Below are 57671 nucleotides of genomic sequence, written 5' to 3'. Positions count from 1 at the left end.
AAGCACCCTCTCACATCGGAGGCATAAATGAAAAAAGGCTGAGACCAAGCTTACGGATTTGGTTTTGAAGTAGAAAACATCAAATATCAGTCTGAAGACTGGCAGCCACTTATGGATTGACTTGTTAAAATGTCTGCAGGTTTATATGCTGAAGCCATAAAAAAGAGACCGTTATAGAACTATCGGTCCCTTTGTATCCATATATTATCTCACCAACTAACGCTCACCTTTTGTCACTTCACATTTTTAAAATAATCTTCCTGAAGGAGCCCATATACAGCACAATCCTTATAATGATTCTTGGCATTTCGAATCATGTGCTTAAAGGTTCCTTCTTGTTCCATTCCCACTTTACGCATTATTTTTCCAGAGGCTGGATTATCAGTATTATGTGATGCTGATATTTTGTGAATGTTCATATGTCTAAAGCCAAATTCAATGACAGCTCTTAATGCCTCAGTTCCATACCCCTTGTTCCACCAGGAGTAACCGATTGAATAACCTACTTCACAATTCTCAGTCATACTATCAAAATTGAAGAGGTCAATAGCTCCAATCAATTCACCACTTGCTTTCAGTTCTATACCCCAATAACAGAAATCCTGGGTATCATATTTACTTACGATTTCTGTTACCCTCTCAATAGTTTCTGCTAAAGACTTGTGTGCACCTTTTATAAGATTATCCATTACTCGATCATCTGAAAGCCAATGATCAAATATACTTTGAGCATCAGAAAGTTCAATCTTCCGAAGAACTAATCGATCCGTTTCTAATCTGGATGTACCATAATAATTAATCATTTTCTCACCCGCCTGACCAAATCATATCAATCACTAATATTTTCTTCACCTTACTCTGAAAACCCTTCTTCACCTAAACTGCTAACGTTTAAGTGTATAACTTCACAAAATAACTTAAACAATTCCATAAACGCAAAAAACGCACAGCAAGTCAATTTTTGCTGAGCGTTTTCAAGTGGGAAATTACATAGATTTTGTTTGCTGATTAAGTTGCAAATTGGTGTGTGCATTTAGTTTTTCTACTCCTAAACCGAATCCATTAAGACCAAGCATCAGCCTTTTTCCATTGCCTTTGCCCTGATTTTACCTATGGCCCTTACAAAGAAGTACACAATGAAGATTCCCATGAGTACAAGCCCGGTTTTGTTCAGGTCAACCAGCTTCAGAACAGCTCCTGCCAGCGTGACAATGTACAGCATCCCTAACATCGCATTCATTTCTTTGTTTTCAAAATATGCAGTCATTCTGGCACCGAATTGAGCGCCGACTAACGCACCGGCAATCAGCATCAAACCAATGAAGTAATCGATTTGTGTGTTGACCGCATAGGAAATGAAACCAACTGAGACGATGAGCAGCACTGCAAACAAACTCGTTCCGACTGCTTTTTTAGGATTGAATCCCAGCGAGGTGATGATAAGCGGGACAATGATGAAGCCGCCTCCTACTCCAAGCGATGCCGAAACAAAGCCGCCGACGAACCCAACTGCTAAAAGCTTTGGTACCGAAAAATGAGCGGGTGCGGGATTCTCTCCGTCTTTCTTTTTGCCCTGGCGAATCATTTTTATCGCAAAATAAGCGAGCAGCACAATATAAAGGAACGGAATGACAATGTCATCCCAGCCCCGCGCTTCAAGAGCATATACAATCGGCCGGGCCAGCTGTGTCGCGACAATCCCGCTTAGCCCCATGATCAGTCCCTCTTTCCAGAGGATATTTTTCATGCGGATGTGAGCGGCAATCCCTGACATTGATGTGCCCACCGTGAAAAACAAGCTCGTCGTGATCGCTTCAAGCGGCGAAAAACCAATCAATAGTAAGATCGGTGTCAGGATAAAACCTCCCCCAACTCCGAAGAAACCCGACATTACGCTGATCAATCCGCCCAGCAGCAGAAAAGGTATATATTCCATAGACAACATCCCTTTTATAGACTATTTCCTTTTTTAGGATACCATTAATAATTGGCTCTTGCAGAATTATAAATGGTATACTTCTAATTAGGCTCAATTGACACTTACTATAACAATTCAAAGGAGATACTGTTTAATGTCTGAATGGATTCACTCGATTGAAGAATGGCTGCTTGAATTTGGTTCATGGGGATTATTCTTCGTCTCTTTCCTGGAATCTTCTTTTTTCCCGATTCCTCCCGATGTTTTGCTGATTCCGATGGGGATCTCCAACCCTGACAAGGCTCTCTGGTATGCCTTCATCACCACAACCGGTTCCGTGCTCGGTGCCCTGCTTGGCTGGTATATCGGCAAAAAAGTCGGCCGTCCCATCCTTCGATATTTTATAAAAGAAGAGAAAATTGTCCTGGTCGAACGCTATTTCGAGAAATACGGTGCAATGGCCATCCTGATTGCCGGCTTTACACCTATTCCATATAAAGTCTTCACGATTTTTTCCGGAATCTCAAACGTCAAGATTCCTACACTCATCATCTGGTCCATCATCGGCCGCGGCCTGCGCTTCTTCCTTGAAGCAGCCATCATTGTTGCACTGGGCGACAAAGCCATGCCGTTCATCGAAGAAAACTTCGCAATGCTGACAATTGCCCTCGGAGCTGTCGTGATTATTGGATATTTGATTTATATGTATCTAAAAAGATCGAAGAAATCATAAAGGTTCATAAAAAATGCTTGGAGCCTAGATGGGCTTCAAGCATTTTTTATAGTTGATCGTTAGTTGTAGAAAGCCATCATTTTTCGAATCTAACTAACGTTTTTTCTGGTATTTCAATCTGGTCAATATCAAAGTTATTGATTTGGAAGATGATCTCACCCTCTCGCTTATCCTTTTCTTCTCCAATCCAACAACTATACAGTTCAAAATAATCCCCTTTTACAAGATAGTTGTTCATTCTATTACAAAGTTCTAACAGCTTTACTTTTGATTCAGCACATGTTTCTTGGTCCATATATTCCGAAATCTCAATTCCCCAGTGACTTGATACCTCGTAAACATAAGGGGTAGTCAACTGATATTTCTTTACATTTTGGAGTTCTCTTTCTCCTGCAAAACAACTTCCAATGTAAAAAAAACCACCTGAAGATCCATCATCGTTTATTGATAATTCTATATTGCAGCCAATGTAGGAAGCTAAACTCATTCTCAATCAATCCCTTGGTAACCTTTTTAAACTACTCTACACCGTTTATTTAAAAAGAATGAGGAAAATTTTCGGTCGCACATTGGGCATAGCTTGCACCCGATACTAAACTTAATTTATAAAGGACAGTATTTATTTTTTTGTCTATTAGACGTTCTGAGTTTTCAGACGGTCCTATTTTCAGGCAACCTTGCCGCTGCAATAATTGGAACCATTTACAACACATCTTCTTTTACCAAATCAATTTTACGAAAATAAAGACCCTCTAGAAAGTATACAAACTAAATTGAAATTTGGGAGGATTATTACTCTGTTTTAGAGAAATGGTTCTCGTTAGGACCAATATAGTAGGGCATTTTAGGCGATAACTTAATTTTGGCTGGGAGTGATTGATTTGAAAATTGCCATTTTGTCTGATATTCATGAAGGTTTAAACCGGAAAAATACCGGTACTGATATTATGACTGTGCTAAAAAGATGGATTGAAGCCCATTTACCTGATGTGTTCATTTTAAGCGGTGATATGACCGCAGGCCCTAAAAAAACCCTTGATCTTTTAAATCAATTACAAAGTGATTTTCCACAAACCAGGGTTTTATTTGTGCATGGAAACCACGATATTTATTATGAGGATTCAAAAACCTCTTACGAAATACTGCTTGAGTTTCCAGGTAATCTTGGAAGTGGACCAATTGAGTTAAACAATGATTGGGTGATTATCGGCGATGGGGGCTGGTATGATTATACTTTTGGAGTAAAGGGTTATACGAGAGAACAATTTGCACTCGGGAAGTTTAATAAATTCACTTGGCCAGACAAGCTATATGCAAATTGGCCCGGTCAGGATCAGGATGAAACTGAGCGTTATTGTGAAAAGTTAGAGGGGTGGCTAAGTGCGTATAGCGGGAAAAATATTATCATGGTCACACATTTCGTCCCTTTTCCCAAGTTTGTTATATATAAGGACGACCCTAGCTGGGACTTTTTCAATGCCATGATGGGCAGTTCACGTTTCGGGGAATTAGCAGTGAAATATGGCGTGAAAAAATATATTTTTGGCCATATTCATAGACGATATCACGAACAGTATAAAGGAATGGAAATCATCTGTAACCCGTTAGGCTACTACCCTCACGAATGGGACTGTGAATCAGTGGAGGAAGAGATTTTTTCAAGAGTTAAAGTTATAGAAATTTAAGAAAGATGAAAATGTATTGATCTGTCCATAATGATTCTTAATTCAGTCATTCTAATCCAGTCAATAGATTACTGAATAATGGCTTTTTAAGCACAGTAAGCCACAATCCTATTTGACTGCTGCAACACCTAATGCATAATGATTGAAAAGTAGTCCTTTACTAACTCAGATTGTAGTTCCTCGCAATTAATTATAAGAATTATTTCTGAGTGCTTACCTTTCAGTAGTCGTTTCTTTTTCTTCAAAATTACTTCCGTTTATAGTCTGATAGAAAATCCAAAAACAAAACTAAAATGGGGGCCTATATATTGAGGACTTTCGCTACGGCGAGGTCTGCATGCATGCTTTCGAAGAATTTACAGGGTAGTGATTGGTTTTTATAATTCAATGGTATGTATAACCGGCCAGACCTAACTAGACAATATCCGTAGAAGGAAGCCGGCCCAGAGTTTCTTTTCGGGTCATTATTCAATCTACCTTTTATATCTAACGTTAAAATGGCGGAATCATATTAAAAGGCCAAATCTCATAGGATTTGGCCTTTTCTTTGTGGATTTACCGTCTTCTGCTTCGCTTTCGCAAAAACGATGGAATCTCAAGCGAGTCATCTGGCTGCTTGGTACCCCGATCGTAATTCGCGGGCTCCTCGTAGGCAGGCGGATTACTGTAGTTGCCCGATTGGCCATAGTTTCCGGACTGGCCGTAACTGCCGGTTTGGCTGTGGTTTTGAGCTTGGCCGTAATTTCCCGTTTCTGCATAGGCAATACGCTCTCGCTGTCTCGATTGAGAGTTGTATTTCTCACGTGAATTGGCAATCATGTCTCCAGGACGGCGTGATGTGTTCGTTGGCTGTGCTTCCTCAATATCATGATCGAAGCCGGTCGCAATGACGGTCACCATGATTTCATTTGTCAGGTTTTCATTGATGACCGACCCAAAAATCATGTTAAGCTGGTCATCTGTTGCCGCTGCCACAATGTCGGCGGCTTCCTGTACTTCATACAAACTAAGGTTCATGCCGCCTGTGATGTTCATCAGCACTCCTTTCGCGCCATTGATGCTTGTTTCTAGCAATGGCGAGGAAATGGCCTTTTTGGCAGCATCGGCAGCACGGTTTTCGCCTGAAGCGACACCGATGCCCATTAGCGCCGTTCCTTTGTTTGACATGATCGTTTTCACGTCAGCAAAGTCGAGGTTGATCAAGCCTGGCACGGCGATCAAATCTGAAATGCCCTGGACACCCTGCCTGAGAACATTGTCTGCCTCACGGAAGGCTTCAATCATCGGCGTTTTCTTGTCGACGATTTGCAGCAACCGCTCGTTTGGAATGATGATTAACGTATTGACGGCTTTCTTCATCTCTTCAATTCCGGCTGCCGCATTTTGTGCCCGCTTGCGGCCTTCAAAAGTGAACGGACGAGTCACCACTCCAATTGTAAGTGCACCAAGTTCACGCGCTATATGGGCAATCTCCGGCGCAGCTCCGGTCCCTGTTCCGCCTCCCATTCCGGCAGTTACGAACACCATGTCCGCACCTTCCAGAGCATCCCTGATTTGCTTCCTGCTTTCTTCAACAGCCTTTCTGCCGATTTCAGGATTGGCACCGGCCCCCAGGCCCCTGGTCAGCGAACCGCCGATTTGCATAGTGACCTCTGCTTTTGACATGTTGAGAGCCTGCGCATCTGTATTCACAGAAATGAACTCTACTCCCTGCACACCGTCCTCAATCATCCTATTCACGGCATTATTTCCGCCGCCGCCTACACCAATTACTTTTATAGTCGCAAATTGATCGATATTAGTATCGAATTCTAGCATATATAGTCCCCCTAATTAGCTTCTGATATTGCCCCCTATTTCTCACTATACCTATAAAATTCTCCACTGGCTTGGAAATTCCGTCTTTTCCTGCGATTTGTTAAACAAATGTAAACCTACAGTAATAAAGTGTCATTCTTGGTGTAAGTGATGCACCAGGCATTCGGTAAGAGTTTAGGAATAAATCTGTGAAGAAATACACTTAAATTATCCTGCTTATCGAGTAAAATACGAGCTGCTAAAAAGAAGTTTTCTTCACAAACTTCTTAGGTATAAAAATAAAATGCGATGCCCTTTAAAGCATCGCAACATTTTACCAAAAAAGTTCTACCTTAATTCTAACTTAGTTGATTCCACTTTTAGAGTCTCTCTATTTGTAAATAGTGATTTTAATTTTACTTCCCTTGATTATGACAGTTTTAGGATCTTGAACCTAAAACAATTATCTATTTTCCCTCAGTTTTTTCGTTCATTACCCCTTTTAAAATTCCCAGTTATCTTCGCCATTACGATTTGCTCTTCCGTTGAATTTTCAGCAGCATTTATTCTCTTTAGGAACTTCTCCGCTTCTGTACCTTTTAAGATCTTTACCTGCCGACCATAATAATCCAAAAAGACTGTATTATCTTTTGTCACTCGAAAACTAAAAGGTTCGTCACCTAAACGATTTCTTCTATCGATATTATTCATTTAAACTTTTATCATCCTTATACAAATTTAGTATTTAAGAATTTAAGCTTAATTGCCGAATTTAGATCAGATTTTCTCAAATATAGAAAGCCCACATTTCTTCTTAAACATTCCTGCCTGGTATGAATTCAACAAAAAAGTACTTACTCACCTTTAATCCACGCACTCGTTATTTTTCTAATAATGCTTTTTTCTTACTCAAATGACTCGGCAGTATCAATCATTTTTTCCTTGGTCCCATTTTCTTCTGAATAGGATGTCAAAATGTAATGGTAATCACCATCAGTCCAATGAAGCGAGGATCCAGGTCCTTTTATATAGAAACCGTTATCTCCGTTAACCATAACAGCCTCTTTGTTTTGAAGATTTTTGTATTCAACCGGGGGTGGTTGAATAGTCAATGAAAACAGCATTCCTCCTTCTTTTCCTTTGAATATCACTTCGATTATATTTGTTTCGTGAGGAGGGATAACTCGTTCGTACTCTACTATGGTCATAGGAAATTTAGTCGGAAGCTTTGGCGCGATTCCTTCCTCTTTTAATTCCTCTTTTAGTGTCGTGTGGTCAAACCTTTCCTCTTTCTGACTGCATCCCAATACGATAAAGGGGACTAATAAAAATAACAAAGATAATACCCTTTTCATGGACATACCCCTTTCAAATACCTTAAGGATATTTATTTACTCAAAATCCCAATTAGAGTAGTTTATTTAATGTATTCAATCAACCAACAATCCCGATATTCCCCTTCATGGAGTTCACGTTTTGGGAGTAGTTTTACTTTTTTGAAACCAGATTTTTCATAACATCTTAAAGCCCTCTCATTCCTAACTTGAGGGTCCATAACTAATCGGTCAGCTTTTTTATGATTAATTAGGAATTCAACCATAGAGGTAACAAGTAATGTGCCGATTCCTTTATTCCAATATTCTGCTTCACCTATGAATTGATCGATCCCATAAATATTTCCATTTAAGTATCCATATACATTTTTAGTGTCACTATCTAAATTATAATATTGGATATATCCAATTTCCTTACCATCAAATTCTACAATACATTTAACTGTATCATCTTCAGGATTGTAAAAAACATCATTTACTTTCCCTATATCAAATGGGTTATCTCTTCCTTCATAAAATTCAAGAACAGACGGGTCTGAAAGCCACTTGGATAATATATAATTATCCTTTACTTCTAATTTGCGTACTTTTAAATGACCGTTTTGGAAAAGCATAAAAATTACCCCTCTTATTAAATTTTCCCGGACCATCCTTTCAACCAATACTACTTCAACGGGCTTTCAATTTTATGATCTAATGCCTCTGCCTGGCTCATAAAGGAATCCATATTGGCACTTATAGTCAACTTCAATCCTAATCCAACTTCACGAAGTGTTTTCCGTAAGTCTTCAAAGTTCTGTTTATCCTCTTCTGTTAATTCTGTAAAGCTATACAATTCATCATGTGGATATTGATTTAATTTGGAATACAAATGTCCAAGGACTTCCTTATCATTTTCCGAGAGCGTTCCTAATTGTTCTCCAGTAGTGATTCCAAGCCAGATACCATTTAATACATCGTCTAATTTGGCTGTAACCAGGTTTGGTTCAGGCCATTCATCATCCATTTGGTGGGCAATCAGGCCTTCCAACTCTACTAAGTTATTTTGGACCTCTGTAACAAGAACTTGCTCCTTTACGAAGTTCATCTTCATCATTCCCCAACCAACAATCATGACGAGTATTAGGTTTAACCCTATCGAAATACTGAGAAGTAATTTTCTTCTACCGCCCAATCAGACTCCTCCTTAACTATTGGAAAGACGTCGTTCCCATCCTTGAACGTCTTCACTCATTACTCCCATAACAAAAGCCGCCAAAACGGCAGCCGATCTTCAACATTGCAACGGTTAGCAAAAGTGCTTCCTATTTTCTTAATTCTTCAGACAAACCGTCATCATTTCCGTATTCGAACCTGGCGATTTTCCCTTCTTCTTTTGGGGAGAAAGAAACTTTTCCTTTTACATTCGCGGTATTTTCTTCACCGCTTTTCTTATAACCGACGATGGCAACGAAGGTATAAAGATTTTGATTATCCTTGTTTTGCTTGATCGTGACGTCCTTAAGGGTTAATTCATATTCATTTTCGTAAGCAAAGGTCTGATATTGAGTACCCATTGCGGTTGCTATGAAGAAATCGAGCCCGGATTCTGTAAAGTAGGGGCCATAAACTTCTTCTACATACTGATCAAATTCTTTGTTTTCTTCTTTATTATTTACAACAGTCTTATATTTAGGATTCCACATGAGGTCCATATATTCGTCGTCTGGACCGGTAAACTGGTGTTCAAGAACTTTGGTGATTGCTTCTTTCTTACCCTCTTCCGATTTCGAACATGCTGCCATGAAAAGCCCCGAAACCATCAATAAGAGGATGATGACCCTCGTTTTTTTCATCATACCCAATCCCCCTTTATAGAAGTAATACGCTTCGAAAAGACAAAAGTTTCAGATTATTCAATTTCGGGTGGCTGTTATTTATAGGAGTCAATGTGCTTCGGTTAGTTTAGGCCATTAGTAATTGGGTAGATTAAAGTATGTTTGCTTGCTAACTAAGGACTGGATTCATAGGTGTTTAGCTGTATCTTGTTTCAGATTAATCCTTACACATTAAACAGCCCGCCATGGACGTCCTAATACAATAAGGAGTGAGAAATTTGAATAATACTTTTTACAATGGCTGGGATAGCATTCTTGGCAAATTGCCGAACGTGCTGATTGCACTTGCTGTTCTCTTGGTCGGATGGCTGGTTGCCAAGATCATCGAAAAGGCGGTTTATAAGGGACTGCAGAAAACCAGCCTCGATAACAAGCTTTTTTCGAATGTGAACAATAAGAAATATTCTGCTGAAAAAATCATCAGCAAGATTGTCTATGTACTGATTCTTGTTTTTGTCTTCATCATGTTCCTGAATATACTGGATTTATATGTTTTGACTGAGCCGCTTGTTGGGATGTTCTCAACGATTGCCGCGGCGATTCCAAATATCCTGAAAGCAGGCTTGATCCTGTTATTTGCATGGCTGATCGCATCAGCATTGAAATTCTTGATTCAAAAAGGCGGCAAGAAGCTTGGTGTCCATGAGAAATTAAGCAAGTACAAGCTTACGGAGGACAACCAGCAAACGACAAACGCTGTAGATACGGTCGCGAACATCGTATTCTACCTAGTTTTGCTGATGGCTTTGCCAGCCGTATTGTCTGCACTGAATCTTCGCGGAGTTTCTGAGCCATTTGAAAATATGATCGAGGGAATCCTCTCCTTCATTCCTAAATTATTCGCGGCAGCGCTGATTCTTTTAGTTGGCTACTTTGTTGCCAAAATCGTCCGCGATATCCTGACGAACTTTTTGCAAAGCATTGGCACAGAAAAATTAGTCCAGCGTTTTGGACTGTCCCGTTTATTCGAAGGCACAAGCCTTTCACGCGTGATTGGCACAGTTGCTTTTGTACTGATTTTGATCCCTACCGTCATCGCTGCTCTTGAGCGTCTTGATGTGAAAGGAATTTCTCAACCGGCAATCGCGATGCTCAATGACATCCTGACGATGATCCCGAATATCGTTGTTGCCATCATCCTTGTCATGATTGGACTATGGCTCGGAAAATGGCTGAAAAAATTCACGGCTGATTTGTTAGGAAGAATTGGCTTCGACTCTTATTTTAAAGGTATGGGTCTGGCAAGCACCACAGGCCGTCCCAACTCATTAAGCCTGTCCGAAGTAGTCGGCTATATCGTACAGGTCATCGTTGTCCTGTTGTTTGTGGCTGAAGCATTGAATGTAGTCAAACTTGATTTCTTCGTCGACCTTGCACGCGGTGTGATTGCGTATCTGCCGCATGTCATCGCAGCGATTGTCATCCTTGGTGTTGGCCTGTGGCTTGGCAGCCTTGTGAAGCGAGTGCTCAGCAGCATCCTTCAGGGTGATTCTTCCAATGTGCTGGCAACGGTCGCAAAATATGCGATTATCACCATCACCGTCTTTATGGCGCTGGATCAGCTTGGAGTCGCACCAGCAATTGTAAATGCGGCGTTCATCCTGACGCTTGGCGGACTGGCACTGGCATTCGGTCTAGCATTCGGGCTTGGCGGCAAAAACTTTGCTTCCAAGTACCTGACAAAGCTTGATGATAAAATTGAAAGAACCAGCATCGACCAGGAAGCGGTCCAGCAGCAGAAAATAAAAAAGAACAACCCGAACCCTGCGACACCGCCAAACTTGAATAACCTGAACCAGAGTCCTGGTACAACCAACATGACTGAGCAGAACTCAGGTTATCCGCCAAATTTGAATAACCAAAACCCTGGAACTCCCCCGAACTTGAACAACCATGGCGGAAACAATAACCCAATGGACCCTGATAATGATAACAATCCGTTGAAGCCATAAAAATAAGCAAAAAAAGCTCAGGAATTGAACTGCATCCCGTTTAGACTTAATCGGGATGCAGTTCAACATTCTCTGAGCGTTATTTATGTATTTTGCTTTGAAACAGCCTGCAGCATATGGAGTTAGCGGGTTTAATTCTTTATTCACAAATCACCTCTAACGTCAACCTCGTTGACAAAACTAATCATAAGTGTTATTATAAACTTGGTTGACAATTTTATGTAGGGGTGAGCAAATGTTTAGTATAGGAGATATGGTGATCTATTCAGCACATGGCATTTGTAAAATTGATGATATCTGTGAAAAAACAGTGTTAGGTGTGACAAGACCGTACTATGTATTACACCCAATGAATGACAATCATCAATTGACTCTAAGTGTTCCAGTTCATAGTGATAAAGTAGCCCTTCATGAAATGGTCCAAAAAGAAGATGCCCGGGAGATTCTTGATTCCTTTAGGTATGCAGGAATTGACTGGAATGACAAACCCAATATACGACATAATTTATATTCTAAAGTTGTAAGCAACGGAGACAGAATCGAGATTGCTGGACTCATCAATACCCTCATGCGAAAAAAAATCGAAGCCGAGCAGAATGAAAAAAAGCTTTACGAACAGGACAGAAAAATATTGGATACTATACAAAGCATCCTTTTCAAAGAAATAGCCATTGCTCTGGATACCACTGTTGAAAGAATACATGAGCATGTCACAGGGCTGTTGAAGGAAAGTAATCAGGTAGTTAACTAAGGGACGGTCTTATGCTTCCAAAAGGAAGCATAAGATTCGTTCCATTTTTTATACATCCAGATTCCTTACATATACAGCATTTTCCTCAATAAATTGGCGTCGGGGTTCAACCTTATCCCCCATCAATAAGTCACATACCTCATCGGCCTCCCTGGCATCATCCAATGTGACTTGAAGCAACGTCCTAGTTTCCGGGTTCATGGTCGTTTCCCATAATTGTTCCGGGTTCATTTCTCCCAGTCCCTTGTACCGCTGCAAATTCGGTTTTGGTGTGCCTGGCAGTGACGCCAATGTGCTTTCCAGTTCAGCATCATTGTAAGCGTACTGTATATTCTTCCCCTGCTGGATTTTATATAATGGAGGCTGGGCAATATAGATATAGCCCTTTTCCAGTACAGTTCTCATAAATCGATAGAAAAATGTCAGCATGAGGATTCGGATATGCGCTCCGTCTACGTCTGCATCAGTCATGATGACAATTTTATGGTACCGTGCCTTTGAGATATCAAAGTTTTCCCCAATTCCTCCGCCGATTGCCTTGATCATTGTCCCAATTTCGGCATTTTGGAATATCCGGTCCATCGCGGCTTTTTCAACGTTCAGGATTTTCCCCCTGAGTGGCAGGACAGCCTGGAAATGGCGGTCACGTCCTCCCTTTGCAGACCCGCCAGCAGAGTTTCCTTCCACAATGTACAATTCACTAATGGATGGATCTTTGGAAGTACAGTCTGCAAGCTTACCCGGAAGTGTTGAAATTTCCAAAGCGCTTTTTCTTCTCGTCAATTCACGCGCCCGCTTGGCAGCAATTCTCGCTTTTGAAGCAAGTGAACATTTCTCGGCGATTCTTTTTGCGATTGCAGGATTCTCCAGCAAAAACAGTTCAAGCCTCTCTGAAAAGATTGTATCGGTTGCTGATTTCACTTCAGAGTTGCCAAGTTTTGTTTTGGTTTGTCCTTCGAATTGCGGGTCTGGGTGCTTAACCGAAATGACAGCAGTCAGCCCTTCCCTGACGTCCTCCCCGGAAAAATTAGCTTCATTCTCTTTTAAGTTTCCGTTTTTCCTTGCGTACTCGTTCATCGTTCGGGTTAAAGCTGTTTTGAATCCCACTTCATGGGTTCCACCTTCATGTGTATGAATATTATTGGCGAATGAATATAGCATCTCCGCATACCCTTCGTTATACTGAAGGGCAATTTCCAAGGATATCCCTTTATGTTCACCTTCTATAAAAATCGGTTCATGAATTACGGTCTGCTTTTCATTTAAATGCTCAACATAAGACCTAATTCCACCCTCATAGTAATATTCATTCTTTCGCTGTTCACCGCGCTTATCAGAAATCGTGATCATAATCCCCTTATTCAGGAAAGCCAGCTCACGAAGTCTTGATGAGAGAATGTCATAATCATACTCAAGCGTTTCTGTAAAAATTTCACCATCCGGTACAAAGTGAATGGTAGTGCCGGTATGGTTTGTTTCCCCTACTGTTTTTAATTCCCCTTGAGGGACCCCGCGGACAAAACTCTGGTAATGGATCTTTCCCTCCCGGTGGACATATACCTCGAGTAATGAAGATAAGGCATTGACGACAGATGCCCCGACACCGTGCAATCCCCCAGATACTTTATACCCGCCCCCGCCGAATTTGCCGCCAGCATGGAGTACGGTCAAAATGACTTCGACGGCCGGTTTTCCTTCCTTCTCATTAATTCCAACCGGGATACCCCGGCCATTATCCGTAACCTTAATACTATTATCTTCTTCAATCGTGACGTGGATCTCATCACAATATCCTGCAAGGCTTCATCCACGCTATTATCCACAATCTCCCAGACCAGATGATGCAATCCCCTCCCGGATGTTGAGCCAATGTACATTCCGGGCCGCTTCCGGACAGCTTCAAGCCCTTCCAATACCTGTATCTGATTGGCGTCATACGCCTGCTCTTGAACTCCTGCTTGTGTCATGCAAATGTAATCCCCTTCACGTTCCCTATATCGTACATAATAGGATTAATTGTCAATAAAGTTGACAATTAAAGTGTATTAAAAAACCCTCTTATTGTCAACTTGATTGACAATAAGAGGGTTACTTTTAATCATCCAGATTCCAATCCATCTTCAAAATTTCTTTAAGGAGCCTCACTTGCTCAGACCCGATTTTTTCTGTTATTTTCTTTTCCAGGCCAGCCTTGAGCATTTCATTTTTTTCATAGCATTCTTCGCCAAGAGTGGTTAGCCTTATCCATTTTTCCTTCTTGTTATTTTCCAGGTTGTTGACTTCGACTAATCCTTTTTCAGCAAGGTTTTTGATGAATTTATGTATGGCCTGACGGGAAATTTCAACATTTTTATTAATATAAGAAATGGTTGGCTGCTTTTTATAAATCCTCGCCATGATATACCATTCAGAATTTGAAATATAAATATCACTCTGGTTGTTCCAGGCTTTCTCTGATATTTTACGAAGAAGCGTATGACGCTCACTCACTAGATCAACCAGGTCTAAATTTACTAATTCAGAGTTTACACTCAATGGACTCACCTCAATCCCTTTTCTTCTCCACTACTATACAACAATTGCGGTCAGGGACAAACATTTTTTTACCGGTGATTGAATCAGTCTTTTCCTCTAATAAAAAAGCAGCCCAATTCCTTTGGACTGCTGCGGGTATGTATTCATGTAGTTAACTGAAATTGTCGATGAAAAAGATGACGAGAAAAACGATGAAGGCATAAAAACTAAGATGCAGCAGCACAGTAGTGAAAAAATCCTTCAATTTATCAAATGAAAAAGGTTCACTCTTTCTTGTCCTTGCTCTCATAGCCAGCCTGTCCCCCTTAGCAAAACTACCCAATAAGTCCATTTTTTTCTTTTAATCATAGCATAATCCAGCTTGTTTGTGGCTGATAATTTACAAAGCAGCAATTTAAATCCAAAAGAATAACCCTCTAAGAAGAGGGTTATCTTTGGCCATATGTTTTGAATTTCTCTGACAATCGAGCCATTTCTTCATCTGAAAGCAATGTTGGCTCACCTATCGCTTTGGCCTGGTAAAAAATCTGGGCACTGAATTCGATTTCTTCCGCGACAGTGAATGCTGTTTCGATATTATGCGCTCCGGCAATCAATCCATGATTCGCAAGCAGGACCGCCCTTCTGTCCACCATGCCCTCAAAGGCCTTTTCCGCCAGCTCTTTCGTCCCGAATGTTGCGTAAGGAGCACATCTTACATTCGGGCCGGCAAACGCCACCAAATAGGATACCGGCGGAATATCCCAGCCCAGGGCCGAGATTGTTTTGGCATATGGCGAGTGGGTGTGGACAAGCGCGCCTATATCTTCGCGGCGCTGGTAAAAAACCAGATGCATATCCAGCTCGCTCGATGGCTTCTTGCTCCCATCAACAACCTCGCCATCCAGATTAATGACCACGACGTCTTCAGGCTTCGTTTCGAAGTAATCAATCCCGCTTGGACTGATGGCAACCAGCTGCTTTTCCCGGTTGAAAATGCTGATATTACCGCCAGTTCCCTTTGTGAGCCCACTTGTGATGATTTTCTTGCCGTACTCTACGACTTTCATCCGTTCTTCCAGAAGCAACATATTCTGCGCCTCTCTTTCCCTAAGGCTGTTTTCGTAATGATTGTTGTTAAAATCCTAAAGCCGATTTTAACGTATGATTAGGCATTTTGCTGGTCGGTATCTAGTTGCAAGCTCTTTTCTCGTCTAAATCGTCCATTTAGCGAAGTTACCTAGGTCATTCAATGCATTTTTACAGCAAATAGCTACAAAGTTTTAGAAAAGAGCCTTCCCTAAAGATTGGAACGGTCTTATTATCGCATATTATAGCTTGATGCTGAATCCTTTAATACTTGTAAAAACTGTTCACCTGTTTTGGAGGCAGCTGAATTCAGGATGAACTGCTTCGCCGCTGTCAGGCAGATTCTCTCGGCTGTTACGCGCTGATGTTCATCGGCAATGGAAGTTAAATCCTTCACTTTTGCCAATCCCGCAATACGGCGGATCATCTCCATTCCCGTAACTGCCGCTGTATCCTGGAGAACAGCGTCCAGGTACCAGCGGTCGAAACCCTGCTCCTTGGCCATGATTTCCGTCACGTTTTCCTTCCAGCTGGTTAGGAATTTCTCGGTAAATAGATCGACTGTATCCTTGATCGTCTGCTCCAGCCATTCGCTATACTTCTCGTCAGCATTCGTCACATATGCCCTTGTCCACGCAAACATCAGGTTGGCAATCACGTTTCCTGCGTCATATCCCATTGGCCCGTAGAACGCGAACTCCGGATCGATTACTTTTGTAGAATCTTCTTTTACAAAAACAGAACCAGAATGAAGGTCGCCATGAACAAGTGCCTGGGCATTGGTCATGAACGCAAACTTCAGCTTGGCTGCTTCGAAGCGCAATTGATCGTCACCATAGATGTTCTCCTCAATCCACTCCTTATTGGCAGGAAACAAATCATTACGGCTGTTATGGTCTGTAAAAGGTTCTGAGTATACGAGGTCCTCAGAAATTTCGCATAATTCCGGATTGATATAATCCTGAACAAGTGCCTTCTTTGCTTTATGCTCCATGACTACATCGGAAGTCAGCAATAGTGTATTCACCATGAATGTCGTCAGGTCATCCGCAAGCCTGGGAAACATTCTTCCCTCATTGAGAGCCGTACGCAGGATTGTATGATCAGAAAGATCCTCCATCACACAGCAATTCATTACATCATCATACAGGTACACATCAGGCACCAATCCCGGAGCCAGCTCACCCTCAAGCTTCAGCACATTCGACTCGATCCGGATGCGGTTGGTTGACAGCTTGAACTCGTCGGAAATCCTCGCCGTATCCCCAGCCTGTTTGACAATCAGTGATTTCCCGGTCTGTTCATCGCGAACACGGAACACATAGTTCAAATTTCCATCGCCTATTTCATCACAGCTTAAATTCGCTTCTCTATCAAAAAAGTCGGTCTTTGCTTTTACATAAGGAATGACCTCATCTGCATTCATCAGAAAATACGTATTAAAATTTGTCATGATGTCCATTACCCCTTCCCGTGGAACAATTATAGAAATCTTTTAAAAATTATTATAGCTTAAGATTGTATTTCGGGGCACTAAAATTCATCTGGAATCATAAAAAGAAGACAGCTTTCCTGCCTTCTTTACAAGAAATTTTATTACCCGCAAGGCAGAAGGATTGTGAAGGTCGTGCCCTTGCCTTCTTCACTCTCGACATTAATTTTGCCTCTCATTCTTTGGACGATATCATAGGAGATCATCATCCCGAGGCCGGTGCCTTTTTCCTTTGTTGAGTAATAAGGGTGACCGATCCGGGCGAGTTGCTCCTTTGTCATGCCGATGCCCTCATCACGGAACTCGATCCTTACATTATCCTTGTCAACCTTGGCGATGATGAAAATACTTCCGCCCGAAGGCATTGCTTCAATCCCGTTTTTCAGGATATTGATGAATACCTGCCTGAGTTCATGCGCATCTCCCTTGATGCAGAGATTCTTATCGATTGCTTCTACCAATTCTGTATTGCCGAGATGGGAATAGGATCTCATGAACGCAGTCGTTTCTTTCAAAATGGCACTCAGGTCGATTTGATCCATCGATCCTGTATTTGGTTTGGCCAGCGCCAGGAAATTATTGATGATTGTCTGGGTTCGGTCAAGCTCCTGAAGAGAAATGGTAATGAAGAGATTCTGGTCGTCACTCAGGTTCCTTTCTCCCTGCAGGACTTGCATGAAGCCTCTGATTGTCGTCATCGGGTTACGGATTTCATGGGCAACCGATGCAGCAAGCTGACTGATGGCCGAGAATTTCTCCGCCTTGTGAAGTTCATGCATAAGCTTGAGCTGTAAATTGGTCATTTCAATGATATATATGAATAGCGATAAGGCAATGAATGAAACGAGCGAAAAGACAACCAAATACATGTAGTCGCCTGCATGGCCAGATTTAATCAATGCAGCAAGCCTTGTAGCGGTAACTAAACCATAGACAAAGAGCCCAAACGCGATTCTCCGATTGACCGTCGATGTTTTATAAGGCTTCTCAATCGCAAAAAACAGAATGATGATAACCCCGTAATTGACGGCTACAATCGGCAGTCTTTCTATCTCAACCAGGCTTTGTAACAGCAGCAGCACCATTGCAATTAAAAGCCCATCCGTCCTGCTTAAATAAAAGAAGGCAATAAAGACAGGAATCAGCTTAAAATCGAACTCCATGCCGCCATGGAACCTGACAGGCAATGCCATTGTGACCAACAGCGTCGCCAAGATTGCCATTTTAAAGATTTGTTTCTTATATACCGAGCGCTTCTGCATCCACAAAAAGTTATACATGAAGCCGAGTGAGAGTATGATGAAAAAATGCAAGATCAAATCTTTAATGAAATCTATCATTTTATCCCCCGGAATTCTTATGATTAAGAATAATGACCTATATCTATTATCCACCTGACTTAACGATTCTTCAACGGAAAATTCTGAAATTATCAGGTTTCTTCCAAAATTTTAAAATAAACTTTTTTCACAGTGCCTCTAAATCTTATGCTATAATGAAAACAACCATTGCTTTACCAAAGTAAAAACCCCACTCGTTTCGAGTGGGGTTTTTTGCTATGTTTATTAGCTCTGTTATCGTCCATTGGTGATTTTTGTATAGACAGGACAATTCATAACTTTTCCGTTTAGTTTTCAACACTGTCAGATCAACAGTCTAGTTCACCAGAATCAAATATAAAAAAACAAGCCCTGATCAAATCAGGACTTGTTTGTATGGGCTAATCCGTTATTATAGTTTTGTAACGTTAGCTGCTTGTGGTCCACGAGCACCTTGCTCAACGTCGAAAGATACTTCTTGGCCTTCTTCAAGAGTCTTGAAGCCTTCGCCTTGGATAGCTGAGAAGTGTACGAATACGTCTTCTCCACCTTCACGCTCGATGAATCCGAAACCTTTTTCTGCATTGAACCATTTTACTTTACCGTTTTCCATTTTTGTTGCCTCCCAGTGTGATATCCACACAATTTGTTACTATTCTTGTCTCAGTGATATCCAGGCGAATCAAGCAGTGCATGTTCTTTCCTTGCATACCGAACAAAAATAATTCTCCCTTAGAATAACAGAATTAAAGGCATAGTGCAAGCGTTAAGGGAGTTGGGAAAATTAGGAGTGCCAAAAAAACGGTTATGGATTAACAAATGGGGATCATGAAAATGTGATATAATAAAGGTAACATGAAAGGGCGTGGCTAATTGAAAAGCGCAAGCAACCTTTATAAATCTGGTCAATCTGTCAGTATCAAAGAAACCGGCGAAACAGTGACAATCATGAAGTCTCAATATGTGAAAAACATGAAAAGATATTCATACACTGTCAAAGAACATCCCAGCACTTTTTATTTTGAGGAGGAGCTGGAGAAAAGCTAGAAGCTGGTTTCCTTGCTTCTTTTTTTTTTGATTATACGCTCCATGTCAACTCCTAAGCGTGCGCCTTTTAGCACGCTTTTTTCATCACGATTTCCTCTCCAATCACATCCTGATCGATCACTAATTACTTTTTTCCTATTAAACCCTTATTAGGCAAAAATAAACTCTATCTAAACTACTTATTTAGCAACTCGAAATTTGTCTATTAAATAGGCATCTTACTCTATTAACCGTTTTTATAATATTCCGTAAAATAGAGTTGAATCTATTAATAGGAGGAATGACAATGACTTTGAAGAAGAAGGTTCTTTCCGTATCCTTATCAAGCATGATGGCATTAGGCGCCGTGACTGCAATAGCTCTGCCGGCAGGTGCTGTCGGTAATGGGCCGAATACCGGCAATGGATCCATCCAGACATCGATTTTGCATACATATGAGAGTTTAGTTGATTACCTGAAGACCCAGGATGCCAAGCAGGAGGCAATGGAACTGGAGGTGATTGGCCAGACGGTGAAAGGCCGTGATATTTACATGGCTAAGTATATCTCCAATCCTGAAAACCCAACCATCTTGTTCCTGACCCAGCAGCATGGGAATGAGCAGCTGACAACCGAGGGAGCGATGGAATTCATCAAACATCTAGGTACTGCTAAAACGGGCGGTGTACTTGAGAATGTGAATGTTCTTGTCATCCCAATGCTCAATGCAGATGGCGCAATGGGCGATGTCGACTTCTCACTTGAAGACTATCTTGCTGATGGCGACCGCCACCTGACTCGCTATAATGCGAACAAGATTGACCTTAACCGTGAGCATGATAAGGTAACCAGCGAAATGCAGCCTGAAGCCCGTGCGCTTCATGAAAATGTTTTTGCTAAATATGATATCGATTACATGATCGACCTCCATCACCAGGGTACCCTCAGCGAAACAGAAGGCGAGCTTGTTTCAGGTTCCATTTTGTATCCTACGAACGAAGCCGTGAAGCCAGAGGTACTAGAAGGCTCGAAAAAGCTCGGCTCAATCGTATACAATACCCTTGAGGAAAAAGGCTGGGGACATATCGGGAAGTATGTCGGCGGCAACGGAGCGAACATCGGCCGTAATGGCGCGGCTGTCCGCTATGATATTTCAACACTCCTGTTCGAAATGCGCGGAATGTCCGATCATTATTACGAGCCTTATGCATTAGGGCAAAAGAGCAATGGCTATCTGATCAAGCAGACGATCACCACACTTGATGCAACGGTAAAAGCCATTGCTGATGGCTCGATCGAGACAGCTGATACGAGCTTCTGGGATACGCTTCCTGAGCAGTCAAACAGACAGAGTGAGGAAGACGAATAAACTTTTCAACAGTGTGGCCCCTCGGGGATCACACTGTTTTATTTTGTCATCGAACAGAACACGACATTTATAGGGATAGGAGCGGTGCCTGTGGTTTCGTATGATAAAAGTAAACCTTTACAGGAGGCCAGCTGATGAAACTCATTCATTTTGCCATTGCTGTCATTATGTTGTTCGGCCTTTTCACAGGACCCGTCTCTTCCCAGGCTGCCGTTACAGGCTCTGAATGGGAAGACACCATCTACGAACGCCCGGAACAGTTTTCAAGTTTTACCACAGAAAAAGATGTTTTCATTACGATGAGGGATGGCGTTATTTTAGCGGCTGACGTCCACCTTCCTGATGGACCGGGACCGTTCCCCGTCATTCTTACGCAAACCCCTTATAATAAGAATGTCAGCAGTACTGAAAACCTTAATGAGTATTTTATTAAACGCGGGTATGCACATGTGGTTGTTGATGTCCGCGGAACCGGTGCCTCCCAGGGGGCCTGGGATTCATTTGGCGAAGCCGAACAGCGTGATGGCAAAGAACTCGTCGAATGGGCAGCATCCCAGCCATGGAGCAATGGCAAGGTTGGACTGTACGGCTCCTCCTACCGGGCAATCAACCAGTTGTTGACCGCAGCTCAGCATCCCGATGGCCTGGAAGCCATTTTTCCGATTGTCCCGATGGGTGATATGTACCGTGATATCCTTATGTCCGGAGGATTAATCAACACTGGCTTCATCCCACTCTGGCTCGGGCTTGTAACAGGCAGCGGCCTGCTCCCCCCTTCCTACACTTTATCGGACCCAATCATGGGAACGACCCTACTGTTGAGCCATACCGGACAAACGCTCGGCTTTCCAGTCAGCACCCTCAGCTCGGCGATTACGGGCGGGGAATTTGCATACGATGGGCCCGCCGCACAGCTGCGCTCGCCATTGGCGGTAGCAGATCAAATTAATGTTCCTGCATTTTTTACAGGCGGACTTCATGATCTGTTCCAGCGCGGCACGCCGCTCCTTTATGAAAAATTAAAAGCAAATGGCGTACAGACCAAACTTCTGATGGGCAACTGGACGCACGGCAATTATGGCAGCGGCTTGCCTGCGGACAATGTACCTGCCCTTGACCAGCTGGCCTTACGATGGTTTGACCAGTATTTGATGGGCATCAACACTCAAATCAATAAAATTCCTGATGTCACACAGTTTGTGTTAGGCGAAGGGGGCTTCGAGGTTCAGCCTGGATGGCCGCATAAGAATGTCGCCGCCCAAAAATTTTACCTGCGCAGCGGCAATCTGTTGACGAAAGAGAAACCTTCCTATGCTGAGCCTTCCCGAACAATGCTTCAGCAGCCGTTGAATGGCATTTGCTCGGGAAGCACGAACCAGTGGATGGCCGGGATTCCGGATGCCCTTCCTTGTACGAAGGATAATCGCCTGACGGAAATTACGGAGCTCACCTATACGACTCCCCCGGCAAATGCTGATCTTCGCGTGTCCGGTCCGATTGCCGCGAAAATTTTTGCGAGTACAACCGCGAGAGACCTTGTACTGTCTGTGCGTTTAACGGATGTAGCGCCGGACGGAACTTCGAACGAGATTACTGCAGGCTGGCTCGCCGCCTCGCACAGGGCAGTCGACGACAGCAAAAGCCGATACCTTGATGGAGAAAACATTCAGCCATGGCACCCTTTTACGAGGACCGCAGTGCAGGAAGTCAAACCATATGAAGTGATGGAACTGGACGTTGAAATCTTCCCTAGCAACTTTGTCATCAAAGAAGGCCACAAACTCCGTGTCGCCGTCGGTCCAAGCGACTTCCCGCACTCGATGTCGCCGCTGCCTCAATTGTTGGATCAGCTCGGCGGAGTCGCGACGATTTTAAATAACTCTAAATATCCTTCCTCTATTGTTTTACCAGTGGTGGAAGAATGATTGATGATGCCCGCCTGTGGATTGGCAGTTTTGGGGTACAGATCTTTCGTAAACCTTGTTTACTTAAAATCAAGTTAATTACCGGCGGAATCTTTCTCAAGCACCAAAGACTCCCTTTCCTAATATGAATAAAATAGGTAAAGGAAGGAGAATCATATTGAGCATTACGGAAATGATTCCAGGAAGAATTTATGTTGGCGGCAGGATTTCTCCTGAGGATTGGCGCTTTATTGATCAGCATATAAACGCGATTGTAAATCTGCGAACGAAGCCTGACCGGCCGCCGTTTGATTTTTCTCATCGTGTCATGATTTGGATGCCAATCACCATTAAGGTGACTCCGAGTATTACATGGGTGGAAAACCTGATGGCCCATATAAATCTATTAGTTAAACAGGGGTATTCCATCCTTATTCATGATACGTATGGATATCAGCGGCTTGGATTTGTCATTACGGCCTATTATATGCAGCGCTTCCGAATGAACCGCGAACAGGCATTGAATACAGTGCAGAAAATCAAGCCGAATATACAGCCTACCGTTAATTACATGGAGTTGCTCGCCAGGTATGAAAACCATCTTGGACTTTGTTAATTGAAAAAATTTGATAATGACACTTTTAATCTTTTTTCAAATGGTTTATAGTGTTAGTGCAGAATCCGTTTTCACAGGTGATGGAGTTCACCTTTAACCGCCTGAATGGCTAATGACTCCTGCCAGTTGTTTGATCACTGGCAGGAGTCTTTTTGTTTTGGGTAATCTAATAAACATGGAGGGATATGGATGGTATATTTGCTTGTTGGGGCGGCAGGTTTTCTCGGAGCCTCCCTGCGTTACTTCGTTGGTGTTTTCTTTTTTCACGAAAGTACCGTTTTTCCGTTTGCTACTCTTACGGTGAATCTGTTGGGAAGCTTTTTGCTGGCCTGGCTGACAACAGGTCTATTTATCCGTATTTCCTTGCCTTCACATATTAAAACAGCGTTGGGAACAGGCTTTGTCGGTTCCTTTACAACGTTTTCAACTTTGAGCGTGGAAACTGTCAATCTGCTTCTTCAAGGAAAGCTTGTGCTTGCATTTTTATATATTGTGGCGAGTATATTTGGCGGATTATGGATGAGCCGTTTAGGATTCCAGGTAAAGAAGGGAGTAGGAACTGAATGACGGTCAATCATATTCTGATGGTTGGAATCGGAGGCTTCTTCGGAGCCATCTCACGGTTTTGGATCAGTCAAGCGATTAATAAAAGAATCCGGCCCAAGATTCCCGTTGCCACACTGCTCATCAATTTATTGGGCTCCCTGCTGCTTGGCATCATGGTCGGTTTAGGATTGAATGGCAATCTATTTATGCTGCTCGGAACGGGTTTCATGGGAGCCTTCACCACTTTTTCAACCTTCAAGCTTGAAGGAATACAACTCCATATCGAGAGAAGGAAAAGGGAATTCTTCCTGTACAACTTCTTTAGCTATGGAGGCGGCATCCTGCTGGCTTTTATCGGACTTCAGCTTGGTTTATGGCTGGCATAAAAAACGGCACAAATCCGTTTGGATTTAAAACCCTGGTGATCAACGGCAGGGTTTTTCCTTTGCCAAGAAATAGACTTGAAAGGAAAAAAACCTGGCGAGAAGATTTCTCTCACCAGGTTTTCAGAACAAAAGCAAAGTTATTGTTTATTCAACCGTAACTGATTTAGCCAGGTTACGCGGCTTATCGACGTCACAGTCACGGTGCAGCGCTGCGTAGTATGAGATCAACTGCAGCGGGATTACTGAGATAAGAGGTGTTAATAGGCTGTGCACTTCTGGGATGACGAAACGGTCTTCGTCTGTTTCCAGTCCACTCATGGAAATGATGCACGGGTTTGCTCCGCGTGCTGCCACTTCTTTGACATTTCCGCGGATGCTCAGGTTGACGAATTCTTGTGTTGCAAGGGCGATGACTGGTGTGCCTTCTTCGATCAGCGCGATTGTTCCATGCTTCAGTTCTCCGCCTGCGAAGCCTTCCGCCTGGATGTACGAAATTTCCTTCAGTTTCAATGCGCCTTCAAGGCCTACGTAAAAGTCGATTCCGCGTCCGATGAAGAATGCGTTTCTTGTCACAGTCAGGTATTCGCGCGCGATGCTTTCGAATTCTTCTTTGTCGTCGCAAAGAGCTTCCATTGCATTCGCAACAATTCCTAATTCCTGAACAAGATCGAAGTCAACTTCATGGCCAAGACCGCGGGCTGTTACTTCCGCTAAAATCGCAAGAACAGCAAGCTGTGCTGTATAAGCCTTAGTGGACGCAACTGCGATTTCCGGGCCAGCGTGAAGAAGAAGCGTGTAATCTGCTTCACGGGATAGTGTTGAACCAGGTGCATTCGTAATTGTAAGCGCCTTGAAGCCCATTTCCTTCACCTGAACAAGAACCTGGCGGCTGTCCGCAGTTTCTCCGCTCTGAGAAATGAAGATGAATAATGGCTTTTCAGATAGAAGCGGCATGTTGTAGCCAAACTCGCTTGAGATATGGACTTCAACAGGGATCTTCGCCAATTTTTCGATGAACTGCTTGCCGACAAGGCCTGCATGATAGGAAGTACCTGCAGCGATGATGTAGATACGGTCTGACTGGTTCATCGCAGCAACGATGTCAGAATCGATTTCAAGTGCGCCTTCTCCATCCTGGTAGTTCTGGATGATTTTGCGCATCACAAGCGGCTGCTCATCGATTTCCTTGAGCATATAGTGCGGGTATGTTCCCTTTTCAATGTCGCTTGCATCAAGTTCTGCAGTGTAAGGAGTGCGTGAAACTACTTCGCCTTCAAGGTTCTTGATTGTCACTTCATCCTTAGTGACAATCACCATTTCCTTGTCCATCAGTTCAACGTACTGGTTTGTTACCTGAATCATCGCCATCGCATCACTAGCGACTACATTGAAGCCTTCGCCAAGGCCGACAAGAAGCGGGCTCTTGTTTTTCGCCACGAAAATCGTATTTTTGTTTTGCTCGTCTATAAGGGCAAGTGCATATGAACCATGTAAAAGTGTCAGCGTTTTACGGAACGCTTCTTCTAAGTTCAGACCTTCGTTTACGAACAAATCGATCAATTGTACGATAACTTCAGTGTCTGTTTCACTTTTCAATTCGACATTCTGCAAATACTCGCGCTTCAATAGATCATAGTTTTCGATGACGCCATTGTGAACAAGAGTCAGTCTGCCTGTTGAGCTCTGATGAGGGTGAGCGTTCACCTTGCTTGGAGGACCGTGAGTAGCCCAGCGAGTATGACCGATTCCAGCGTTAGCCATTACTTCGTTGTCCACTGCGTCGCGAAGATCCGCAATGCGTCCTTTTTCTTTAAAAACGTGAACTCCATTTTCATTCATGACCGCGATTCCCGCAGAATCATATCCTCTATATTCAAGCTTTTCCAGGCCTCGCAATAAAATCTCTTTCGAGTCGTTATTTCCAATATATCCAACAATTCCACACATAACTTCTTTTCCTCCTGTACGACAGGGGGCAAGAAGCCTCTTATATAGGGGCAGCTTGCCCCCTTATCTCATATAATTAGTCCTGAGGTCGACTTCACAAAGCCAATCCTCGTTAGTTTTAGCATCCCCATCTCTTTGTCCATTAAGTTGCCCTAATGTTTTAAAGATGGAATTCGCGGCTGTGCTTTCAGCCGGGAGGCATCCGCCGAAACTTCGATAAACCTCCACCTCGTCAACTAATCCACTTTTCCGGTCAAGGATTAGTCCTGGCGCTTTAGTTTTCCATTGTTTTACCTCTTCCCACCTTTCGATAAATTGTTTTCAAGGCAAAAATCAGCCATTAACAAAAACAGGATAATCATACATGATACTGATACATCCGTCAATAGAAAACAAAGGAAAACAGCCTTCCCCTACAAATACCCTTTAAAGGACGGCTAAAACTCCCTTCACAAGAAAAGCGTAAGCGCCTTGTTCGCCCTGACAAGCGCTGGAGGGCCGATCAGTGAAGTCGCTTTTTGACTTCATTGGGCGGACCGAAGCGACTCGAAGGGCTAGGCGCTGGAGCTGGACACTTCTCTAAGTGAAAAAATAAACTTTCTCTATAAATAAATATGCATAAGGGCTCTTTTATGTGCCGAAACCCTTATGCATATCGCCTGTTTTCCTTATTCTTTTAAACCCATTTCTTCTTCCACAACCGCTGCGATTCGGTTCACGTATTCCTGGCAAAGTTCTGCAGTCGCTGCTTCAGCCATCACGCGCACCAATGGTTCTGTTCCGGAAGGACGGACCAGGATCCGGCCATTGCCGTTCATTTCCGCTTCTACCTGTTCAATTACTTCTTTTACCTTCTCGTTATCCGTAACGTGATGCTTATCCGTCACACGGATGTTAACAAGAACCTGTGGGTACTTCTTCATTTCCCCAGCCAGTTCGGAAAGCGGCTTGTTTGTTGCTTTCATGATGTTGGCAATCTGAAGACCTGTCAAAAGTCCATCTCCAGTTGTGTTGTAGTCAAGGAAGATGATATGGCCGGATTGCTCGCCGCCAAGATTATAGCCGTTTTTCTTCATTTCTTCTACTACATAACGGTCACCAACAGCTGTCTGGACGCTTTGCACACCATTTTCCTCCAGGCCTTTGTAAAAACCAAGGTTGCTCATCACAGTGGATACAACCGTCCCCTGTTTTAACTGTCCGCGTTCCTTCATGAATTTACCGCAGATATACATGATCTGGTCGCCATCAACGATGTTCCCTTTTTCATCAATCGCAATGAGGCGGTCGCCATCTCCGTCAAAAGCAAGACCAAGATCTGCTCCTTTTTCCTTCACGAATTCTGCAAGAGCTTCAGGGTGCGTCGATCCTACGCCGTCATTGATATTCAGGCCATTAGGGGATGCTCCCATCGTTGAAGTATCCGCATCAAGGTCGGCAAACAAGTGGGTTGCCAATGAAGATGTAGCTCCATGTGCGCAGTCCAGCGCGATATGAAGACCTGTGAAATCTTCATCAACAGATTGTTTTAGATATTGAAGATACTTCTGGCCACCCTCGAAGTAATCATTCACCTGTCCAAGATCAGCACCTACCGGACGAGGGAGCTCATCAGCCTCCATGTCCATCAATTGCTCAATCTCGTTTTCCTGATCATCAGAAAGCTTGTATCCATCGGGTCCAAAAAACTTGATCCCGTTATCTGCTACCGGATTGTGCGATGCAGAGATCATGACTCCTGCCTGTGCGCCAAGTGCCTTAGTTAAATAAGCTACTCCAGGAGTCGAAATCACACCGAGCCTCATAACTTCCGCTCCGATTGAAAGCAGGCCGGCAACAAGAGCCCCCTCGAGCATATGGCCAGAGATACGTGTATCACGGCCGATCAGCACTTTTGGCCGATCGTGCTCCTTTGTCAGGACATACCCTCCGAAACGGCCAAGCTTGAAAGCCAGTTCTGGCGTCAATTCGCTGTTCGCAACTCCACGTACTCCATCTGTACCGAAATATTTACCCATCCTTTAAATCTCTCCTTGTATGAAAAATTGCAGTCAATTATGCTTCTTTTTTCGCAATTGATATACTGGCTTTTTCTTTTGCCAGTTTCCACGTTATATTTTGAGGTGCCGTCACCTTCATAGCGACTTCGTGAGTCCCTTCCGCCAACTTCGATACATCAATCAAAACATTAAAATCATCAGCAGATAGTGCAGAGACGAGATCGCTTGGTCCTGAAACCGTCAACTTTGTTTGTCCGTCTGTAGGATCAAGAAAATCTATTTCATAGCCCTCATCCATCCCATTAATTTCAATTGGGACATTGGATATGGTCTTCTCGGAAGCCTTCGTGACGTTAACGTTCACTTTTACCAATTCTGGTGAAACCGCGACGATACCTTCCCCAATAATGACCGGCAGAGTAAGTTCCGTATCCTCTTCGATTTTGCTGACATCCACTTCCACTCTGACCCTATCAACCTTCTCAAGTACATCCGGGTCAGCGAGGATTTCAGCTTCCTTCGTGTCCAAAGTGATTGAATCAATGGTCACGCCACTTGGAGGATTGCCTTTTCGGACAATATCAATCGGTACCTTTTTGCTGGAGCTCTTTACCGGGATAGTCACTTCAACCACACCAGGCTCCACATTGACATCCAATTTATTCATGTCTCTATCCAGGGCAAGGACACTTGCTTCCCGCGTGATTGTATCCGATATTTTTCCGGAAGAATTCACTGTTGCTTTTACATAGGTGATTCTGTCGACAATATCCTTGGCACCGGTAATTTGAACTTTATTCGGTTTTACAGTTGGCTTCTCGGCAATATAGCCCTCTTCGACTATATTTCCGCTGAATTCAGCTTCGACGCTGAATTCCTTCGTCACCTTCTCCTGGATGGACACATTGGCATAACCAGGATCGATGGTGACCGTCAGCCTTTCGGATACATCTTTGATTGTGATGGGAACACGCTGGTTTCCCATTTCAGCATCCGTCAAATCGACGAACACTTCAAAATTCCTTAGTGTTTTTGCCTGCTGAACCAGGTTTTTCGGTCCCTGGAGCGTAACAGTAACCGTCTCGGGAACACCTGATACGACTAATGTATCGGTATCATAAACCCTTTTTACCGGTACGTCTTCAACCGTTGCCACCTTTTCATCAGATGGGACGTTCACATCCCCGGGCTTATTCGGGTCGTTTTTAGGAACAGATCCAAATAGCAGCACGGCAAGAACAAGGGCAACTACTTTTATGAACCAAGGATTATCCATCCATCTATCCATTTTTCTTCCCCCTCCAATTCCAGCGGGTAGAAGCTGCCTGCTTGATTCTTGATGGTGAAATCAACTCGGCAGTGAGCAGTTCCCTTAACGTTTCCCCGCTCAAGTCCCTGTATAGTTCGCCATTCCGTGTGACCGAAACACTACCTGTTTCCTCGGAAACGACGATCGTGATACTGTCGGTTACTTCACTGATTCCGAGCGCGGCCCTGTGCCTTGTGCCCAGCTCCTTCGAAATGAATGGACTCTCTGACAAAGGCAAATAACAAGCTGCTGCCGCAACGATATTTTTCTGTATGACAACGGCTCCATCATGAAGCGGTGTATTCGGAATAAAAAGGTTAATCAACAGTTCAGAGGATATTCTCGATTGCAGCTGGATGCCTGTTTCTATGTAATCACTCATTCCTGTTTCTCTTTCAATTGAAATCAATGCCCCGATCCGGCGCTTCGCCATATAATCGGTCGACTTGATAATGGCCTCCACCATCTTTTCTTCGTCTTCCTCTTCCTGCAGTCCAGATCTGGCGAAAAGCCTTCCTCTGCCAAGCTGCTCGAGTGCCCGCCGCAATTCGGGCTGGAAAATGATGATAATGGCCAGGAATCCCCAGGTCAATACTTGTTCCATCATCCAGCTGAGCGTATTTAACCCGAAGTAATCACTGACAAACTTTACGATCAGGATGACAAAGATCCCTTTCAAAAGCTGGACAGCCTTCGTCCCTCGAATAATCGCGATCAACTTATAGATGACGAACCAAACCAGGAGAATGTCAACAATATTAGCTAGATATTCCAAAAAATCGAAATCCGCAAACGACATTGCACTTCCTCCAGTAGTTTAGTAAGGCTCTTTTGCGAAGTTATTCCTCTAGCCTCCAAATGAACCCATTTGTAATAGGCTCTTTTCGTACATGATGTTGCTTTCACACACAAAGCCGGCTTCTGGGCTTTTATTATTATTTCCGCTATCCGTTTCATGAGCATCCTTCAAAAGAGTCACGAAACATGTTAATTATATGTGTTCGAGAAGCAACATTAAATGCGAAAACAGCGTTGTAAAAAGCGGATGATGACCAATGCACTTCTGCCTGTATTCTAAGATAACTTTATCATTATACCATAAGGTCAGCTTAAACGAATAATGATGTCATCTAAAGCTTCGTAGACCAATGGAGTAAAAAGATACATCCTTAAAAAAAAAGCCATTCCTATTGGAATGACCGTTCCTTCTCGTCATTTTCAAATAGATCTGCCGTGTTTTTCACGGTATTTTTAATATGATACCAAATCCATTCGAATATTTCATTGACTTCGGTTACTTCCCCTGTAACATTACCGGCTGAAGCCATGTACCTTTCCCCGTTGATGACGGTCAAGTTCCCTTGTACTTCGCCTTCGACCTTCACCTTGCCATTCCTGACCACGACATCCCCCTTGACTACTTCCCCTTCAGGTACAATGACGGTATCATTTTCAACGATCAGATTAGGCTGTTTCGAAACAGAAAACTGATGGTCCTCGTTCCAGGTCGAAAGAATGCTTGCAGTCATCAATGCAAGGAAAAGCGATGCAGCTGTCAAAAGCGGATGACTCCTGAACCAGCGTTGGACTTCAGTCTTTTTCTTCTCCTTTGGCAAGCCGGCCATGACCTTTGATGTAAAGTCATCCGGCGCCTGGATATGGGAAGTACTCTGGACAAGAGCGATTGCCTTGTTCAATTCCCTGAAGTAACCCTGGCAATCAGAACAGCTCTGCAAATGCTCTCTTAAAATCTTTTCGTGTTCTTCAGTTATTTCATCATCTAAATACTCGTGCATATATTCAAAAACCTGTTCGGGACATTTCAAATTCTTTCACCTCACCTTATACGTGTCGCAACTGCTGCCTTAACGCCTCTCTGCCTCGATGGATCCTCGTCTTCACCGTTCCAAGCGGCAAATCCAGGATTTCACTGATTTCATTCAGGCTAAGCTCCTCAATATACTTTAATACGATGACCGATCTGTATTTATCGGGTAGTTTTGAAATTTCTTTTTGAATTGTGTCTTGCAATTCGATACTTTCTACCTCATCCTCTGGCAAAGGAGTTTCAGATGGAACCTGTGAGTACATGGTCAAGCCTTCCGTTCCCGGCACCTCTGCATCAAGAAAATAATCTGGTTTCTTTTTACGAATCCGGTCAATGCAAAGATTGGTAGCAATCCTGTATAACCATGTTGAAAACTTCAGGTTTTGATTGAAGCTGTTAATATTGATATATGCGCGGATGAAAGCCTCCTGTGCAATATCCTCTGCCTCATGCCGATTCCCGAGCATACGGTAGCAAAGCTGGAATACCTTGTCCTTGTATACCTCAACAATCTCTCCATAGGCATTCTGGTCTCCCTTGATTACCTGTTTTATTCTGTGCTTTACGATCGTTTCCATTATTTTACCTCCGCGCTTCCTGCGGCTAATCGATATACGAATCGATTCCGTAAAAGGTTTCGTTTTTTTTATAAAAACTTTATTTATATATGTAATTATGTCTATTCCGTTTAAACAGACTCTTTTCGGCAAAAAAAGCTAAAAAACTCGATACATTAATATTAACAAATTTTTACCAGTTTGGTTTAAAAAGTTTTGGTCCGGGGTATAAAGGGACTATATTTAATGAAAGCGAGGAACAAAGATCAATGTGTGCAGAAACGCTGTTGAAGGATATAGAAAATTGCCGTAAAGAAATGGTTGAACTAGCTGCAAGAACCTCGCTGTCAAACCAACGGGTAGTAGACATGAGCATGAAGCTCGACCATTTACTAAATAAATATTATCACTTATCCTCAAAAAAGCCAGTTCTATATTAATGATAAAGAGCAGCAGCCGTAACAGGGCCGCTGCTCATATTTTTTTGTTTAACCATCTCATTCTATTCTTTTTTCGAAGCTTTGATTACAAAAGTTTCTCGCCAAATAAAGAACCCATCAGCGCAACCGCCGCGACTGCCGTCTTGTTCTTTTCATCCAGGATTGGATTCACTTCAACGAATTCCGCAGAAGTAATGATTTTCGCTTCAGCCAGCATTTCCATTGCCAGGTGGCTTTCACGATAGCTGATGCCTCCTGTAACCGGAGTACCAACACCAGGAGCATCCGTTGGGTCGAGTCCATCCAGATCAAGTGAAAGATGGACACCATCGGTCTTATCTTTAAGATAATTGACCGTCTCCTCAATGACAGCAGCCATCCCTAGGCGGTCAATTTCGTGCATGGTGAACACCTTGATACCCATTTCCTTTATCAAGTCTTTCTCCCCATCATCCAGTGCACGCGCACCAATAATGACAATATTCTCCGGCTTCACCTTAGGAGCATACCCGCCAATCTGCGTCAGCATCTCATGACCCAAACCAAGACTCGCAGCCAGCGGCATACCATGAATATTTCCAGACGGCGAAGTCTCCGCCGTATTCAAGTCTCCATGGGCGTCATACCAAATCACACCAAGATTCTTATAATGCTTGGACACACCAGCCAACGTCCCAATCGCAATGCTATGGTCCCCGCCCAAAACAAGCGGAAAAGACTTCGATTCTATAATGTTATCTACTTCATCTGCAAGCAGGCGATTCTTCTCCGCCACCAACTCAAGGTTTCGAAGATTGCTATTAGGGTCAATCTTCACCTCAGGCCTGCCAACTGCAATATCGCCCAAATCTTCTATCTCATCAAAAAGCACACTTAATCTCTCATTGATACCTGCATAACGGATCGCACTCGGGCCCATGTCAACTCCCCTTCTCATCTGACCCAAATCCATCGGCATCCCGATAATCGAAAGTTTCTTCATTCTTGACTCCCCCTTGCTTTCTCTCATCTCTCCCTCTATTTTAAACGCTTTCATTAGGATGACTCAACCGGACAATTTCATGAATATATATACGGTTTGGAATAGAATGAATTTACGAAATGATTTTGTTGAGGCTGTGAGACAGGAGGGTTTTTTGACAGTTTTGGGTGATTCTTTTGCAAACCTGTCAAAATCCAAGTGGTTTCTTGACAGATTTGGCTCCTTCTCCTGCAAACCTGTCAAAATAACGGAGGGTTCTTGACAGCTTTGGCTCCTTCCACCGCAAACCTGTCAAAATCCACGTGGTTTCTTGACAGCTTTGGTTCCTTCTACCCCAAACCTGTCAAAATAACGGCGGATTCTTGACAGCTTTGGCTCCTTCCACCGCAAACCTGTCAAAATAACCGCGGATTCTTGACAGCTTTGGCTCCTTCCACCGCAAACCTGTCAAAATAACCGCGGATTCTTGACAGCTTTGGTTCCTTCTACCCCAAACCTGTCAAAATAACGGAGGGTTCTTGACAGCTTTGGTTCCTTCTACCCCAAACCTGTCAAAATAACGGCGGATTCTTGACAGCTTTGGCTCCTTCCACCGCAAACCTGTCAAAATCCACGTGGTTTCTTGACAGCTTTGGCGCCTTCTACCGCGAACCTGTCAAAATATCCGCGATTTCTTGACAGCTTTGGATTCTTTTCCTGTGAACCTGTCCGAACTGGAGACCACTTCCGACAGCTTCTGAAATATCCGTTAAATCTGTCCAAAACCCCATGGTTACTTTTGACTGACTCATCCTCTCTTTATTCAAAATTGTCTAATCACGACGTATTCCTTACAGCTATTACAAGTAGTGTAAGATAACAATTCACAATATAAGTAGCGTGAAATAAAAAAAGCCATAAACCCGACTGGATTTATGACTGAAATGGTATTTATGTAGTATGATGGTGGAGCCTAGCGGGATCGAACCGCTGACCTCCTGCGTGCAAGGCAGGCGCTCTCCCAGCTGAGCTAAGGCCCCATTTGGAGCGGAAGACGGGATTCGAACCCGCGACCCCAACCTTGGCAAGATTGTATTCTACCACTGAACTACTTCCGCATGATTTTATTATATAGGTAAGACCCCTAAAAATAAAGGAAAATTATTCTTAGGGGCCTTGACATGAGTGAGCCATGAAGGACTCGAACCTTCGACCCTCTGATTAAAAGTCAGATGCTCTACCGACTGAGCTAATGGCTCTCAATATTGTAGATCAACAAGTTGTTATCACTCGGTTAAGCATGTTATCGCATCTGCGATGCTCGAAAGTCCTTACGGCCTTTCTCGCAAGTTGCCGCAGAAGCAACTCCAGGGAGTGAGCAACTTGCTCTACCGACTGAGCTAATGGCTCATAGGATATAATCTACCCTATTCATTGTCTCTTAAGCATCCTGAGTGCAAAAAAGAAAATAAAAATGGCTGGGCTAGCTGGATTCGAACCAACGCATGACGGAGTCAAAGTCCGTTGCCTTACCGCTTGGCTATAGCCCAATGAAAAAATAAAAAGGACATTAGTAGCTTGTCCAATTTTAATATGTATTAAAATGGTGGAGGGGGACGGATTCGAACCGCCGAACCCTGAGGGAGCGGATTTACAGTCCGCCGCGTTTAGCCACTTCGCTACCCCTCCACAAGCCAAAAAAAAATGGTGCCGGCAAGAGGACTTGAACCCCCAACCTACTGATTACAAGTCAGTTGCTCTACCAATTGAGCTACACCGGCATTAGGAATATTTCACAGTGTGAAAGTGAATGGTGGAGGATGACGGGATCGAACCGCCGACCCTCTGCTTGTAAGGCAGATGCTCTCCCAGCTGAGCTAATCCTCCATTTTATGATGCTTTTTAAAGTAGATGGTGACCCCTACGGGATTCGAACCCGTGTTACCGCCGTGAAAGGGCGGTGTCTTAACCGCTTGACCAAGGGGCCATATTATAGTATTTTGAGAGCTTCCAAGCGGGCTCGAACCGCTGACCTCTTCCTTACCATGGAAGTGCTCTACCTGCTGAGCTATGGAAGCATGTATTGCTGCCAGCTCAAATGACTTTCGTCATTTAGAGATAATGGCTCCGCAGGTAGGATTCGAACCTACGACCGCTCGGTTAACAGCCGAGTGCTCTACCACTGAGCTACTGCGGAATAGTGGTAATTTAACATAACTCTTGCAGATGATTCGAATGCCTCATCTTAGGAATTTGTCCAAGATGAAAATGCATTTTTGCCCGGCGGCGTCCTACTCTCACAGGGGGAAACCCCCAACTACCATCGGCGCTGAGAAGCTTAACTTCCGTGTTCGGTATGGGAACGGGTGTGACCTTCTCGCCATCGCCACCAGACATTTTTAAAGAACAATATTTATTATACTGTCTTTTATGCATTTTTCAAGAGAATTTTTATGAAATCTTTATTCCCTCAAAACTAGATAATGTGTAAGAAGAATTCAAGAGAAACGAATGATCAATTTGGTTAAGTCCTCGAACGATTAGTATCAGTCAGCTCCACACGTCACCGCGCTTCCACCTCTGACCTATCAACCTGATCATCTTTCAGGGTTCTTACTAGCTTGCGCTATGGGAAATCTCATCTTGAGGGGGGCTTCATGCTTAGATGCTTTCAGCACTTATCCCGTCCGCACATAGCTACCCAGCGATGCCTTTGGCAAGACAACTGGTACACCAGCGGTGCGTCCATCCCGGTCCTCTCGTACTAAGGACAGCTCCTCTCAAATTTCCTGCGCCCACGACGGATAGGGACCGAACTGTCTCACGACGTTCTGAACCCAGCTCGCGTACCGCTTTAATGGGCGAACAGCCCAACCCTTGGGACCGACTACAGCCCCAGGATGCGATGAGCCGACATCGAGGTGCCAAACCTCCCCGTCGATGTGGACTCTTGGGGGAGATAAGCCTGTTATCCCCGGGGTAGCTTTTATCCGTTGAGCGATGGCCCTTCCATGCGGAACCACCGGATCACTAAGCCCGACTTTCGTCCCTGCTCGACTTGTAGGTCTCGCAGTCAAGCTCCCTTGTGCCTTTACACTCTGCGAATGATTTCCAACCATTCTGAGGGAACCTTTGGGCGCCTCCGTTACTCTTTAGGAGGCGACCGCCCCAGTCAAACTGCCCACCTGACACTGTCTCCCGCCCCGATCAGGGGCGCGGGTTAGAATTTCAATACAGCCAGGGTAGTATCCCACCGACGCCTCCACCGAAGCTGGCGCTCCGGTTTCTCAGGCTCCTACCTATCCTGTACAAGCTGTACCAAAATTCAATATCAGGCTACAGTAAAGCTCCACGGGGTCTTTCCGTCCTGTCGCGGGTAACCTGCATCTTCACAGGTACTATAATTTCACCGAGTCTCTCGTTGAGACAGTGCCCAGATCGTTACGCCTTTCGTGCGGGTCGGAACTTACCCGACAAGGAATTTCGCTACCTTAGGACCGTTATAGTTACGGCCGCCGTTTACTGGGGCTTCGATTCAGAGCTTCGCGTGAGCTAACCCCTCCTCTTAACCTTCCAGCACCGGGCAGGCGTCAGCCCCTATACTTCGCCTTGCGGCTTCGCAGAGACCTGTGTTTTTGCTAAACAGTCGCCTGGGCCTATTCACTGCGGCTCATCCGGGCTATTCACCCAAATGAGCACCCCTTCTCCCGAAGTTACGGGGTCATTTTGCCGAGTTCCTTAACGAGAGTTCTCTCGCTCACCTTAGGATTCTCTCCTCGCCTACCTGTGTCGGTTTGCGGTACGGGCACCATTTATCTCGCTAGAGGCTTTTCTTGGCAGTGTGGAATCAGGAACTTCGGTACTATATTTCCCTCGCTGTCACAGCTCAGCCTTCACGCAAGCGGGATTTGCCTCACTTGCAGCCTAACTGCTTAGACGCGCATATCCAACAGCGCGCTTACCCTATCCTCCTGCGTCCCCCCGTCGCTCAAACGATAAAGAGGTGGTACAGGAATATCAACCTGTTGTCCATCGCCTACGCCTTTCGGCCTCGGCTTAGGTCCCGACTAACCCTGAGAGGACGAGCCTTCCTCAGGAAACCTTAGGCATTCGGTGGATGGGATTCTCACCCATCTTTCGCTACTCATACCGGCATTCTCACTTCTAAGCGCTCCACCAGTCCTTACGGTCTGACTTCAACGCCCTTAGAACGCTCTCCTACCACTGACATCTAAGATGTCAATCCACAGCTTCGGTGATACGTTTAGCCCCGGTACATTTTCGGCGCAGAGTCACTCGACCAGTGAGCTATTACGCACTCTTTAAATGGTGGCTGCTTCTAAGCCAACATCCTGGTTGTCTAAGCAACTCCACATCCTTTTCCACTTAACGTATACTTTGGGACCTTAGCTGGTGGTCTGGGCTGTTTCCCTTTTGACTACGGATCTTATCACTCGCAGTCTGACTCCCACGGATAAGTCTTTGGCATTCGGAGTTTGTCTGAATTCGGTAACCCGATGAGGGCCCCTAGTCCAAACAGTGCTCTACCTCCAAGACTCTTACAACGTGAGGCTAGCCCTAAAGCTATTTCGGAGAGAACCAGCTATCTCCAAGTTCGATTGGAATTTCTCCGCTACCCACACCTCATCCCCGCACTTTTCAACGTGCGTGGGTTCGGGCCTCCAGTTGGTGTTACCCAACCTTCACCCTGGACATGGGTAGATCACCTGGTTTCGGGTCTACGACCACATACTCATTCGCCCTATTCAGACTCGCTTTCGCTGCGGCTCCGTCTTCTCAACTTAACCTTGCATGTAATCGTAACTCGCCGGTTCATTCTACAAAAGGCACGCCATCACCCATGAACGGGCTCTGACTACTTGTAGGCACACGGTTTCAGGATCTCTTTCACTCCCCTTCCGGGGTGCTTTTCACCTTTCCCTCACGGTACTGGTTCACTATCGGTCACTAGGGAGTATTTAGCCTTGGGAGATGGTCCTCCCAGCTTCCGACGGGATTTCTCGTGTCCCGCCGTACTCAGGATCCACTCAGGAGGGAACGAAGTTTCAACTACAGGGTTTTTACCTTCTCTGACGGGCCTTTCCAGACCACTTCATCTACCCCGTTCCTTTGTAACTCCATGTAGAGTGTCCTACAACCCCAAGAGGCAAGCCTCTTGGTTTGGGCTATGTCCCGTTTCGCTCGCCGCTACTCAGGGAATCGCGTTTGCTTTCTCTTCCTCCGGGTACTTAGATGTTTCAGTTCCCCGGGTCTGCCTTCAATACCCTATGTATTCAGGTAAAGATACTGTTCCATTACGAACAGTGGGTTTCCCCATTCGGAAATCTCCGGATCAAAGCTTACTTACAGCTCCCCGAAGCATATCGGTGTTAGTCCCGTCCTTCATCGGCTCCTAGTGCCAAGGCATCCACCGTGCGCCCTTTCTAACTTAACCTAAAAGGTCATTTCTCTAATTGAATAGAGAGAAAACTAAAATGGCGATCACTCGGTTTTCTTCTTGGTTCTTCTTACTTACGATTATCTAGTTTTCAAGGAACAAAAAAGCTTTGAGAGAATTGCTCCCTCAAAACTAAACAAACAAGCGTACAACTATGTGGATTACATCCACAGTACGAATCGAAAGATTCGCATTCCGATTGCCCTTAGGCAATATCCTTAGAAAGGAGGTGATCCAGCCGCACCTTCCGATACGGCTACCTTGTTACGACTTCACCCCAATCATCTGTCCCACCTTAGGCGGCTGGCTCCAAAAGGTTACCCCACCGACTTCGGGTGTTACAAACTCTCGTGGTGTGACGGGCGGTGTGTACAAGGCCCGGGAACGTATTCACCGCGGCATGCTGATCCGCGATTACTAGCGATTCCGGCTTCATGCAGGCGAGTTGCAGCCTGCAATCCGAACTGAGAATGGATTTATGGGATTGGCTTCACCTCGCGGCTTCGCGACCCTTTGTTCCATCCATTGTAGCACGTGTGTAGCCCAGGTCATAAGGGGCATGATGATTTGACGTCATCCCCACCTTCCTCCGGTTTGTCACCGGCAGTCACCTTAGAGTGCCCAACTGAATGCTGGCAACTAAGATCAAGGGTTGCGCTCGTTGCGGGACTTAACCCAACATCTCACGACACGAGCTGACGACAACCATGCACCACCTGTCACTCTGTCCCCCGAAGGGGAACGCCCTATCTCTAGGGTTGTCAGAGGATGTCAAGACCTGGTAAGGTTCTTCGCGTTGCTTCGAATTAAACCACATGCTCCACCGCTTGTGCGGGCCCCCGTCAATTCCTTTGAGTTTCAGCCTTGCGGCCGTACTCCCCAGGCGGAGTGCTTAATGCGTTTGCTGCAGCACTAAAGGGCGGAAACCCTCTAACACTTAGCACTCATCGTTTACGGCGTGGACTACCAGGGTATCTAATCCTGTTCGCTCCCCACGCTTTCGCGCCTCAGCGTCAGTTACAGACCAGAGAGCCGCCTTCGCCACTGGTGTTCCTCCACATCTCTACGCATTTCACCGCTACACGTGGAATTCCGCTCTCCTCTTCTGCACTCAAGTTCCCCAGTTTCCAATGACCCTCCCCGGTTGAGCCGGGGGCTTTCACATCAGACTTAAGGAACCGCCTGCGCGCGCTTTACGCCCAATAATTCCGGACAACGCTTGCCACCTACGTATTACCGCGGCTGCTGGCACGTAGTTAGCCGTGGCTTTCTGGTCAGGTACCGTCAAGGTACCGGCAGTTACTCCGGTACTTGTTCTTCCCTGACAACAGAACTTTACGACCCGAAAGCCTTCATCGTTCACGCGGCGTTGCTCCGTCAGACTTTCGTCCATTGCGGAAGATTCCCTACTGCTGCCTCCCGTAGGAGTCTGGGCCGTGTCTCAGTCCCAGTGTGGCCGATCACCCTCTCAGGTCGGCTACGCATCGTGGCCTTGGTGAGCCGTTACCTCACCAACTAGCTAATGCGCCGCGGGCCCATCTGTAAGCGACAGCCGAAACCGTCTTTCAGCTTTCCCTCATGTGAGGGAAAGGATTATCCGGTATTAGCTCCGGTTTCCCGAAGTTATCCCAGTCTTACAGGCAGGTTGCCCACGTGTTACTCACCCGTCCGCCGCTGATCTTCAAAAGCAAGCTAATGAAGATCCGCTCGACTTGCATGTATTAGGCACGCCGCCAGCGTTCGTCCTGAGCCAGGATCAAACTCTCCAAGAAAGAGTTATGAGTTAGCTCATAAGTTAAAACGTTGGCTCATGTCTTCTATTAATAGAAGCATGATAATTTATTGTTTGTTGACGCTTGTTTGTTTAGTTTTCAAAGAACAATTTACTTTGCTTGCCGCTCATAAGCGACTTTCATAATATATCATGCGACCGACTTAATGTCAACCACATTCTTTATTATTTTCTCACCGCTGATTGATCGTTTAGCGACTTGCTCAGCAGCGACGTTTATTAATATATCAGGATACTTTTCATACGTCAATAATAAATATCAAAAAACTTTTTCATCCTCTGGATATGTTCTTTTTCGCCGGCATATACTTTAGGCACTCTTTTGGTGATGCGATTCTTTTAAACAGTGAGAACAAAATTTGATATCTCTCTCTCATCGATCTCTTTACGATATGATCTATGCGTTCATCCTTCAGGTCAAACAGGATTTCATCCATCTCTCTTTTGATTAAGTATTCCAGCTCTTTTAATTCCTTCTCATTGATCAGAACACCAAGCATACATACACTCCTGTTCATTTTCTCATAGTGATTGTAGTGTTATCTTTTTTCCTGAATTTTATAATCATCATTTTAATTATCATATCTTTTCAAATCCTGAATAAAAATTAGACAAGGAGTGCATCGGACGAGGTGGTGAGAATATGAATTTCTTTTATGTGATGAATGCCAGGTCGATAAAAACAGCTTTTGTCATCATTGTCGCAGCCTTTTTTACAGCTTGGTTCTTTTACATGGATAATATGGTCCAGATCCCCGCCTTTTCAGCCAAGGATGGTCCGAAAGCGATCTATAAGGGTGAAAAGGATTTAGCCCTTACCTTTAATATTGGCTGGGGGGACGAAAAAGCTGAACCGATCCTGGATGTCCTGGCGAAGCAAAAAGCCGGAGCGGTTACCTTCTTTCTCTCGGGCTCCTGGGCAGAAAGGCATCCTGATCTTGTCAGCAGGATGGTGAAAGAAGGATATGAAATCGGCATGCTTGGGTACGATTATAAAGATTACACTGAGCTGGAGGAAGACAAAATCAGGAGAGACATCATGAAGGCGCAGGAGGCGTTCAAGAAGCTGAATGTGAAGAACATTGAATTGCTTCGTGCTCCAACCGGCCATTTTGATCAACGCACGCTGAAAATCGCTGAGCGGCTCGGGTACACAGTTGTCCATTGGAGTCTTGATACGAAGGACTGGACCAATCCCGGAACGACGGTCATTGCCGAAAATGCTTCAAAGGCAAAAAAAGGCGACATCCTTTTGATGCATGCCTCTGATTCTGCCAAACAAACAGCAGAAGCTCTGCCGCTTGTATTAAAAGATATCAAGTCGAAAAATTTAAAGATGGTCACTGTTTCTGAAATGATCGCTAATGGTGACTCTAAATCAGCAGAAGTAAAATAACCGCCCAACTACGCGTTGGACGGTTTTTTTTGTGCCTTTTTATTTGATGTTTTTTTATCTGTCTTAGTTTTTGCTTCTAGGGCTTTCCGCTCCTCCATGGACTTTTGGTTAAGCTTGTGAAGGACCATCAGTTGATATGCATTACAGATCAATAACGGGAAAAGCATAAGATATACCCAGCTATGCTCATTTACTCGCAGAACCGGCACCCATTCAATCACTGTCACGACAATCATGAAAAACATAGCCGGTATGAAGGCTTCTTTATTTGTTTGTTTTACCTTAAGGAGTGCAACGATCAAGCCAGCAGCCAGGACGATTGCGGCAAGTCCTATATATGGCAGGAAACTTTCACCTTTTTCAGCAAAGGCATTGTACCGAAGATATACAAGATCGAAAAGCACAAAAGCAATCAGGAGAAGCTGCACGGAATTCCATAATGACTTAAATATGCCAAGCCCAAAACGGTGGATCGTCAAATAAGCAAAGAACCCCATTTGGCTAAGAATGCTAAATATAAGACCGACGCCCATTAGCCATACTAAAATTGAAAGTAATTCAAGAATGTTGAAATCACTTAACAGATGCTGGAATTCACTCCAGCGGACAATAAAGCCAACCACAGCGGTCGATACTGCTCCAACAACCAGCGTGGTGAGAAACAAGTGTACCCAATTACGGCTAGTCACGATTTTTTCCCCCAAGAACAAAATTAAACTGCACTATATGATTGTACCAATGCGGGTTTGAAAAATCTAGCTGTCGTTATTTGTGTATAACAATTTGTCTTATTACTCATCCTAAACTTAGGGCCGTCTATGTGAAAGGGGATTAAAATATGAAGAAATGGATAAGAATTATACTCCCCGCATCCTTTTTATTTTTGGCTGCCGGATGTGCTCCAACCGAGTCAGGCGGGGGACAGGTTGATTATGAAGAAACAAAGAAGATGGTTGTCGACATCCTGAAGACTGATGATGGCAAAAAGGCGATTCAGGAAGTTATGGGTGACGACGGCATGAAGGAAAAGTTGATAATGGACCAGCCGGTCGTAACCGATACAATCGAGAAAACGCTGACATCTGACAAAGGCATGGATTTCTGGAAAAAGTCATTTGAAGATCCAAAGTTTGCCGAGAGTGTCGCAAAAAGCATGAAGAAGGAAAACGAGAAACTGCTTAAGGACTTAATGAAGGATCCTGAATATAAGGGCATGATGATCGAGGTCATGAAGGATCCCGAATTAGAAAAAGAGTTGACCAATGTTCTCAAAAGCAAGGAGTATCGGGAACATTTACAGAAAGTAATGAATGAAACCTTTGAAAGCCCGCTGTTTAAAGCAAAATTGCAGGCATTGATTGTTAAAGCAGCTGAAGAATTACCGACCCAGAAGCCAGAAAGCGGCGGCCAGGGCGGTGGCGGCGATTCAGGCGGCGGCGGAGGTTCCAGTGCATCCGGCGGAGGCTCTGGAGGACAATAAAAAGTCAATAAAAATAAGCCTCTCCAAACGGAGAGGCTTTTCCTATTACTTATTCTCAAGCATTTGTACGACTTCCTGGGCAATATTTGTATAGATTGCGCCAATTTTATCATCTTCTTGATAAATGGATGGAGCGAAGTCGTTTTCATTCCAGGTTGGCTGGCCTAATGGCAGCTTGCCCAACAGCTTTGTATTAAGCTCATCGGCTAATTTTTCACCGCCGCCTTGTCCAAAGACATATTCCTTTTCTTCAGTCAGCTTGCTTTCAAAGTATGACATGTTCTCAATAACTCCAAGGATTTCATGTTCCGTCCTAAGCGCCATCGCACCTGCACGCGCGGCAACAAATGCAGCTGTCGGATGCGGAGTCGTCACGATGATTTCTTTACATGAGGGCAGCATAGTGTGGACATCCAATGCCACATCCCCTGTTCCTGGAGGAAGATCCAATAGCAGGTAATCCAGCTCGCCCCATTCTACTTCATTGAAGAAGCTGTTCAGCATTTTGCCAAGCATGGGCCCGCGCCAGATGATTGGTGCATTGTCCTCAACGAAAAAGCCCATCGAGATGACCTTCACGCCATGTCTCTCAACCGGAATGATTCTTTCCCCTCTTACAACCGGACGCTTCGTGATTCCCATCATGTCAGGAACACTGAAACCATAGATATCCGCGTCAACCAGTCCAACCTTTTTGCCTAATTTTGCGAGTGAGACAGCAAGGTTAACCGAAACAGTAGATTTCCCTACTCCGCCTTTGCCGCTCGCGATGGCAATGAAGGTTGTTTTGCTGCTTGGAGAAAGAAGGCTGTCCTCTTCTTCTGGTGCTGCTGTCTGGAATTTCGATAGAACTTCTGCAGGCAGGTCAAAGAATCGCAAGCCTACGGAAGCCGCTCCAGCGCCTTTTAGGATATTGACGATTTCCGTTTGCAGCTGCAGCTGTTCTGCCGTGCCCGTTTTCGCAATGCCAATTTTAACGCTTACATGATTCTTTTCTTCTTTGATCTTTATTTCTTCGATGGCATTCAGCTCTTCGAGTGTTTTATGTAAAAATGGATCCTTAAGGTCTTTTAGGCTTTCACGTACTTTAGCTTCAGTAATCATATTGACACCGTCCTTTGTAAAATTTATCTCCATTGCCAGTATACCATATTGATAAAATTCCTAAGTGTTAAACCTATCACACATTTCTGAAAGATATTTTTTCCAATAGGATTTATTTTCCCCAATAAAAAAAGAAGGATGCATCACCCTTCTCACTTTTCCCAGAATTTTTGTTCGTCAGTAAAATACCTGAGCATTCCTTCATAAATGGAGGCTGCAACTTTTTCCTGGTATGGCTCCTGTTTGAGGTTGGCCGCTTCTCCTGGATTTGACAGGAAGCCGATTTCAACTAGGACTCCAGGCTTATTCGTATGCTTCAGCAGGTATATGCTGTTTGCTGACTTTGCATCCCGGTCCGTGTTTTCAAGATTTCGGCGCAATTCATCCTGGATGAGCTTGGCGGCTCGTTTGTTTTCTTTGTAATTGGTTGAATAAAAAGTCTGTGCACCTCTCCATTTTGAGGACGGGATCGCATTTAAATGGATTGTCGCAAAAAAATCAGCTTCAGATTCATTGATCAGATTGAGGCGTCTCTTTAAATCCTGGACCTTTCGTTTGCTGTATCCCTTGAGGCCCTTATCCGCAAGGTCGACATCGGTCTCGCGCGTCATGATGACAAGCGCGCCCTGCTGCTGAAGGTAATCCCGGAGCTTGAGGGAAACATTCAGCGCGATTTCTTTTTCAAAAGGATCGTCATCCCCCGCCCCCGGGTCGACTCCTCCATGCCCCGGGTCCAGATAAATGATTTTCCCCGAAAGCGGCAGATTCCAGGATTCCCATGAATCATTTTCGGTAAAATCATACTGCAATATAAGGAACAGCACAGCGAGGCCGACTGCAAATAATCCGATTTTAAGTTTTTTCAGCATGTTCTAAACCATCCTTCCAGCTAGTCCCTGATAATAAACTATATGGGACAGGTAGACGGTTTAGAACTATGCTGTTAATGCAGTCTCAGCTTATATTTCTTTTCACCCTTCATGAAGCCATCTCTCCACCAGCTGTCGACATACTGTTCACAAAGGTAGTAAAGCTCATCTGATCCAACTCCCTCTTCTCCCTTCCCCCAAAACAGGAAAAAGTTGTACAGGGTATCAATCAAATGCCGCTCTTCTTTTTCACAGCGAGGCTTTACCGCTTCCATCGGCTCGCCGAAGTAGCCTAAGCGGCTGAACTTGGCACCAAGTAAATACGCCTCAATTGCGACATCATAACAAGCTTCCTCGATTCCTGAATTCATGATGAGGTTTGAGGTCAGCCTTGAAGAGCCAAAATATTGTTTCACCCTGGCCTGCAGGATGTTAATGGTTAGTTCACGGAGCATCGAACGCTCATATTTCACTTGTTTTTGTTTTCTTTTATCTATAAATGTCGTTACGACGTTCAAAGTATTCTCACCCCTTAGGGAGTAGTGTTCAACCTGCAGGAGTGTGTAATGCAACCCAGAACGACGTTTCCTTTTCCAGTTTTCTCAGTCGTTTACTGAATAATATGGTTCTGGACTCTTTAGGATTAAATGCCCATTTCTGGTTATTCTTTTACTATTAAAAATCACTACTATTGAAACTGTTATTTAATTTTCAGAATTGTTAGACTTGTTAGTACAACCAGAACTCGCTTCAATTTTAATCTCTGAGGAGGGAAAGATATGGAGCAAGATGTTCGCGTAATTCCTTACAAAGTAATCGCAGAAGCTGAAGAAACCAAAGAGGTACCTCAAGGTGTAGAGTTAATCCAGGCACCGAAGCTTTGGGACAGAACCAAAGGGAAAGGCATTAAAGTTGCTGTGCTCGACACCGGCTGTGAAACCACCCACCCTGATTTAAAGGACCAAATTATCGGCGGCAGGAATTTTACAGACGACGACCGCAGCAATCCGGATATTTATACTGATTATAACGGCCATGGGACCCACGTTGCAGGGACGATCGCTGCCCATGAAAATGATGATGGTGTAATAGGTGTCGCCCCAGAGGCAGGACTGTTGATCGTAAAAGTATTGAACAAGGCAGGCTCTGGGAAATATGAATGGATTATCAAAGGGATTCAATATGCGATTGACCAGGAAGTGGATATAATCTCCATGTCGCTGGGCGGTCCCGCTGATGTCCCTGAATTGCATGAAGTGATCAAAGCCGCTGTTGAAAAAAATATTCTCGTCGTATGTGCAGCAGGCAATGAAGGTGATGGTGATGACTCGACCAACGAGTTTGCCTATCCTGGCGCCTATAATGAAGTCATCAGTGTTGGAGCCGTAAACCTGGAAAGAGGTTCATCGGAATTCACCAACTCGAATAATGAGGTGGATGTCGTTGCGCCGGGAGAGCGGATCACGTCCACTTATCTGAATGGTAAATATGCCACATTGAGCGGAACCTCAATGGCTGCACCACACGTATCCGGCGCCCTTGCTTTAATCAAAACACTCGCAAATGCCCAGTTTGAGCGTGATCTGACTGAGCCTGAATTATATGGACAATTAATTAAGCGTACGGTCCCACTCGGAAATTCACCTAAGCTTGAAGGCAATGGCCTCGTCTATCTCACAGTTCCGGAGCATCTTGCTGAAATCTTTGGCCAGAGCTTCAAAACGATGGTCATGGATGCGATATGATTCTCTCGGCCAGTGAGGCGTACATTCATAACATCGAGAATAAACCGTATTATGATACAGAACTGGACGCGAAAATGCGTGAGAGATATTATTGTGACGCTGTTTTCTTTCCAGAGGAGCTCCATTTGCTGCTGGTAAAAACCCACACCCACCATCTAAAATACTCGCCGCATGAGTATGTTTATCCTTGGGTGGACCTGCAGGAGAACCTTCAACTGAAGAGCCTTTATTCTGGCCAGGACCTAGACCCGGTTGAGGTAATCGAGGAAGATTTGCGACTCATCAAAACTCTGAAGGAAGGTGGATTTTCAGCAAGTTCTGAAGTTCTATTCAATACCGAACATGTTGTACCACAATCATGGTTTGATGGTAAGGAACCAATGCGGGGTGACCTCCACCATCTGTTCGCCTGCGAGCCAGCATGCAACAGCATGAGAAGCAATCATCCGTTTTACGATTTCCAGACCTATGAACCTGAGCTTGCTGCATCTGGAATAAGGTCCGGATGTGGAATGGTAGAAGCAGGTAAATTCGAACCCGAATACGGTAAAGGAATTGTTGCAAGAGCCGTATTTTACTTCAATTTGAGATACAAGGATGTCATCCAACTTGATGCTCAGATGAACTTCGAGGTTCTGCTTGGCTGGCATCTAGAACACCCGGTCACCTTGTATGAACAGCATCGGAATGCCGCCATCCAGGAAATGCAGGGAAACCGCAACCCTTTCATTGATTTTCCGGAGATGGCAGAAGTAATGTTGGGCTTATAAAAAGGAATCCGCCTGAGTGAGATTAAGCTCAGGCGGTTTTTCTATATTAATGAAGATCTTAAATCCCCGTTTACACCGATTCTACCCCGATGGGTCACTTATAATCCCCATTACTTCTTATACGTTCCCCCCTTGAGCTATAATAGCCAGCTTTGATTTTAAGTGCACCCGCTAAAAAACCGTAATTGGATTTTACCTATATTCATTTCCGCCATCCCGGATTTTTCATCCTCATATTTCCTCTAATTGCTAACGCCATTACGATGACTGTCAGGGCAAGCTAATGCAGAATACAGAACGAAAGGATGGATTTCTATGTCGATGGAGTGGTTTGATCGGGTAGTCGGTGAGTTGCAGGATCATCTTGAGTCTATTTGTGAAAAATATGACCAGGAAGGCCAGATGGCGGTTGAAAGAGGATCCAAGCATCCACGAATTCAGTTCTTTGTGGACTATGATGATGGTGAAAGAGATTATTTTTATATATTATACTTCGACCCGCATAATGAGGAATTTTATACAGAGACCTTTGACGAAGAGCTCGAGCAGCCTGCCAGAGTGATTCTTTCGGATATTGATGACATTGTTGATGCGGTCCATGAGGGCTTCCATGACTACATAAACGATGACGAGGAGATTGAAGTCGTTTATGCTGGGGATAATGATGACAGCTTATACTTGGACACAGACGAAGAGGACGATGAAGATCTTTATATGACTGAAATCATCGATGACGACATCCTTGAAGAAATCGATGTTGAGTGGGAAACTCCTGAGGTCACCGCCTTTTTTAAGGAGGATGACGTGGAAGTGACGTACCAATTCGGACTGGTCGAGGCAACTGGAGACGGCGTCCTTCGCCGGATCAACCGGATTTGGACTGAAGATGATGAAATGTTCAAAGACGAAACGAACTTTATTTTCACCAAAGAAGAAGCACCGACAATCATCGCAATGATCGCGAGCCATATGGATTCAATGCAGGGTTACGAAGATTAATTCATGAAAGCGGAGGCGAAAAATGCTGCCTCTGCTTTTTATTAGGCTGGTTTTCGCATCAATCGGCTGCTTTTCGAATATGTAATTCATAATTTTTGACCTAAAAGTATAAATTTAGCCGGTTAGAATGTAACAAATGTAGCCTCCAACCTATGCTTCTTACACAATAAAATTTTATTTGGCGATAATCAGATTTTATTGGCGGTTTTCACAATTTTATTGGCGATTTTCTCTTTTTATTGGCGATAATTTATTTTTATTGGCGATTTTCAGATTTTATTGGCGAACTGGAAATTCCGCGCGTTTTTTTCCAGTTAACCGATTCCAATTGGCACCTTCCGCCAGACAGTCATCAGCGCATGTAATAAAAAAAGACCCCCAACCAGGTTGGAAGTCTTTCCGAAGCGTAAAATTAACGCTTTGAGAACTGAGGTGCACGACGAGCGCCTTTAAGACCGTATTTCTTACGTTCTTTCATACGAGCGTCACGAGTAAGAAGTCCTGCACGCTTAAGTGTTGGACGGAATTCTGGGTCAGCTTGAAGTAGCGCACGAGCGATACCGTGGCGGATTGCGCCAGCCTGGCCAGTGTATCCACCGCCATTTACGTTAACGTGGATATCGTAGCTTCCTACAGTTTCAGTAGCAACAAGCGGCTGCTTAACTACTTCACGTAGTGCTGCGAATGGGATATAATCTTCAATTTCACGATCGTTGATTGTAATTTTTCCAGTGCCTGGTACTAAACGAACTCGCGCAACGGAGCTCTTACGACGACCGGTACCGATATATTGAACCTGTGCCAAGTTAATTACCTCCTTAATAATTATCCGCGAAGTTCGTAAACTTCAGGTTGTTGTGCTTGATGTGGATGCTCGTTACCAGCATATACATGAAGCTTTTTAAACATTTGGCGTCCAAGAGAGTTCTTTGGAAGCATGCCTTTGATTGCAAGTTCAAGCATCTTTTCAGCGTAGTTTGTACGCATTTCAAGAGCTGTTCTTTGCTTCAATCCACCTGGGTGCATTGTGTGGCGGTAGTAGATTTTGTCAGTCAATTTCTTGCCTGTAAGTTCGATCTTAGATGCGTTGATGATGATTACGTGATCACCAGTGTCAACATGTGGTGTGAAAGTTGGTTTATGTTTACCACGTAGAATAGCTGCTACTTCAGTAGAAAGGCGACCTAGAGTCTTGCCTGCAGCATCAACTACGTACCATTTACGTTCGATATTGTTGGCATTTGCCATAAACGTTGTACGCATGAGTTTCCCTCCTAAATAGTCAAAAAAAAATCAAGTTCGTTTTTGGTATATTTTCAAACACGATAAAGCTCTTCCGGGGCTGATCGTGGGTTTAAAATACATACATATGATATCTTAACCTGTGGTTGAGAGATTGTCAACACCAGGATTAGTTGTCATATCATTTTTTTAAAATTAATTTTCGAATTGATGATCTTCTTCATCATAAAAAACCTTCCACAGATACAGTCCGTGTCCAGGTGCGGTCTTGCCGGCCTGGGTACGGTCTCGGGCCTCGAGAAGCTGGTGCATGCTGCCTGCAGCTCTCCTGCCTGTTCCTACCTCCAGCAAGGTCCCGACTAGGATCCTTACCATATTGTAAAGGAAGCCATTACCGACAAACCTGAATTCCAGCAGACCGTTCTCTTCGAAAAATTCGATTTCCTGCAAGGTTCGCACCCGGTCTTCCACTTCTGTTTTCGCTGAGCAAAAACTAGTGAAATCATTTGTGCCAAGCAGCTGTGTTGCTGCTTCCTTCATGGCTTCAAAATTCAGTTCGTACGGAAATTGATAGGCATAATTCCGCTGGAAGGGATCCCGATGCTTTGCCAGCAACAGGAAGTAGCGATACTCCTTGCCAACCGCATCAAAGCGGGCATGGAAATCAGGCGTGGCCAATTCCACCGAATTCACAGCAATATCACTAGGCAGCAGGGAATTGAGCGCGATTTGCCATCTGGCCGGCTCAATTTCCAGCATCGTGTCAAAATGGATCACCTGGCCGCGGGCATGTACTCCTGCGTCTGTACGGCCTGATGCGCTAACCCTGATGCTTGTCCCCTTATTCAGCTTCTCCAGGGCCTTTTCCAGCTCACTCTGGACCGTCCTTTTGCCTGGCTGCACCTGATAGCCGGAAAAACCGGTGCCTTCGTATGAAATTATACATTTGATTCGCGGCATAATGATTACCCTCTTAAAACGAATAGTAGAACTGTGACAGCTGCCAGGAAGAGAAGCATCGCGGTATCGACCATGCCCCATGTCAATTGTCGATACTTCGTTCGTCCTTCGCCGCCTTTATAGCCTCTTGCCTCCATTGCAACAGCAAGCTCCTCTGCCCGCTTGAACGAGCTGATGAACAGCGGAATCAATAATGGCACGATCGCCTTGATCCGCTCTTTGACAGGGCCGCTGTTATACTCTACTCCGCGTGCTGTCTGAGCCTTCATGATTTTATCGGTTTCCTGCATGAGCGTCGGGATGAATCTCAACGAAATTGACATCATTAAAGCGAGCTCGTGGACAGGGAACTTGAATTTTTTCAAAGGATTCAGCAATGTCTCGAGTCCATCGGTAATCTCGATCGGCGTCGTCGTCAAAGTCAAAAGTGACGTCATGAGAATCAGCAGCAGGAATCTGAGGGAGATGAATATCCCCTGCCTGAGACCTTCCTCATAGATTTTCAGCCAGCCAAGCTCGAAGACGATATCGCCTTCTTTGGTCATGAAGATATGGAGCAGGAATGTAAACAACACGAGCAAAAACACTGGCTTCAGCCCGCCATACAGGAATCTTAACGGAATCCTCGACAAACCTACCATTAGAAATGTGTAGGCTGCAAGTGCAGCATAGGTCGGGACATTGTTGGCAATAAATACTATGATGACAAACAGGAACACCATGATCAGCTTTGAACGCGGGTCCATCCTATGAAGAAGTGAATCTCCAGGCACATAACGGCCAAAAATCATTTTCTCCATCATTTTTGACCGCCCCCTTTCACGAACTCTGCGACCATTTCCGCGAGCTCCTCTTCTGAAAGGCTGACCTTACTGAATTTCGTATCAAATGCTTTTTCTATCTTTAACTGCAGGCCAACAACTTCGGGTACATCTAGCCCAAGTTCCAGCAAAGCGATTGGATCGGCAAAAATCTGTTCGGGTGTCCCTTTTGTAAAAACCTTGCCCTGATGCATGACAACTATTTCATCCGCATACCTGGCTGCGTCCTCCATACTATGGGTGACAAGAACTGTAGATAAATTCCTTTTTTTGTGAAGAGTATAAAATAAGTCCATAATTTCTTTCCGTCCGCGAGGGTCCAAACCTGCAGTCGGCTCGTCCAATACGATGACTTCAGGCTCCATCGCCAGTACACCCGCGATGGCCACACGCCGCATCTGACCTCCTGAAAGGTCAAAAGGCGATTTTTCAAGGATGTCTTCAGGCAATCCTACCAACTTGAGCGCTACAATGGCACGAGCCTTCGCGTCTGCTTCAGTAACACCAAAATTCATCGGGCCAAACATGATATCCTTTTCCACTGTCTCTTCGAATAACTGATGCTCCGGGAATTGGAAGACAATGCCTACCTTTTCGCGGACACCCTTAAGGTTCTTCTCTTTCCGCCCTGCCTTGATTTCCCGGCTGCCAATCAGGACGGAGCCTTTTGTTGGTTTCAAGAGAGCATTCAAGTGCTGAAGAACGGTAGACTTGCCCGAACCGGTATGACCGATGACAGCAAGATATGTTCCTGAAGGGATATCGATTGATACATCGGATATCGCAAGACGTTCGAACGGGGAATCAGCCTGGTAACGATATTCTACATTTTTGAGTGAGATGTCCATAATTCCGTCACCAGCTCTTCTTCTGTCAAATATGTTTTCGTAAGTCCTATTCCTTTTTGACGCATGATTTTACTTATTTTTACCGGGAAAGGGATATCCAGACCCAGCTTAACCAATTCTTCATCCATCTCGAAGATCTGTTCGGGAGTTCCTTCACGATAGAGCTCCCCTTTGTTCATGACGATGATCCTGTCTGCTTTGGCAGCTTCCTCAAGGTCATGCGTGATCGAAATGACCGTGATGTTTTCGCGGTCTTTCAATTCGCGTACGGTTTCGATTACTTCTGCACGGCCGCGTGGATCAAGCATCGATGTAGCCTCGTCCAAAATGATGATGGCCGGCTGCAAGGCAATCACACCCGCGATGGCGACACGCTGTTTCTGGCCGCCTGACAGATGGTGCGGCTCTTGATTCAGAAAGGTTCCCATTTTGACTTTATCAAGTGAAGTCTGTACACGCTCTACCATCGTCTCCTGCGGCACGCCGTGATTTTCCAGACCAAAAGCCACATCATCCCTTACCGTCGTTCCAACGAACTGGTTATCAGGATTTTGAAAGACCATTCCTACATTTTTTCTAACTTCCCACACTGTATCTTCAGACAGTACCGTTCCGCATACTGCGATTGTTCCCTCCTGGGGGAATTGAAGCCCATTCAATAATTTTGCCAGCGTCGATTTGCCTGAACCATTATGACCGACAATCGCCAGCCATTCGCCTTCTAAAATATCAAAGGTGATATTTTTCAGCGCAGGCGTCTGCTGTCCCTCATAGCTGAAGGATACACCCTCTATACTCACTAGTGGTTTGCTCATCTCCGCCCTCCTCTCGACTCTTCTTCACTGTCTCTTCTCTTTTTAATATTCTGCTAGTCATCATTATACAAGACTGTTTTCGTAAAGATTGTTGTTAAAATCTTAAAGCCGATTTTAACGTGCTATAAGCAATTTTGCAGTTCGTTTTTAAGTGTGCAAGCTCTTTTCTCATTATAAGCATTAATTTTATTAAGAAAACTAGGTCATTTAATCCCATTTTGTAGTCAATAGCAACAAAGTTTGAGAAAAGAGCCTTATACAAAAATCTCTGGATATAAAAAAAGCCTGCACCTCTCCCCGAGCGGAAGCGATCCGCGAATTGCAAGTCCTTAAAAGGACTGGGGAGAAGTGCATGAGCTAGACGAGACAGGCAGAACAGCTCCGGTACGTGATCGATCCATGATCAACCCGCGCCGATCCAAAGTTCTTAAAGTTCCCTGGAATAACCGGCCGATGGGGCCAGTGAACTCTTCTTTCCCAGTGGCCTGCGCATCATAACGCTCGTTTTTGGCTTGTGCTGCTTTTTTTAAGTTTTTGCAAGGGACTTAGCCCTTATAGTAAAAAAAGGGGATGAAACAAGTTTGTATAAACTGTCCATCGCCCTTGTTTGAGTGTTTAATGGTATTAAACTAACTCGATAATTACCATTGGCGCACCGTCACCGCGGCGTGGTCCAAGTTTCATGATACGAGTGTATCCACCTTGACGCTCAGCGTAACGAGGAGCGATGTCAGCGAATAGTTTTTGAACTGCATCCTGGTTTGTTTCAGCGTTTGCAACTTCGTGGCGAACCCAAGCAGATGCTTGACGGCGAGCGTGAAGGTCTCCGCGCTTTCCAAGAGTAATCATTTTCTCAACAACTGAACGAAGCTCTTTCGCACGTGTTTCAGTAGTTTCAATACGCTCATTGATAATCAAATCAGTTGTTAAGTCACGTAGCATTGCTTTACGCTGGGCACTTGTGCGTCCTAACTTTCTGTATCCCATGAGTGTTTCCCTCCTTTGTTGAAGTCGTAAGCCGGCAGCGATAGGACTGACAGCAAAATGCCTAGTTAATCAATAACTAGTCATCTTTGCGTAAGCCTAAGCCTAGCTCTTCTAGTTTTGCTTTCACTTCTTCTAGTGATTTTCTGCCAAGGTTACGCACTTTCATCATATCTTCTTCTGTCTTGTGAGCAAGCTCCTGGACAGTGTTGATACCAGCACGCTTTAAGCAGTTATATGAACGAACAGAAAGATCAAGTTCCTCAATCGTCATCTCAAGGACTTTTTCTTTTTGGTCTTCTTCTTTCTCTACCATGATCTCAGCATTTTGAGCTTCGTCAGTCAGACCGACAAAAATGTTCAAGTGCTCAGTCAGGATCTTTGAACCTAGTGCAATAGCTTCCTTAGGACCAGTGCTGCCATCTGTCCATACGTCAAATACCAGCTTGTCATAATTCGTCATTTGCCCTACGCGTGTATTTTCTACTTGATAAGATACTCGTGAAACCGGTGTGTAGATAGAGTCGATTGGAATGACACCGATCGGCTGGTCTTCACGCTTGTTCTGGTCAGCAGGATTGTATCCGCGTCCTCTTCTTGCATTCAGGCGCATACGCAATGAGCCTTTGCTTGATAGAGTAGCAATGTGAAGATCCGGATTAAGGACTTCGACATCACTGTCATGCGTGATGGATGCTGCAGTGACTGGACCCTCGCCCTGTACATCGATTTCAAGTGTCTTCTCTTCATCAGAGTAGATCTTCAACGCTAATTTCTTAACGTTTAAAATGATTGATGTTACATCTTCTACGACGCCTTCAATTGTTGAGAACTCATGAAGTACTCCATCGATTTGAATCGATGTGACAGCTGCACCTGGGAGTGAGGATAATAGGATACGACGTAAGGAGTTACCCAAAGTTGTACCATATCCACGCTCAAGCGGTTCTACGACAAACTTGCCGTACTTGGCATCATCGCTGATCTCAACCGTTTCGATTTTTGGTTTTTCTATTTCGATCATCAAATATACCCTCCTTCAAAACGTCGAAACCCCGGCAGGTTTTTTCCCTTACCGAAATTCCCCCATGTATACGTTCCCGTTTGTGCACAACAACTGGATTAATGATTTCTGTATACCTAGAAAATATTTGTATCATATCCCATTATAGACAGGAGTACAAATTCTATACAGAAAAATTAAACACGGCGACGTTTTGGCGGGCGGCAGCCGTTATGTGGAACTGGAGTAACGTCTTTGATCGCAGTTACTTCAAGACCTGCTGCTTGAAGAGCACGGATTGCTGCTTCACGGCCAGCACCTGGTCCTTTAACAGTAACCTCAAGAGTTTTCAGACCATGTTCCATAGAAGTCTTAGCTGCAGTTTCTGCTGCCATTTGTGCTGCGAATGGAGTGGATTTACGTGAACCCTTGAAACCAAGCGCACCTGCACTAGACCATGATAATGCGTTACCATGTACGTCTGTAATTGTTACGATAGTGTTGTTGAAAGTTGAACGAATATGCGCAACTCCACTTTCAATATTCTTTTTGACGCGGCGTTTGCGTGTATTAGTTTTACGAGCCATTTAAATGTTACCCTCCTTTACGGATTATTTTTTCTTGTTAGCTACAGTCTTACGAGGACCTTTACGAGTACGTGCGTTGTTCTTCGTGTTTTGTCCGCGAACAGGCAATCCACGACGATGACGCAAGCCACGGTATGAACCGATCTCCATTAGACGCTTGATGTTTAGTGAAACTTCACGGCGAAGGTCACCTTCAACCTTTAACTTGTCGATGATATCACGGATTTTGTTAAGTTCTTCTTCAGTAAGGTCGCGAACGCGAGTTTCTTCAGAAACACCAGCCTCAGCAAGAACTTTCTCAGCAGTTGATCTGCCGATTCCGAAAATATATGTTAAAGCAATAACTACACGCTTTTCACGTGGAATATCTACACCAGCAATACGTGCCATCTAGATGCGCACCTCCTTTAATATTAACCTTGTTTTTGTTTATGTTTAGGGTTTTCACAGATCACCATTACTTTGCCTTTTCTGCGGATAACTTTGCACTTTTCACAGATTGGCTTAACAGATGGTCTCACTTTCATTACTCTAACCTCCTTGATAGTACGGAGTCACGGTTTATTTAAAGCGGTAAGTAATTCTTCCGCGAGTCAAATCATATGGAGAAAGCTCAACTGTTACTTTATCTCCAGGCAGGATCCGAATGAAGTGCATTCTGATTTTGCCGGAAACATGAGCCAACACTGTATGACCATTCTCTAATTCTACCTTAAACATTGCATTCGGCAAAGTTTCTATTACTGTGCCTTCAATTTCAATTACATCATCTTTCGCCATAAACTGGTCTCCCTTCTTTATTCAAATTCGTATTAAATCATAGCCCGCTTACGCGGAATGGAACTTTCTATTGTGATACGGCATCCAATCGAGAATATTGATGAAAAATATTCAACCTTATGATTATAACATAAAGCTGGCTTCCCGTCCGCATAGAAAAATCATTTTTGCCTATTTAAAGACTAAAAAACAGAATCAGACGGCTGAACACCGTGATCAGGCTTTTGTTAAGATCTCAAAACCAGTTTCAGTGATCGCAATGGTATGCTCAAAATGAGCACACATTTTACCGTCAACCGTTACAACAGTCCAATTATCGGCTAACGTATTTACATAGCGGCTTCCTGCATTCACCATCGGTTCTATGCATAGAACCATTCCAGGCTTCAGCCTCGGTCCTCTGTTAGGAGGGCCGTAATGAGGAATTTGCGGGTCTTCATGCAATTCTTGCCCAATTCCATGGCCGACATACTCACGAACAATAGAAAAGCCTTCTGATTCCACATACGTTTGAATTGCATGGGAGATGTTCGAAAGACGTTCCCCTGGCTTAGCTTCTTTCAGGCCCGTGAACAATGACTCTTCTGTCACGTCCAACAGACGCTGGGTTTCTTCATCAACCTTTCCAACCGGGTAAGTCCAGGCGGAGTCCCCGTGGTATCCGTTGT

At 44.3% G+C, this 57671-nt stretch carries 56 protein-coding genes, 10 tRNA genes, 3 rRNA genes, 1 pseudogene and 1 riboswitch (2 of these 71 only partly in view); of the genes and pseudogenes, 16 read left to right on the top strand and 54 right to left on the bottom strand.

Annotation, left to right across the window (positions count from 1 at the left end; translation table 11 throughout):
- Positions 1 to 27, top strand: partial view of a GNAT family N-acetyltransferase gene (locus QNH36_RS01175; protein ID WP_283904483.1) — the end only. The gene continues 819 nt to the left of window position 1, outside the view; 27 of the gene's 846 nt are visible here — the last part of the coding sequence; the start codon falls outside the window, past its left edge; it ends in the stop codon at positions 25 to 27.
- A 206-nt stretch (positions 28 to 233) separates the two neighbouring features.
- Here the strand turns inward: QNH36_RS01175 and QNH36_RS01170 are convergent, their stop codons facing one another.
- The gene (locus QNH36_RS01170) at positions 234 to 803 is read right to left on the bottom strand and encodes a GNAT family N-acetyltransferase (RefSeq protein ID WP_144481204.1); all 570 of its coding nucleotides are present in this window, start codon (positions 801 to 803) and stop codon (positions 234 to 236) included.
- Between the two features lie 272 nt (positions 804 to 1075).
- Positions 1076 to 1936: a sulfite exporter TauE/SafE family protein gene (locus QNH36_RS01165; RefSeq protein ID WP_251544807.1), complete on the bottom strand. Its 861-nt coding sequence runs from the start codon at positions 1934 to 1936 to the stop codon at positions 1076 to 1078.
- A gap of 136 nt (positions 1937 to 2072) precedes the next feature.
- On the opposite strand from QNH36_RS01165, the gene QNH36_RS01160 reads away from it, so the two are divergent.
- The gene (locus QNH36_RS01160; RefSeq protein ID WP_251544808.1) at positions 2073 to 2651 is read left to right on the top strand and encodes a YqaA family protein; all 579 of its coding nucleotides are present in this window, start codon (positions 2073 to 2075) and stop codon (positions 2649 to 2651) included.
- A 76-nt stretch (positions 2652 to 2727) separates the two neighbouring features.
- On the opposite strand, the gene QNH36_RS01155 is transcribed toward QNH36_RS01160, so the two are convergent.
- On the bottom strand, positions 2728 to 3138 hold the full coding sequence (locus tag QNH36_RS01155) for a hypothetical protein (protein ID WP_144481209.1): 411 nt from the start codon (positions 3136 to 3138) through the stop codon (positions 2728 to 2730).
- A gap of 394 nt (positions 3139 to 3532) precedes the next feature.
- Between QNH36_RS01155 and QNH36_RS01150 the strand changes: the two genes are divergently transcribed.
- Positions 3533 to 4336 carry a metallophosphoesterase gene (locus tag QNH36_RS01150; protein ID WP_283904482.1) on the top strand — a complete coding sequence of 268 codons (804 nt, stop codon included), beginning with the start codon at positions 3533 to 3535 and terminating at the stop codon, positions 4334 to 4336.
- Between the two features lie 555 nt (positions 4337 to 4891).
- Here QNH36_RS01150 and ftsZ read toward each other — a convergent pair.
- The 6 genes from ftsZ to QNH36_RS01120 form a co-directional block, all read right to left on the bottom strand.
- Positions 4892 to 6154 (bottom strand): cell division protein FtsZ, encoded by a 1263-nt coding sequence (gene ftsZ, locus QNH36_RS01145; protein WP_251544810.1) that lies wholly within the window; start codon positions 6152 to 6154, stop codon positions 4892 to 4894.
- Positions 6155 to 6610: 456 nt separating this feature from the next.
- Positions 6611 to 6844 carry a hypothetical protein gene (locus QNH36_RS01140; RefSeq protein WP_144481212.1) on the bottom strand — a complete coding sequence of 78 codons (234 nt, stop codon included), beginning with the start codon at positions 6842 to 6844 and terminating at the stop codon, positions 6611 to 6613.
- A gap of 194 nt (positions 6845 to 7038) precedes the next feature.
- A complete protein-coding gene (locus tag QNH36_RS01135) occupies positions 7039 to 7488 on the bottom strand; it encodes a hypothetical protein (protein ID WP_144481213.1) in 450 nt (149 codons plus the stop codon).
- Between the two features lie 62 nt (positions 7489 to 7550).
- A complete protein-coding gene (locus QNH36_RS01130) occupies positions 7551 to 8081 on the bottom strand; it encodes a GNAT family N-acetyltransferase (protein ID WP_144481214.1) in 531 nt (176 codons plus the stop codon).
- A gap of 50 nt (positions 8082 to 8131) precedes the next feature.
- Positions 8132 to 8641, bottom strand: a complete 510-nt coding sequence (locus QNH36_RS01125) for a hypothetical protein (RefSeq protein WP_283904481.1) — start codon at positions 8639 to 8641, stop codon at positions 8132 to 8134.
- A 130-nt stretch (positions 8642 to 8771) separates the two neighbouring features.
- Entirely contained in the window at positions 8772 to 9305 is a 534-nt protein-coding gene (locus QNH36_RS01120; RefSeq protein WP_283904480.1) for a hypothetical protein, read from the bottom strand.
- Positions 9306 to 9562: 257 nt separating this feature from the next.
- Here QNH36_RS01120 and QNH36_RS01115 point away from each other — a divergent pair, with 257 nt between their 5' ends.
- The gene (locus tag QNH36_RS01115) at positions 9563 to 11296 is read left to right on the top strand and encodes a mechanosensitive ion channel (protein ID WP_283904479.1); all 1734 of its coding nucleotides are present in this window, start codon (positions 9563 to 9565) and stop codon (positions 11294 to 11296) included.
- A gap of 235 nt (positions 11297 to 11531) precedes the next feature.
- On the top strand, positions 11532 to 12047 hold the full coding sequence (locus QNH36_RS01110; protein ID WP_144481218.1) for a CarD family transcriptional regulator: 516 nt from the start codon (positions 11532 to 11534) through the stop codon (positions 12045 to 12047).
- Positions 12048 to 12095: 48 nt separating this feature from the next.
- Here QNH36_RS01110 and gyrB read toward each other — a convergent pair.
- The 7 genes and pseudogenes from gyrB to QNH36_RS01075 all read right to left on the bottom strand — a co-directional run bounded on the left by gyrB (position 12096) and on the right by QNH36_RS01075 (position 19074).
- Positions 12096 to 14014, bottom strand: a pseudogene (gyrB, locus tag QNH36_RS01105) (DNA topoisomerase (ATP-hydrolyzing) subunit B).
- Between the two features lie 127 nt (positions 14015 to 14141).
- Positions 14142 to 14582, bottom strand: a complete 441-nt coding sequence (locus QNH36_RS01100; protein ID WP_283904478.1) for a MarR family winged helix-turn-helix transcriptional regulator — start codon at positions 14580 to 14582, stop codon at positions 14142 to 14144.
- A gap of 151 nt (positions 14583 to 14733) precedes the next feature.
- Complete coding sequence (locus QNH36_RS01095) at positions 14734 to 14871, bottom strand: hypothetical protein (protein ID WP_283904477.1); 138 nt, start codon at positions 14869 to 14871, stop codon at positions 14734 to 14736.
- Between the two features lie 139 nt (positions 14872 to 15010).
- A complete protein-coding gene (locus QNH36_RS01090; RefSeq protein WP_144481222.1) occupies positions 15011 to 15652 on the bottom strand; it encodes an L-fuculose-phosphate aldolase in 642 nt (213 codons plus the stop codon).
- A gap of 230 nt (positions 15653 to 15882) precedes the next feature.
- Positions 15883 to 17103 (bottom strand): S-methyl-5-thioribose kinase, encoded by a 1221-nt coding sequence (gene mtnK, locus QNH36_RS01085; protein WP_144481223.1) that lies wholly within the window; start codon positions 17101 to 17103, stop codon positions 15883 to 15885.
- A gap of 143 nt (positions 17104 to 17246) precedes the next feature.
- Positions 17247 to 18482 carry an ATP-binding protein gene (locus QNH36_RS01080; RefSeq protein ID WP_251544818.1) on the bottom strand — a complete coding sequence of 412 codons (1236 nt, stop codon included), beginning with the start codon at positions 18480 to 18482 and terminating at the stop codon, positions 17247 to 17249.
- A gap of 391 nt (positions 18483 to 18873) precedes the next feature.
- A complete protein-coding gene (locus QNH36_RS01075; RefSeq protein WP_023626356.1) occupies positions 18874 to 19074 on the bottom strand; it encodes a cold-shock protein in 201 nt (66 codons plus the stop codon).
- Between the two features lie 720 nt (positions 19075 to 19794).
- On the opposite strand from QNH36_RS01075, the gene QNH36_RS01070 reads away from it, so the two are divergent.
- The 5 genes from QNH36_RS01070 to crcB all read left to right on the top strand — a co-directional run bounded on the left by QNH36_RS01070 (position 19795) and on the right by crcB (position 24308).
- Positions 19795 to 20856, top strand: a complete 1062-nt coding sequence (locus QNH36_RS01070; RefSeq protein ID WP_144481225.1) for a M14 family zinc carboxypeptidase — start codon at positions 19795 to 19797, stop codon at positions 20854 to 20856.
- Positions 20857 to 20990: 134 nt separating this feature from the next.
- Positions 20991 to 22781 carry a CocE/NonD family hydrolase gene (locus QNH36_RS01065; protein WP_144481226.1) on the top strand — a complete coding sequence of 597 codons (1791 nt, stop codon included), beginning with the start codon at positions 20991 to 20993 and terminating at the stop codon, positions 22779 to 22781.
- A 157-nt stretch (positions 22782 to 22938) separates the two neighbouring features.
- Complete coding sequence (locus QNH36_RS01060) at positions 22939 to 23376, top strand: protein-tyrosine phosphatase family protein (protein ID WP_283904476.1); 438 nt, start codon at positions 22939 to 22941, stop codon at positions 23374 to 23376.
- A gap of 67 nt (positions 23377 to 23443) precedes the next feature.
- Positions 23444 to 23505: riboswitch (Fluoride riboswitch) on the top strand.
- Positions 23506 to 23565: 60 nt separating this feature from the next.
- On the top strand, positions 23566 to 23943 hold the full coding sequence (locus tag QNH36_RS01055) for a fluoride efflux transporter FluC (RefSeq protein WP_283904475.1): 378 nt from the start codon (positions 23566 to 23568) through the stop codon (positions 23941 to 23943).
- Complete coding sequence (crcB, locus tag QNH36_RS01050; RefSeq protein WP_144481229.1) at positions 23940 to 24308, top strand: fluoride efflux transporter CrcB; 369 nt, start codon at positions 23940 to 23942, stop codon at positions 24306 to 24308. Before QNH36_RS01055 ends, crcB begins: the two co-directional genes overlap by 4 nt.
- Before the next feature lie 144 nt (positions 24309 to 24452).
- On the opposite strand, the gene glmS is transcribed toward crcB, so the two are convergent.
- The 6 genes from glmS to sigW form a co-directional block, all read right to left on the bottom strand.
- Positions 24453 to 26255 (bottom strand): glutamine--fructose-6-phosphate transaminase (isomerizing), encoded by a 1803-nt coding sequence (glmS, locus tag QNH36_RS01045; RefSeq protein ID WP_283904474.1) that lies wholly within the window; start codon positions 26253 to 26255, stop codon positions 24453 to 24455.
- A 668-nt stretch (positions 26256 to 26923) separates the two neighbouring features.
- Complete coding sequence (gene glmM / locus QNH36_RS01040; protein ID WP_144481382.1) at positions 26924 to 28273, bottom strand: phosphoglucosamine mutase; 1350 nt, start codon at positions 28271 to 28273, stop codon at positions 26924 to 26926.
- 37 nt (positions 28274 to 28310) lie between these two features.
- Positions 28311 to 29543 carry a CdaR family protein gene (locus tag QNH36_RS01035; protein ID WP_144481381.1) on the bottom strand — a complete coding sequence of 411 codons (1233 nt, stop codon included), beginning with the start codon at positions 29541 to 29543 and terminating at the stop codon, positions 28311 to 28313.
- Complete coding sequence (gene cdaA, locus QNH36_RS01030) at positions 29536 to 30363, bottom strand: diadenylate cyclase CdaA (protein ID WP_144481380.1); 828 nt, start codon at positions 30361 to 30363, stop codon at positions 29536 to 29538. The genes QNH36_RS01035 and cdaA overlap by 8 nt, the downstream gene beginning before the upstream one ends.
- A 388-nt stretch (positions 30364 to 30751) precedes the next feature.
- Entirely contained in the window at positions 30752 to 31390 is a 639-nt protein-coding gene (locus tag QNH36_RS01025) for an anti-sigma factor family protein (protein WP_144481379.1), read from the bottom strand.
- A 16-nt stretch (positions 31391 to 31406) separates the two neighbouring features.
- Positions 31407 to 31970, bottom strand: coding sequence for an RNA polymerase sigma factor SigW (gene sigW / locus QNH36_RS01020; RefSeq protein WP_144481378.1), 564 nt, complete (start codon positions 31968 to 31970; stop codon positions 31407 to 31409).
- A gap of 248 nt (positions 31971 to 32218) precedes the next feature.
- On the opposite strand from sigW, the gene QNH36_RS01015 reads away from it, so the two are divergent.
- Positions 32219 to 32389, top strand: coding sequence for an aspartyl-phosphate phosphatase Spo0E family protein (locus tag QNH36_RS01015; RefSeq protein WP_144481377.1), 171 nt, complete (start codon positions 32219 to 32221; stop codon positions 32387 to 32389).
- 85 nt (positions 32390 to 32474) lie between these two features.
- On the opposite strand, the gene rocF is transcribed toward QNH36_RS01015, so the two are convergent.
- The 15 genes from rocF to QNH36_RS00940 form a co-directional block, all read right to left on the bottom strand.
- Positions 32475 to 33371, bottom strand: coding sequence for an arginase (rocF, locus tag QNH36_RS01010; RefSeq protein ID WP_283904473.1), 897 nt, complete (start codon positions 33369 to 33371; stop codon positions 32475 to 32477).
- A 943-nt stretch (positions 33372 to 34314) separates the two neighbouring features.
- A tRNA-Ala gene (locus QNH36_RS01005) sits at positions 34315 to 34390 on the bottom strand.
- A gap of 3 nt (positions 34391 to 34393) precedes the next feature.
- Positions 34394 to 34468: transfer RNA gene (locus tag QNH36_RS01000), tRNA-Gly, on the bottom strand.
- Between the two features lie 68 nt (positions 34469 to 34536).
- A tRNA-Lys gene (locus QNH36_RS00995) sits at positions 34537 to 34609 on the bottom strand.
- Between the two features lie 216 nt (positions 34610 to 34825).
- Positions 34826 to 34900 (bottom strand) — tRNA-Gln (locus tag QNH36_RS00990).
- 54 nt (positions 34901 to 34954) lie between these two features.
- Positions 34955 to 35039: transfer RNA gene (locus QNH36_RS00985), tRNA-Tyr, on the bottom strand.
- A gap of 16 nt (positions 35040 to 35055) precedes the next feature.
- Positions 35056 to 35131: transfer RNA gene (locus QNH36_RS00980), tRNA-Thr, on the bottom strand.
- A 30-nt stretch (positions 35132 to 35161) separates the two neighbouring features.
- Positions 35162 to 35237: transfer RNA gene (locus QNH36_RS00975), tRNA-Val, on the bottom strand.
- A 25-nt stretch (positions 35238 to 35262) separates the two neighbouring features.
- Positions 35263 to 35337 (bottom strand) — tRNA-Glu (locus QNH36_RS00970).
- Between the two features lie 18 nt (positions 35338 to 35355).
- Positions 35356 to 35428 (bottom strand) — tRNA-Thr (locus QNH36_RS00965).
- 44 nt (positions 35429 to 35472) lie between these two features.
- A tRNA-Asn gene (locus QNH36_RS00960) sits at positions 35473 to 35547 on the bottom strand.
- 81 nt (positions 35548 to 35628) lie between these two features.
- Positions 35629 to 35744, bottom strand: a 5S ribosomal RNA gene (gene rrf, locus QNH36_RS00955).
- Between the two features lie 126 nt (positions 35745 to 35870).
- Positions 35871 to 38805, bottom strand: a 23S ribosomal RNA gene (locus QNH36_RS00950).
- A gap of 225 nt (positions 38806 to 39030) precedes the next feature.
- Positions 39031 to 40580, bottom strand: a 16S ribosomal RNA gene (locus QNH36_RS00945).
- The 16S, 23S and 5S rRNA genes sit together here with 10 tRNA genes alongside, the layout of an rRNA operon.
- A 292-nt stretch (positions 40581 to 40872) precedes the next feature.
- A complete protein-coding gene (locus QNH36_RS00940; RefSeq protein WP_144481516.1) occupies positions 40873 to 41100 on the bottom strand; it encodes a hypothetical protein in 228 nt (75 codons plus the stop codon).
- A 143-nt stretch (positions 41101 to 41243) separates the two neighbouring features.
- Between QNH36_RS00940 and pdaB the strand changes: the two genes are divergently transcribed.
- The gene (gene pdaB / locus QNH36_RS00935; RefSeq protein WP_144481515.1) at positions 41244 to 41996 is read left to right on the top strand and encodes a polysaccharide deacetylase family sporulation protein PdaB; all 753 of its coding nucleotides are present in this window, start codon (positions 41244 to 41246) and stop codon (positions 41994 to 41996) included.
- An 8-nt stretch (positions 41997 to 42004) separates the two neighbouring features.
- Here the strand turns inward: pdaB and QNH36_RS00930 are convergent, their stop codons facing one another.
- A complete protein-coding gene (locus QNH36_RS00930) occupies positions 42005 to 42685 on the bottom strand; it encodes a KinB-signaling pathway activation protein (protein WP_283904472.1) in 681 nt (226 codons plus the stop codon).
- A 149-nt stretch (positions 42686 to 42834) separates the two neighbouring features.
- Here QNH36_RS00930 and gerD point away from each other — a divergent pair, with 149 nt between their 5' ends.
- Positions 42835 to 43476, top strand: a complete 642-nt coding sequence (gene gerD, locus QNH36_RS00925) for a spore germination lipoprotein GerD (protein ID WP_283904471.1) — start codon at positions 42835 to 42837, stop codon at positions 43474 to 43476.
- Positions 43477 to 43521: 45 nt separating this feature from the next.
- On the opposite strand, the gene QNH36_RS00920 is transcribed toward gerD, so the two are convergent.
- The 3 genes from QNH36_RS00920 to QNH36_RS00910 all read right to left on the bottom strand — a co-directional run bounded on the left by QNH36_RS00920 (position 43522) and on the right by QNH36_RS00910 (position 45967).
- On the bottom strand, positions 43522 to 44580 hold the full coding sequence (locus tag QNH36_RS00920; RefSeq protein ID WP_251544841.1) for an Mrp/NBP35 family ATP-binding protein: 1059 nt from the start codon (positions 44578 to 44580) through the stop codon (positions 43522 to 43524).
- Between the two features lie 152 nt (positions 44581 to 44732).
- Positions 44733 to 45449, bottom strand: coding sequence for an N-acetylmuramoyl-L-alanine amidase CwlD (gene cwlD / locus QNH36_RS00915; RefSeq protein WP_283904470.1), 717 nt, complete (start codon positions 45447 to 45449; stop codon positions 44733 to 44735).
- 74 nt (positions 45450 to 45523) lie between these two features.
- Positions 45524 to 45967, bottom strand: a complete 444-nt coding sequence (locus QNH36_RS00910) for a YbaK family protein (RefSeq protein WP_251544839.1) — start codon at positions 45965 to 45967, stop codon at positions 45524 to 45526.
- Positions 45968 to 46228: 261 nt separating this feature from the next.
- Between QNH36_RS00910 and QNH36_RS00905 the strand changes: the two genes are divergently transcribed.
- From QNH36_RS00905 to QNH36_RS00895, 3 genes are all read left to right on the top strand, one after another.
- Positions 46229 to 47194 carry a S8 family peptidase gene (locus tag QNH36_RS00905; protein ID WP_283904469.1) on the top strand — a complete coding sequence of 322 codons (966 nt, stop codon included), beginning with the start codon at positions 46229 to 46231 and terminating at the stop codon, positions 47192 to 47194.
- Positions 47191 to 47964, top strand: coding sequence for an endonuclease I family protein (locus QNH36_RS00900; protein ID WP_283904468.1), 774 nt, complete (start codon positions 47191 to 47193; stop codon positions 47962 to 47964). Before QNH36_RS00905 ends, QNH36_RS00900 begins: the two co-directional genes overlap by 4 nt.
- Before the next feature lie 315 nt (positions 47965 to 48279).
- Positions 48280 to 48963: a hypothetical protein gene (locus QNH36_RS00895; RefSeq protein ID WP_283904467.1), complete on the top strand. Its 684-nt coding sequence runs from the start codon at positions 48280 to 48282 to the stop codon at positions 48961 to 48963.
- Positions 48964 to 49375: 412 nt separating this feature from the next.
- On the opposite strand, the gene rpsI is transcribed toward QNH36_RS00895, so the two are convergent.
- The 13 genes from rpsI to map form a co-directional block, all read right to left on the bottom strand.
- Complete coding sequence (gene rpsI / locus QNH36_RS00890) at positions 49376 to 49768, bottom strand: 30S ribosomal protein S9 (protein ID WP_023626399.1); 393 nt, start codon at positions 49766 to 49768, stop codon at positions 49376 to 49378.
- 20 nt (positions 49769 to 49788) lie between these two features.
- The gene (rplM, locus tag QNH36_RS00885) at positions 49789 to 50226 is read right to left on the bottom strand and encodes a 50S ribosomal protein L13 (RefSeq protein WP_079504238.1); all 438 of its coding nucleotides are present in this window, start codon (positions 50224 to 50226) and stop codon (positions 49789 to 49791) included.
- Between the two features lie 174 nt (positions 50227 to 50400).
- On the bottom strand, positions 50401 to 51165 hold the full coding sequence (gene truA / locus QNH36_RS00880; protein ID WP_283904466.1) for a tRNA pseudouridine(38-40) synthase TruA: 765 nt from the start codon (positions 51163 to 51165) through the stop codon (positions 50401 to 50403).
- A gap of 5 nt (positions 51166 to 51170) precedes the next feature.
- A complete protein-coding gene (locus tag QNH36_RS00875) occupies positions 51171 to 51968 on the bottom strand; it encodes an energy-coupling factor transporter transmembrane component T family protein (RefSeq protein ID WP_251544834.1) in 798 nt (265 codons plus the stop codon).
- A complete protein-coding gene (locus tag QNH36_RS00870) occupies positions 51965 to 52834 on the bottom strand; it encodes an energy-coupling factor ABC transporter ATP-binding protein (RefSeq protein WP_283904465.1) in 870 nt (289 codons plus the stop codon). The genes QNH36_RS00875 and QNH36_RS00870 overlap by 4 nt, the downstream gene beginning before the upstream one ends.
- The gene (locus tag QNH36_RS00865) at positions 52810 to 53649 is read right to left on the bottom strand and encodes an energy-coupling factor ABC transporter ATP-binding protein (protein WP_283904464.1); all 840 of its coding nucleotides are present in this window, start codon (positions 53647 to 53649) and stop codon (positions 52810 to 52812) included. The genes QNH36_RS00870 and QNH36_RS00865 overlap by 25 nt, the downstream gene beginning before the upstream one ends.
- A gap of 624 nt (positions 53650 to 54273) precedes the next feature.
- Positions 54274 to 54636 carry a 50S ribosomal protein L17 gene (gene rplQ, locus QNH36_RS00860; protein ID WP_144481247.1) on the bottom strand — a complete coding sequence of 121 codons (363 nt, stop codon included), beginning with the start codon at positions 54634 to 54636 and terminating at the stop codon, positions 54274 to 54276.
- Positions 54637 to 54712: 76 nt separating this feature from the next.
- The gene (locus QNH36_RS00855; RefSeq protein WP_144481248.1) at positions 54713 to 55657 is read right to left on the bottom strand and encodes a DNA-directed RNA polymerase subunit alpha; all 945 of its coding nucleotides are present in this window, start codon (positions 55655 to 55657) and stop codon (positions 54713 to 54715) included.
- Between the two features lie 176 nt (positions 55658 to 55833).
- On the bottom strand, positions 55834 to 56223 hold the full coding sequence (gene rpsK / locus QNH36_RS00850; protein WP_023626407.1) for a 30S ribosomal protein S11: 390 nt from the start codon (positions 56221 to 56223) through the stop codon (positions 55834 to 55836).
- A 24-nt stretch (positions 56224 to 56247) separates the two neighbouring features.
- A complete protein-coding gene (gene rpsM, locus QNH36_RS00845) occupies positions 56248 to 56613 on the bottom strand; it encodes a 30S ribosomal protein S13 (RefSeq protein WP_144481249.1) in 366 nt (121 codons plus the stop codon).
- Between the two features lie 23 nt (positions 56614 to 56636).
- Positions 56637 to 56750 (bottom strand): 50S ribosomal protein L36, encoded by a 114-nt coding sequence (rpmJ, locus tag QNH36_RS00840; protein ID WP_003156543.1) that lies wholly within the window; start codon positions 56748 to 56750, stop codon positions 56637 to 56639.
- Positions 56751 to 56784: 34 nt separating this feature from the next.
- Positions 56785 to 57003: a translation initiation factor IF-1 gene (gene infA, locus QNH36_RS00835; RefSeq protein ID WP_009791305.1), complete on the bottom strand. Its 219-nt coding sequence runs from the start codon at positions 57001 to 57003 to the stop codon at positions 56785 to 56787.
- Positions 57004 to 57219: 216 nt separating this feature from the next.
- Positions 57220 to 57671 carry the 3' portion of a type I methionyl aminopeptidase gene (gene map, locus QNH36_RS00830; protein WP_251544832.1) on the bottom strand. It continues 295 nt past the right edge of the window, so only the last 452 of its 747 coding nucleotides appear in the window; the start codon falls outside the window, past its right edge — the gene reads right to left on this strand; it ends in the stop codon at positions 57220 to 57222.

Origin of the sequence: Mesobacillus sp. AQ2, assembly GCF_030122805.1 — a bacterium.
GTDB lineage: Bacteria > Bacillota > Bacilli > Bacillales > Cytobacillaceae > Mesobacillus > Mesobacillus oceanisediminis_A.
The sequence above is the reverse complement of the archived record's forward strand: the minus strand, read 5'-3'. Positions and strand labels throughout refer to the sequence as shown.

Coding starts and splice junctions, on each gene's coding strand:
- QNH36_RS00895 (WP_283904467.1), top strand. CDS start 48,280: ATGTCGATGGAGTGGTTTGATCGGGTAGTCGGTGAGTTGCAGGATCAT.
- ftsZ (WP_251544810.1), bottom strand. CDS start 6,154: ATGCTAGAATTCGATACTAATATCGATCAATTTGCGACTATAAAAGTA.
- rpsK (WP_023626407.1), bottom strand. CDS start 56,223: ATGGCTCGTAAAACTAATACACGCAAACGCCGCGTCAAAAAGAATATT.
- infA (WP_009791305.1), bottom strand. CDS start 57,003: ATGGCGAAAGATGATGTAATTGAAATTGAAGGCACAGTAATAGAAACT.
- QNH36_RS01070 (WP_144481225.1), top strand. CDS start 19,795: ATGACTTTGAAGAAGAAGGTTCTTTCCGTATCCTTATCAAGCATGATG.
- cdaA (WP_144481380.1), bottom strand. CDS start 30,363: ATGTCGTTTGCGGATTTCGATTTTTTGGAATATCTAGCTAATATTGTT.
- glmM (WP_144481382.1), bottom strand. CDS start 28,273: ATGGGTAAATATTTCGGTACAGATGGAGTACGTGGAGTTGCGAACAGC.
- rocF (WP_283904473.1), bottom strand. CDS start 33,371: ATGAAGAAACTTTCGATTATCGGGATGCCGATGGATTTGGGTCAGATG.
- rplM (WP_079504238.1), bottom strand. CDS start 50,226: ATGCGTACAACGTTTATGGCAAATGCCAACAATATCGAACGTAAATGG.
- QNH36_RS01035 (WP_144481381.1), bottom strand. CDS start 29,543: ATGGATAGATGGATGGATAATCCTTGGTTCATAAAAGTAGTTGCCCTT.
- pdaB (WP_144481515.1), top strand. CDS start 41,244: ATGAATTTCTTTTATGTGATGAATGCCAGGTCGATAAAAACAGCTTTT.
- QNH36_RS00905 (WP_283904469.1), top strand. CDS start 46,229: ATGGAGCAAGATGTTCGCGTAATTCCTTACAAAGTAATCGCAGAAGCT.
- QNH36_RS01140 (WP_144481212.1), bottom strand. CDS start 6,844: ATGAATAATATCGATAGAAGAAATCGTTTAGGTGACGAACCTTTTAGT.
- QNH36_RS01160 (WP_251544808.1), top strand. CDS start 2,073: ATGTCTGAATGGATTCACTCGATTGAAGAATGGCTGCTTGAATTTGGT.
- QNH36_RS01090 (WP_144481222.1), bottom strand. CDS start 15,652: ATGTTGCTTCTGGAAGAACGGATGAAAGTCGTAGAGTACGGCAAGAAA.
- QNH36_RS01130 (WP_144481214.1), bottom strand. CDS start 8,081: ATGCTTTTCCAAAACGGTCATTTAAAAGTACGCAAATTAGAAGTAAAG.
- QNH36_RS00875 (WP_251544834.1), bottom strand. CDS start 51,968: ATGATGGAGAAAATGATTTTTGGCCGTTATGTGCCTGGAGATTCACTT.
- QNH36_RS00865 (WP_283904464.1), bottom strand. CDS start 53,649: ATGAGCAAACCACTAGTGAGTATAGAGGGTGTATCCTTCAGCTATGAG.
- QNH36_RS01055 (WP_283904475.1), top strand. CDS start 23,566: ATGGTATATTTGCTTGTTGGGGCGGCAGGTTTTCTCGGAGCCTCCCTG.
- QNH36_RS01095 (WP_283904477.1), bottom strand. CDS start 14,871: ATGAGAGCAAGGACAAGAAAGAGTGAACCTTTTTCATTTGATAAATTG.
- QNH36_RS01065 (WP_144481226.1), top strand. CDS start 20,991: ATGAAACTCATTCATTTTGCCATTGCTGTCATTATGTTGTTCGGCCTT.
- QNH36_RS01120 (WP_283904480.1), bottom strand. CDS start 9,305: ATGATGAAAAAAACGAGGGTCATCATCCTCTTATTGATGGTTTCGGGG.
- cwlD (WP_283904470.1), bottom strand. CDS start 45,449: ATGCTGAAAAAACTTAAAATCGGATTATTTGCAGTCGGCCTCGCTGTG.
- QNH36_RS01110 (WP_144481218.1), top strand. CDS start 11,532: ATGTTTAGTATAGGAGATATGGTGATCTATTCAGCACATGGCATTTGT.
- glmS (WP_283904474.1), bottom strand. CDS start 26,255: ATGTGTGGAATTGTTGGATATATTGGAAATAACGACTCGAAAGAGATT.
- rpmJ (WP_003156543.1), bottom strand. CDS start 56,750: ATGAAAGTGAGACCATCTGTTAAGCCAATCTGTGAAAAGTGCAAAGTT.
- crcB (WP_144481229.1), top strand. CDS start 23,940: ATGACGGTCAATCATATTCTGATGGTTGGAATCGGAGGCTTCTTCGGA.
- QNH36_RS00870 (WP_283904465.1), bottom strand. CDS start 52,834: ATGGACATCTCACTCAAAAATGTAGAATATCGTTACCAGGCTGATTCC.
- rplQ (WP_144481247.1), bottom strand. CDS start 54,636: ATGGGATACAGAAAGTTAGGACGCACAAGTGCCCAGCGTAAAGCAATG.
- rpsM (WP_144481249.1), bottom strand. CDS start 56,613: ATGGCACGTATTGCTGGTGTAGATATTCCACGTGAAAAGCGTGTAGTT.
- QNH36_RS00900 (WP_283904468.1), top strand. CDS start 47,191: ATGATTCTCTCGGCCAGTGAGGCGTACATTCATAACATCGAGAATAAA.
- QNH36_RS01165 (WP_251544807.1), bottom strand. CDS start 1,936: ATGGAATATATACCTTTTCTGCTGCTGGGCGGATTGATCAGCGTAATG.
- QNH36_RS00855 (WP_144481248.1), bottom strand. CDS start 55,657: ATGATCGAAATAGAAAAACCAAAAATCGAAACGGTTGAGATCAGCGAT.
- QNH36_RS01155 (WP_144481209.1), bottom strand. CDS start 3,138: ATGAGTTTAGCTTCCTACATTGGCTGCAATATAGAATTATCAATAAAC.
- truA (WP_283904466.1), bottom strand. CDS start 51,165: ATGCCGCGAATCAAATGTATAATTTCATACGAAGGCACCGGTTTTTCC.
- gerD (WP_283904471.1), top strand. CDS start 42,835: ATGAAGAAATGGATAAGAATTATACTCCCCGCATCCTTTTTATTTTTG.
- QNH36_RS01135 (WP_144481213.1), bottom strand. CDS start 7,488: ATGAAAAGGGTATTATCTTTGTTATTTTTATTAGTCCCCTTTATCGTA.
- QNH36_RS01080 (WP_251544818.1), bottom strand. CDS start 18,482: ATGATAGATTTCATTAAAGATTTGATCTTGCATTTTTTCATCATACTC.
- mtnK (WP_144481223.1), bottom strand. CDS start 17,103: ATGACAAATTTTAATACGTATTTTCTGATGAATGCAGATGAGGTCATT.
- sigW (WP_144481378.1), bottom strand. CDS start 31,970: ATGGAAACGATCGTAAAGCACAGAATAAAACAGGTAATCAAGGGAGAC.
- QNH36_RS01015 (WP_144481377.1), top strand. CDS start 32,219: ATGTGTGCAGAAACGCTGTTGAAGGATATAGAAAATTGCCGTAAAGAA.
- QNH36_RS01170 (WP_144481204.1), bottom strand. CDS start 803: ATGATTAATTATTATGGTACATCCAGATTAGAAACGGATCGATTAGTT.
- QNH36_RS00940 (WP_144481516.1), bottom strand. CDS start 41,100: ATGCTTGGTGTTCTGATCAATGAGAAGGAATTAAAAGAGCTGGAATAC.
- QNH36_RS00920 (WP_251544841.1), bottom strand. CDS start 44,580: ATGATTACTGAAGCTAAAGTACGTGAAAGCCTAAAAGACCTTAAGGAT.
- QNH36_RS01075 (WP_023626356.1), bottom strand. CDS start 19,074: ATGGAAAACGGTAAAGTAAAATGGTTCAATGCAGAAAAAGGTTTCGGA.